The sequence below is a fragment of the Limnobacter sp. UBA3528 genome (genome assembly GCF_002377005.1).
In the GTDB taxonomy this organism is placed as follows: Bacteria; Pseudomonadota; Gammaproteobacteria; order Burkholderiales; family Burkholderiaceae_B; genus Limnobacter.
The window spans coordinates 1-57671 of sequence record NZ_DFOZ01000026.1 but is presented as its reverse complement, the minus strand read 5'-3'; the positions used below and the strand labels follow the sequence as shown (position 1 = coordinate 57671).

58 protein-coding genes, 1 pseudogene and 1 riboswitch (1 of these 60 running past the window's edge) are annotated in these 57671 nt (G+C 52.7%); of the genes and pseudogenes, 35 read left to right on the top strand and 24 right to left on the bottom strand.

Going from position 1 to position 57671, the window contains the following annotated elements; translation table 11 throughout:
* Positions 1-82 carry the 5' end (the start) of a Holliday junction resolvase RuvX gene (gene ruvX, locus B4N58_RS07625; RefSeq protein WP_008249749.1) on the bottom strand. 353 nt of this gene lie to the left of the window's left edge, so only the first 82 of its 435 coding nucleotides appear in the window; the start codon lies at positions 80-82; its stop codon lies off the left edge, out of view.
* Between the two features lie 3 nt (positions 83-85).
* A complete protein-coding gene (locus B4N58_RS07620; protein ID WP_291747692.1) occupies positions 86-670 on the bottom strand; it encodes a YqgE/AlgH family protein in 585 nt (194 codons plus the stop codon).
* 96 nt (positions 671-766) lie between these two features.
* Between B4N58_RS07620 and B4N58_RS07615 the strand changes: the two genes are divergently transcribed.
* Positions 767-2266, top strand: coding sequence for a cryptochrome/photolyase family protein (locus B4N58_RS07615; protein WP_291747687.1), 1500 nt, complete (start codon positions 767-769; stop codon positions 2264-2266).
* Between the two features lie 46 nt (positions 2267-2312).
* On the opposite strand, the gene B4N58_RS07610 is transcribed toward B4N58_RS07615, so the two are convergent.
* The 4 genes from B4N58_RS07610 to B4N58_RS07595 all read right to left on the bottom strand — a co-directional run bounded on the left by B4N58_RS07610 (position 2313) and on the right by B4N58_RS07595 (position 4630).
* Positions 2313-2555, bottom strand: a complete 243-nt coding sequence (locus B4N58_RS07610) for a hypothetical protein (RefSeq protein ID WP_291747683.1) — start codon at positions 2553-2555, stop codon at positions 2313-2315.
* Positions 2556-2657: 102 nt separating this feature from the next.
* The gene (locus B4N58_RS07605) at positions 2658-3029 is read right to left on the bottom strand and encodes a hypothetical protein (protein ID WP_291747679.1); all 372 of its coding nucleotides are present in this window, start codon (positions 3027-3029) and stop codon (positions 2658-2660) included.
* 204 nt (positions 3030-3233) lie between these two features.
* Positions 3234-3611 (bottom strand): hypothetical protein, encoded by a 378-nt coding sequence (locus B4N58_RS07600; protein WP_291747676.1) that lies wholly within the window; start codon positions 3609-3611, stop codon positions 3234-3236.
* Entirely contained in the window at positions 3608-4630 is a 1023-nt protein-coding gene (locus tag B4N58_RS07595; RefSeq protein WP_291747673.1) for a hypothetical protein, read from the bottom strand. The genes B4N58_RS07600 and B4N58_RS07595 overlap by 4 nt, the downstream gene beginning before the upstream one ends.
* A 177-nt stretch (positions 4631-4807) precedes the next feature.
* On the opposite strand from B4N58_RS07595, the gene B4N58_RS07590 reads away from it, so the two are divergent.
* From B4N58_RS07590 to B4N58_RS07570, 5 genes are all read left to right on the top strand, one after another.
* Positions 4808-5404, top strand: coding sequence for a DUF6088 family protein (locus tag B4N58_RS07590; RefSeq protein ID WP_291747670.1), 597 nt, complete (start codon positions 4808-4810; stop codon positions 5402-5404).
* Positions 5397-6407, top strand: a complete 1011-nt coding sequence (locus B4N58_RS07585) for a nucleotidyl transferase AbiEii/AbiGii toxin family protein (protein WP_291747667.1) — start codon at positions 5397-5399, stop codon at positions 6405-6407. Before B4N58_RS07590 ends, B4N58_RS07585 begins: the two co-directional genes overlap by 8 nt.
* A 136-nt stretch (positions 6408-6543) precedes the next feature.
* Positions 6544-6948, top strand: coding sequence for an MAPEG family protein (locus tag B4N58_RS07580; RefSeq protein ID WP_105028236.1), 405 nt, complete (start codon positions 6544-6546; stop codon positions 6946-6948).
* A 148-nt stretch (positions 6949-7096) separates the two neighbouring features.
* Positions 7097-9040 (top strand): autotransporter domain-containing protein, encoded by a 1944-nt coding sequence (locus B4N58_RS07575; protein WP_291747662.1) that lies wholly within the window; start codon positions 7097-7099, stop codon positions 9038-9040.
* 373 nt (positions 9041-9413) lie between these two features.
* Entirely contained in the window at positions 9414-9740 is a 327-nt protein-coding gene (locus tag B4N58_RS07570) for a type II toxin-antitoxin system HicB family antitoxin (protein WP_291747659.1), read from the top strand.
* 3 nt (positions 9741-9743) lie between these two features.
* On the opposite strand, the gene hemL is transcribed toward B4N58_RS07570, so the two are convergent.
* From hemL to thiD, 3 genes are read right to left on the bottom strand one after another with little or no spacing between them, the layout of a single operon-like run.
* Positions 9744-11039: a glutamate-1-semialdehyde 2,1-aminomutase gene (gene hemL, locus B4N58_RS07565; protein ID WP_291747656.1), complete on the bottom strand. Its 1296-nt coding sequence runs from the start codon at positions 11037-11039 to the stop codon at positions 9744-9746.
* Between the two features lie 15 nt (positions 11040-11054).
* The gene (gene thiE / locus B4N58_RS07560; protein WP_291747653.1) at positions 11055-11744 is read right to left on the bottom strand and encodes a thiamine phosphate synthase; all 690 of its coding nucleotides are present in this window, start codon (positions 11742-11744) and stop codon (positions 11055-11057) included.
* Entirely contained in the window at positions 11734-12567 is an 834-nt protein-coding gene (thiD, locus tag B4N58_RS07555; RefSeq protein ID WP_291747650.1) for a bifunctional hydroxymethylpyrimidine kinase/phosphomethylpyrimidine kinase, read from the bottom strand. The genes thiE and thiD overlap by 11 nt, the downstream gene beginning before the upstream one ends.
* A gap of 93 nt (positions 12568-12660) precedes the next feature.
* Between thiD and B4N58_RS07550 the strand changes: the two genes are divergently transcribed.
* Positions 12661-12825 (top strand): rubredoxin, encoded by a 165-nt coding sequence (locus B4N58_RS07550; RefSeq protein ID WP_008249735.1) that lies wholly within the window; start codon positions 12661-12663, stop codon positions 12823-12825.
* 21 nt (positions 12826-12846) lie between these two features.
* On the top strand, positions 12847-14214 hold the full coding sequence (locus B4N58_RS07545) for a hypothetical protein (protein WP_291747648.1): 1368 nt from the start codon (positions 12847-12849) through the stop codon (positions 14212-14214).
* On the opposite strand, the gene arsS is transcribed toward B4N58_RS07545, so the two are convergent.
* On the bottom strand, positions 14178-15134 hold the full coding sequence (gene arsS, locus B4N58_RS07540; protein ID WP_291740017.1) for an arsenosugar biosynthesis radical SAM (seleno)protein ArsS: 957 nt from the start codon (positions 15132-15134) through the stop codon (positions 14178-14180). The genes B4N58_RS07545 and arsS overlap by 37 nt on opposite strands.
* Positions 15135-15278: 144 nt before the next feature.
* Between arsS and thiS the strand changes: the two genes are divergently transcribed.
* The 5 genes and pseudogenes from thiS to nadB all read left to right on the top strand — a co-directional run bounded on the left by thiS (position 15279) and on the right by nadB (position 20821).
* Positions 15279-15479, top strand: a complete 201-nt coding sequence (gene thiS, locus B4N58_RS07535) for a sulfur carrier protein ThiS (protein ID WP_198006816.1) — start codon at positions 15279-15281, stop codon at positions 15477-15479.
* A gap of 31 nt (positions 15480-15510) precedes the next feature.
* Positions 15511-16326 (top strand): thiazole synthase, encoded by an 816-nt coding sequence (locus B4N58_RS07530; RefSeq protein WP_291747645.1) that lies wholly within the window; start codon positions 15511-15513, stop codon positions 16324-16326.
* Entirely contained in the window at positions 16323-17027 is a 705-nt protein-coding gene (gene trmB / locus B4N58_RS07525; protein ID WP_291747642.1) for a tRNA (guanosine(46)-N7)-methyltransferase TrmB, read from the top strand. The genes B4N58_RS07530 and trmB overlap by 4 nt, the downstream gene beginning before the upstream one ends.
* An 87-nt stretch (positions 17028-17114) precedes the next feature.
* Positions 17115-19114, top strand: a pseudogene (locus B4N58_RS07520) (putative bifunctional diguanylate cyclase/phosphodiesterase).
* 105 nt (positions 19115-19219) lie between these two features.
* Positions 19220-20821: an L-aspartate oxidase gene (gene nadB, locus B4N58_RS07510; protein ID WP_008249721.1), complete on the top strand. Its 1602-nt coding sequence runs from the start codon at positions 19220-19222 to the stop codon at positions 20819-20821.
* Between the two features lie 70 nt (positions 20822-20891).
* Here the strand turns inward: nadB and nadC are convergent, their stop codons facing one another.
* On the bottom strand, positions 20892-21758 hold the full coding sequence (nadC, locus tag B4N58_RS07505; protein WP_008249719.1) for a carboxylating nicotinate-nucleotide diphosphorylase: 867 nt from the start codon (positions 21756-21758) through the stop codon (positions 20892-20894).
* Positions 21755-22936 carry a quinolinate synthase NadA gene (gene nadA / locus B4N58_RS07500; protein ID WP_008249717.1) on the bottom strand — a complete coding sequence of 394 codons (1182 nt, stop codon included), beginning with the start codon at positions 22934-22936 and terminating at the stop codon, positions 21755-21757. The genes nadC and nadA overlap by 4 nt, the downstream gene beginning before the upstream one ends.
* Positions 22937-23126: 190 nt before the next feature.
* Here nadA and B4N58_RS07495 point away from each other — a divergent pair, with 190 nt between their 5' ends.
* The 3 genes from B4N58_RS07495 (at position 23127) to B4N58_RS07485 (ending at position 25286) form a co-directional block, all read left to right on the top strand.
* Complete coding sequence (locus B4N58_RS07495) at positions 23127-23714, top strand: hypothetical protein (RefSeq protein ID WP_008249715.1); 588 nt, start codon at positions 23127-23129, stop codon at positions 23712-23714.
* Positions 23715-23811: 97 nt separating this feature from the next.
* Positions 23812-24132, top strand: a complete 321-nt coding sequence (locus B4N58_RS07490; RefSeq protein WP_008249712.1) for a hypothetical protein — start codon at positions 23812-23814, stop codon at positions 24130-24132.
* A gap of 167 nt (positions 24133-24299) precedes the next feature.
* A complete protein-coding gene (locus B4N58_RS07485; protein WP_291747628.1) occupies positions 24300-25286 on the top strand; it encodes a CsgG/HfaB family protein in 987 nt (328 codons plus the stop codon).
* 342 nt (positions 25287-25628) lie between these two features.
* On the opposite strand, the gene B4N58_RS07480 is transcribed toward B4N58_RS07485, so the two are convergent.
* A complete protein-coding gene (locus B4N58_RS07480) occupies positions 25629-26939 on the bottom strand; it encodes a hemolysin family protein (protein WP_008249709.1) in 1311 nt (436 codons plus the stop codon).
* A gap of 264 nt (positions 26940-27203) precedes the next feature.
* Entirely contained in the window at positions 27204-29120 is a 1917-nt protein-coding gene (thiC, locus tag B4N58_RS07475) for a phosphomethylpyrimidine synthase ThiC (RefSeq protein ID WP_291747623.1), read from the bottom strand.
* Between the two features lie 266 nt (positions 29121-29386).
* Between thiC and B4N58_RS07470 the strand changes: the two genes are divergently transcribed.
* A complete protein-coding gene (locus B4N58_RS07470; protein WP_291747620.1) occupies positions 29387-29947 on the top strand; it encodes a cob(I)yrinic acid a,c-diamide adenosyltransferase in 561 nt (186 codons plus the stop codon).
* Positions 29948-29972: 25 nt separating this feature from the next.
* On the opposite strand, the gene B4N58_RS07465 is transcribed toward B4N58_RS07470, so the two are convergent.
* The 4 genes from B4N58_RS07465 to mscL all read right to left on the bottom strand — a co-directional run bounded on the left by B4N58_RS07465 (position 29973) and on the right by mscL (position 35972).
* Positions 29973-32033 (bottom strand): site-specific recombinase, encoded by a 2061-nt coding sequence (locus B4N58_RS07465; protein WP_291747617.1) that lies wholly within the window; start codon positions 32031-32033, stop codon positions 29973-29975.
* Between the two features lie 44 nt (positions 32034-32077).
* Positions 32078-33895 carry a glutamine--tRNA ligase/YqeY domain fusion protein gene (locus tag B4N58_RS07460; protein WP_291747614.1) on the bottom strand — a complete coding sequence of 606 codons (1818 nt, stop codon included), beginning with the start codon at positions 33893-33895 and terminating at the stop codon, positions 32078-32080.
* Between the two features lie 46 nt (positions 33896-33941).
* Positions 33942-35231 carry a D-amino acid dehydrogenase gene (locus B4N58_RS07455; protein ID WP_291747611.1) on the bottom strand — a complete coding sequence of 430 codons (1290 nt, stop codon included), beginning with the start codon at positions 35229-35231 and terminating at the stop codon, positions 33942-33944.
* 54 nt (positions 35232-35285) lie between these two features.
* A riboswitch (glycine riboswitch) is annotated at positions 35286-35401 on the bottom strand.
* Positions 35402-35531: 130 nt separating this feature from the next.
* The gene (gene mscL / locus B4N58_RS07450) at positions 35532-35972 is read right to left on the bottom strand and encodes a large conductance mechanosensitive channel protein MscL (protein ID WP_291747608.1); all 441 of its coding nucleotides are present in this window, start codon (positions 35970-35972) and stop codon (positions 35532-35534) included.
* A gap of 142 nt (positions 35973-36114) precedes the next feature.
* Between mscL and B4N58_RS07445 the strand changes: the two genes are divergently transcribed.
* From B4N58_RS07445 to hemF, 3 genes are read left to right on the top strand one after another with little or no spacing between them, the layout of a single operon-like run.
* The gene (locus B4N58_RS07445; protein WP_291747605.1) at positions 36115-36840 is read left to right on the top strand and encodes a YebC/PmpR family DNA-binding transcriptional regulator; all 726 of its coding nucleotides are present in this window, start codon (positions 36115-36117) and stop codon (positions 36838-36840) included.
* A 21-nt stretch (positions 36841-36861) separates the two neighbouring features.
* A complete protein-coding gene (gene purD, locus B4N58_RS07440; protein WP_291747602.1) occupies positions 36862-38133 on the top strand; it encodes a phosphoribosylamine--glycine ligase in 1272 nt (423 codons plus the stop codon).
* 15 nt (positions 38134-38148) lie between these two features.
* Positions 38149-39054 carry an oxygen-dependent coproporphyrinogen oxidase gene (gene hemF / locus B4N58_RS07435; RefSeq protein ID WP_291747599.1) on the top strand — a complete coding sequence of 302 codons (906 nt, stop codon included), beginning with the start codon at positions 38149-38151 and terminating at the stop codon, positions 39052-39054.
* Between the two features lie 57 nt (positions 39055-39111).
* On the opposite strand, the gene B4N58_RS07430 is transcribed toward hemF, so the two are convergent.
* A complete protein-coding gene (locus B4N58_RS07430; RefSeq protein WP_291747596.1) occupies positions 39112-39570 on the bottom strand; it encodes an HIT family protein in 459 nt (152 codons plus the stop codon).
* Between the two features lie 267 nt (positions 39571-39837).
* On the opposite strand from B4N58_RS07430, the gene B4N58_RS07425 reads away from it, so the two are divergent.
* The 14 genes from B4N58_RS07425 (at position 39838) to B4N58_RS07360 (ending at position 50869) form a co-directional block, all read left to right on the top strand.
* On the top strand, positions 39838-40182 hold the full coding sequence (locus B4N58_RS07425; RefSeq protein WP_291747594.1) for a hypothetical protein: 345 nt from the start codon (positions 39838-39840) through the stop codon (positions 40180-40182).
* Positions 40183-40201: 19 nt separating this feature from the next.
* Positions 40202-40735, top strand: a complete 534-nt coding sequence (locus B4N58_RS07420) for a hypothetical protein (RefSeq protein ID WP_291747591.1) — start codon at positions 40202-40204, stop codon at positions 40733-40735.
* A 45-nt stretch (positions 40736-40780) separates the two neighbouring features.
* A complete protein-coding gene (gene nadD, locus B4N58_RS07415) occupies positions 40781-41431 on the top strand; it encodes a nicotinate-nucleotide adenylyltransferase (RefSeq protein WP_291747588.1) in 651 nt (216 codons plus the stop codon).
* Between the two features lie 42 nt (positions 41432-41473).
* Positions 41474-41896: a ribosome silencing factor gene (gene rsfS / locus B4N58_RS07410; RefSeq protein WP_008249689.1), complete on the top strand. Its 423-nt coding sequence runs from the start codon at positions 41474-41476 to the stop codon at positions 41894-41896.
* Positions 41897-41911: 15 nt separating this feature from the next.
* Positions 41912-42382: a 23S rRNA (pseudouridine(1915)-N(3))-methyltransferase RlmH gene (gene rlmH, locus B4N58_RS07405; RefSeq protein ID WP_291747585.1), complete on the top strand. Its 471-nt coding sequence runs from the start codon at positions 41912-41914 to the stop codon at positions 42380-42382.
* Between the two features lie 8 nt (positions 42383-42390).
* Positions 42391-43062: a Maf family protein gene (locus B4N58_RS07400; protein WP_291747582.1), complete on the top strand. Its 672-nt coding sequence runs from the start codon at positions 42391-42393 to the stop codon at positions 43060-43062.
* Between the two features lie 20 nt (positions 43063-43082).
* Positions 43083-44558: a ribonuclease G gene (gene rng, locus B4N58_RS07395; protein ID WP_291747776.1), complete on the top strand. Its 1476-nt coding sequence runs from the start codon at positions 43083-43085 to the stop codon at positions 44556-44558.
* Positions 44559-44564: 6 nt separating this feature from the next.
* The gene (locus B4N58_RS07390; RefSeq protein WP_291747579.1) at positions 44565-45743 is read left to right on the top strand and encodes an aminotransferase class I/II-fold pyridoxal phosphate-dependent enzyme; all 1179 of its coding nucleotides are present in this window, start codon (positions 44565-44567) and stop codon (positions 45741-45743) included.
* Positions 45740-46483, top strand: coding sequence for a hypothetical protein (locus B4N58_RS07385; RefSeq protein WP_291747576.1), 744 nt, complete (start codon positions 45740-45742; stop codon positions 46481-46483). Before B4N58_RS07390 ends, B4N58_RS07385 begins: the two co-directional genes overlap by 4 nt.
* A gap of 17 nt (positions 46484-46500) precedes the next feature.
* Complete coding sequence (locus B4N58_RS07380) at positions 46501-47301, top strand: methyltransferase domain-containing protein (RefSeq protein WP_008249677.1); 801 nt, start codon at positions 46501-46503, stop codon at positions 47299-47301.
* The gene (gene bioD, locus B4N58_RS07375) at positions 47298-47915 is read left to right on the top strand and encodes a dethiobiotin synthase (protein WP_008249676.1); all 618 of its coding nucleotides are present in this window, start codon (positions 47298-47300) and stop codon (positions 47913-47915) included. The genes B4N58_RS07380 and bioD overlap by 4 nt, the downstream gene beginning before the upstream one ends.
* 6 nt (positions 47916-47921) lie before the next feature.
* Positions 47922-49268 (top strand): adenosylmethionine--8-amino-7-oxononanoate transaminase, encoded by a 1347-nt coding sequence (gene bioA / locus B4N58_RS07370; protein ID WP_291747572.1) that lies wholly within the window; start codon positions 47922-47924, stop codon positions 49266-49268.
* 9 nt (positions 49269-49277) lie between these two features.
* Complete coding sequence (gene bioB / locus B4N58_RS07365) at positions 49278-50273, top strand: biotin synthase BioB (protein ID WP_291747568.1); 996 nt, start codon at positions 49278-49280, stop codon at positions 50271-50273.
* A gap of 194 nt (positions 50274-50467) precedes the next feature.
* Complete coding sequence (locus B4N58_RS07360) at positions 50468-50869, top strand: hypothetical protein (protein WP_105028198.1); 402 nt, start codon at positions 50468-50470, stop codon at positions 50867-50869.
* A gap of 187 nt (positions 50870-51056) precedes the next feature.
* Here B4N58_RS07360 and B4N58_RS07355 read toward each other — a convergent pair whose 3' ends face one another.
* The 3 genes from B4N58_RS07355 to B4N58_RS07345 form a co-directional block, all read right to left on the bottom strand.
* Entirely contained in the window at positions 51057-52184 is a 1128-nt protein-coding gene (locus B4N58_RS07355) for a porin (RefSeq protein ID WP_291747563.1), read from the bottom strand.
* A gap of 292 nt (positions 52185-52476) precedes the next feature.
* The gene (locus tag B4N58_RS07350; protein WP_291747560.1) at positions 52477-53286 is read right to left on the bottom strand and encodes a hypothetical protein; all 810 of its coding nucleotides are present in this window, start codon (positions 53284-53286) and stop codon (positions 52477-52479) included.
* Positions 53286-54419, bottom strand: a complete 1134-nt coding sequence (locus B4N58_RS07345; RefSeq protein ID WP_291747557.1) for a glycosyltransferase family 4 protein — start codon at positions 54417-54419, stop codon at positions 53286-53288. The genes B4N58_RS07350 and B4N58_RS07345 overlap by 1 nt, the downstream gene beginning before the upstream one ends.
* 163 nt (positions 54420-54582) lie before the next feature.
* Between B4N58_RS07345 and rfaQ the strand changes: the two genes are divergently transcribed.
* On the top strand, positions 54583-55626 hold the full coding sequence (gene rfaQ / locus B4N58_RS07340) for a putative lipopolysaccharide heptosyltransferase III (RefSeq protein WP_198006808.1): 1044 nt from the start codon (positions 54583-54585) through the stop codon (positions 55624-55626).
* On the opposite strand, the gene msbA is transcribed toward rfaQ, so the two are convergent.
* Entirely contained in the window at positions 55599-57365 is a 1767-nt protein-coding gene (gene msbA / locus B4N58_RS07335) for a lipid A export permease/ATP-binding protein MsbA (protein WP_008249657.1), read from the bottom strand. The two genes, rfaQ and msbA, sit on opposite strands and share 28 nt — an antisense overlap.
* 31 nt (positions 57366-57396) lie before the next feature.
* A partial coding sequence (locus tag B4N58_RS07330; RefSeq protein ID WP_291747549.1) for a hypothetical protein occupies positions 57397-57671 on the bottom strand: 275 nt, incomplete at its 5' end.

Below are 57671 nucleotides of genomic sequence, written 5' to 3'. Positions count from 1 at the left end.
CAAATGCAACGCCAATTCGCTTCAAACCGAAATCAAACGCCAGGTACTGCGTGGGCTTGGGCGACTGCACGGGCTTGGTCATTGATTAAGCATGCCCCGCAGCGCCGCTCATCAAAGCGGGGTCGATACCCAACATGGCGTAGGCGCTTGCAAAGCGTTCTTCCAAGGGTGTGTCGAACAATATTTCATGATTGGCGGGCACGGTGAGCCAGGCGTTTTGAGCAAGCTCCTCTTCTAGCTGCCCTTCGCCCCAGCCAGCATAACCCAGGGTGATCAGCCATTTGCCCGGCGCTTCGCCGCGGGCCACAGCTTCAAGAATGTCTCGGGATGTGGTGAGCGAAATTTCATCGTTCACCTTCAAAGATGAACTCCAGTTCAACGGCTCGGTGTGCAGAACGAACCCACGTTCAGAAGCGACCGGACCACCCACCATCACCGGGAAATGAGTCGGCAAAAAACCCTGCACGTTCACATTGATTTTCTCGAGCAAACCTTCAATCGCCAAGTCGGTAGGTCGGTTAATCACCAAACCCATTGCACCCTTGGTGGAGTGTTCGCACAAATACACCACAGACCCCGCAAAACTGGGGTCGAGCATGTTTGGCATGGCGATCAACAACTGACCGGACAAGCTAAATTCATCAGGGGTAGAAATTTCGGTCTCGCTCATGCCAAAATTGTAATGCCTTTTAACTGTGCAAAATCGGGTAGGCGTTCCTCTACCCGCCTTAATACGCACAGACCAACCCAAATTCAAGTTGTACTCATGCCTGCTTCACTTCTGGAAAACCACCCCTTGTCGACTCAACCACAGCCTGGCCAATACCCGAAAGGCTTGATGTGGTTTCGGCGCGACCTTCGAACCCATGACAACGCAGCCCTGTTTTATGCCTTGAAACATTGCCAGCAGGTGCATTGCGTATTTGTGTTTGACAAAACCATTCTGGATGCCTTGCCCAACAAGGCAGACCGACGGGTGGAGTTTATTTGGGAAAGCTGCATGGCCCTGAAAACAAAGCTGCAAGGCTTTGGGGGCGATCTGCACCTGATGTATGACCATGCCGAAACAGCAATTCCGGAGTTGGCGACGAAACTGGGCGTACAGGCGGTGTTCACCAACAAAGACTACGAACCCGCCGCAATTCACCGTGACATTACCGTGGGCAAAGCCTTGCAAGGCAATGGAGTGCCACTGTTTCGGTTTAAAGACCAGGCGATTTTTGAAGAAGACGAAGTGCTGACCCAGGCGGGTAAATTTTTCAGCGTGTTCACGCCTTTTAAAAATGCCTGCATGAAAAAGCTGGATGAGTTTCACCTGACACCCTACCCCAGCGAAGCAAGAATGGGTGCTCTGGCCAAAGAATCAGACTTGTCCGCACCCAGCCTGGAAGACATGAGATTCAAACGCACGAATTTGCTGGAAATGATCAAGCCCGGCGAGGAAGGCGCACTAGATGCTTTTGAGGACTTTCTCAACCGCATCGACAAATACAAAGACAAGCGCGACTTCCCTGCGGTGAAAGGGGTGAGTTACCTGAGCGTGCACAACCGCTTTGGCACCATTTCAGTTCGCAGGCTGGCCAAAGCCGCTTACGACCGGTTTAAATTCGATGGCAGCGAAGGCGCAATGGGCTGGTTGAACGAACTGATTTGGCGCGATTTTTATTTCCAGATTATTTACCATCGCCCCGATGCGGCAGAAAAAGCCTTCAAGCCGGAATACGACCTGATTCAATGGGATAGCGATGAAAAAGCGCAAAAGCTGTTCAAGGCCTGGTGTGAAGGGAAAACAGGCTTTCCACTGGTAGACGCCGCACAGCGGCAACTTAACCAGACCGGTTTTCAACACAACCGGCTGCGCATGGTCACGGCCAGCTTTTTGACCAAAGACCTTGGCATTGACTGGCGCTGGGGCGAGAAATATTTTGCAGAAAACCTGAACGACTTTGATTTGTCAGCCAACAACGGTGGCTGGCAGTGGGCGGCATCCACAGGCTGCGACGCACAACCCTACTTCCGGATTTTCAACCCCTACAGTCAATCCGAAAAATTCGACGCTGAAGGCAAATTCATTCGCAAGTACTGCCCGGAACTGGCCAAGCTTTCCAACAAGTACATTCACAACCCCGCCGAATGCCCAACGTTCGAGTTGCAAATGGCCGGCGTGGTGCTGGGCGAAACCTACCCAAGGCCGGTGGTAGAACACGATGTGGCCAGGAAGAAAACGCTGGAGCGGTATGCGGTGGTGAAGAAGGTGAAAGAATAACCAGATACACTGGAATCCGTTGGACTCAAAATACCAATGACATTTCTTATGAATAATTAGATTTCATATCAGAAAGAAATTTTAAAAGACTCTCCTTCGAGCAGACGGAGAGACTTTTTAGCTGGCAGTAGAGTTCGAAATCCAAAACATCCATTTGTAAGACATCAATATTGCTTCTATCCAGCCTGCCTGCAGGGAGAAACATCAAGTCTTCAATTTGTCGGGCTTCAGAATCGGAAATATCTCGAAGGCCGATTGCCATTTCAGACACATAAGCATAACTGGCCATAAATGCTAATTATTTTGCTGTATATTTTTGCCCCCCGTAAATCCACCGGAGTAAATCTAGATTTTTCGATCTGACTGAATCGGACATTTTTCCCAGCCCTTGTTAGCGTTCACCAAACTGACGTTCTAGCTGCTCAATCCGCCGATTTCTATTTTCATTTTGTCTCCTAATATCTTCGATGACTTCTTCGGCGCTGCGTGCCCCACTGGATTGGAAAGAGCAACTAACTGGTTGCACAACTACCACATCAACTTTTATGGTATTGATGTCAGATGCAAAAAACGCGACCTTCATAGATTTAGTTTGACTTCTGAGTAAGAGCCCAGCTCTATCATCGTAGCCCCAAAACCCAAGGGGGTCTGAAGTGTCAAAACACCTCCCATTTAGCTGTAACCGCTCACTACCAGAGTTTACACCTACAGATGAATCAAGCTTTTTAACGTTACCGGCATCAACAATCACATAATTATTCAATACCGCATGATCACTGAGCGTTGAAAACGCTTTCCGCCTTTGAAGCCGAGACAAAAGTGAAAAACAAAAAACACAAGATAGACTTAAATGCTAAGCAACAAGAAACTCGACTAAAAGTGGAGGTGATCACTTTTCTTAACCCTTTATCTAAATTAATAATCTTCATAGACACAAATGGTAAAGATTCAAAAACTCAATATTAATTTAAAATAAAGTGGAAATTAGCAGGTACAACAAAGTCAAGACCAATCCTACCGTCATATTAATCAGTCCAGGCCAAAAGAAGATCCAGCATAACGCTCTATACCAGGTCGGTGCCAGCAAATGAATTCCCTCAAGGCCCTTCTTCTTTTGGCGGGAATGCATAGACATACAACCCGCGATAAGGGCAGCCTTGGCCGCCCAGCCAGAGGGTGTTGCCAAATAAAGCGTAGCCCCCACCCCCACTCTGTTCACATCAAAATACTGTTTTTCGATTTGTTTGGGTTTAAATATCAGAACCAAAGGCAAGGTGAAAATTGTCAGACCAAACGCATACAACATGTTGACGAAAATCCAGTAGTAAATATCATCCATGCTCATGAACAGAATCTCCTGACAATGTAGGTATCAGCCAAATCAATTTGATTTCCAACTTTGTCATATGCAAAACTACCGGCCGCCTTACCAACAAAGCCACCGCCGAAACTTAATGCCGCATGCGCTACCAACCCAACAGCCAATCCCATTGGCCCAAGCACTACAAACGCACTCACTGCCAAGCCAGTTCCGATCGAAAACAAAGTTTCATAAGCAACTTCGTTTTTCCTAGATTGAATCTTGGCACTCGCAATATCCGAGCATCCTTGACTAATTGCATGCGCAGTCAACACGACACTGCCAGCTTTAACCAAGCCAGCCACTTTGCCCCACCTCTGCGCGTCGCGAACAAATCCTGCCGGCGGTTCGATCCCCCTAGCCTTGTTCAAATAAAGCGCACCATGTGCCCCTTTGCCTCCGTAAACCAAGTGTTCGAGCACACCCAGTTTTTTCTTGAACGTGTTCAAAATCTGCTTTTGCTGAAACTGATATTGCTGTGCTGACATCTTTTTTGCAGAACGTTGAGCACGTAGCTGATTCAATGCAAACAAAGTTTCTTTATGCGCCTTTTTACTCAGACTTCCCATCAAGCCCAACCCACCCTCTACGGCAAGCATTTCCGGTTCCAAGTCCATGCTTGCTCTAACCAACATTTCATAAAGAGATCTTCCCGGGCCTTCATCGGGTGCGTACTGAGCAAAAGCTGCACTTTGACTAAATTGACGACCGGGTTGCATGTAGCTAGAAATTTGTCGCTTGATTAAGTCAGGGTTTTGGCAGACCAGATCGGCCGCGCTGTGGGAAATAAAGTTCAAAGTGCGGGGAACATGTTTGCCAAAAACCTGCTGCACGCTTTTCACTTCTGGATTCAACTGTAGAAGATATTCTGACAACAGGCCATAGGTATTGGCATCGCTCGGCGTAACACCGTACTGCTTGTAGATCAGAATTTGCAAGTTATCCGATGGCTGAGGAACGAAAAAGGAAGGGTAAAGACCGGGCTTGCGAGAATTGAGGTTCATCGTTTATCTAATTCGTAGTTCAAGCCATATATTTTTCACATTGAAACCAAACTGTCGAATAAACACGAAACGAGTTAACTCTATCGAGCCCCTCCCTTCTCAAAGCCTTTCAATGCTTTAAAACTTGAAAAGTGTCAGAAATAAATATACACTTCTGACACATTAGGAGATATCGTTATGCAATCCCTTGCCAAAAAAGTGCTGGAATATGCCGCCCAAGCGCCAGAAGGCACACCTTTGGCCGCTAAAGAACTGCTTCACTTAGGCAATCGTGCGGCCGTGGACCAAGTACTGTCGCGGCTCGTAAAGCGTGGCGCTTTATTGCGTGCTGGTCGCGGCATCTATGTGCAGCCCGTTGAAAGCCAGTTCGGCACCCGGGCGCCATCGACCGTGAAGATGGTCGATGGCTTGGCAAACCAGCGCGGTGAAACCATTGTGTCGCACGGCGCTGCCTCCGCCAACGCGCTGGGCTTGACCACGCAAGTGCCAATGCGGGCGGTTTATCTCACATCGGGCCCCAGCCGCCACTTGAACCTGGGCGCGCAAACAATCGAACTTCGACACGCACCAAACTGGCAACTAATTTTGCCGGGCCAAGCCGCGGGCGAAGTGGTGCGGGCACTGGCTTGGCTCGGCCCAGAAAAGGCCAGCAAAGCAATGCAGAAATTGCGCGCCAAGCTGCCCCAATCCGAACTAAAAAAAATCGCATCGGCCAGGTCGCGCCTGCCAACTTGGATGGCCCAAGAAATCAGTGCTTTAGTCGCCCATGGTTGACTTCTTCCACCTGCCAGAAACTGAACGCCTGGAAGCACTCAATTCGGCGGCCAACACATCAGGCCTTTCGCCACATTTGCTAGAAAAAGACATCTGGGTGGTTTGGTCATTGCAACAACTCTTTGCTGGTCCTTACGCGGAACACCTGGTGTTTAAAGGCGGCACATCTTTGTCAAAGGCATACGGTGTCATTCAGCGCTTCTCCGAAGATGTCGATCTAACATACGACATTCGCGCAATCGCCAGCGACCTTGTGGGCAAAGCGGATACGCCACTGCCAAGCAGCAAAAGCCAAGAGAGAAAATGGAGCAAAGAGATCCGCTCACGCTTGTCGTCCTGGGTTGATGAAGAAATCGCGCCGCGTCTCAGGCAAAACCTTGAGCGAGACAAGCTACCCGCGGTAGTGCGGACCGAGGGCGACAAAATATTTATCGACTACACGCCGCTGACAACGGGCACTGGCTATGTCAAACCATCTGTCATGCTGGAATTTGGCGCCCGCTCGACTGGTGAGCCCAGCGAGCCACGAGCTATTTGCTGCGATGCTGCCAAACATTTGCCGGGTGTGCAGTTTCCTACAAGCACACCGCATGTAATGCGCCCCGAACGTACCTTCTGGGAAAAGGCCACAGCGATTCATGTTTTTTGCGCACAGGGTACGTTTCGCGGGGGCGATCGCTTCGCACGCCACTGGCACGATATAACAAGACTGAATACCACTGGTTTCGTCAATGCGGCCATCGCGGACAAAACTCTCGCCAATGCTGTTGCGGATCACAAAAGCATATTCTTTGCAGAAAAAAACACTCAAGGCGATGCGATCGATTATCACGCAGCAGTCACTGGCGGACTGCAACTTGTACCGAATGGGGACGCGCTAGCTAATTTAGTCATCGACTACCAACACATGATCGATGACGGTCTGCTCTTGAATGACGCAGAGCCATTCGAAGTTTTAATCGCGCAATGCCTTGAAATACAGAAAAAGGCGAATGCAAATTAAAGAAATCAAACGACTGCTATCAAGTGCAATCCAGCATTCAATTTTGTCCGAACTTATACTATTCAGTCGATGTCGGTTCACCCATAATCGGCGGTGAAATTTCGTGCATTCAACCCAATAACAAGGAGACAAAATAGTGAACGCTTACACCACCGTATTGCTTTACGCAGGCTGGATTTTACTTTTGGCCCTGTTCTACGCCACCCCCCGCATACCGCAAGCCCTGTTGGGCCAAAAGCGAATTGACAGTTGGGAGCGCGGCAAAGAACCCATTGACCCCATGTTCCTGCAACGCGCAAAATCAGCGCACTTGAACTGTCTGGAAAATTTTCCGGTGTTTGCTGCTGTGGTTGCGGTCGCAGGCTTGATGGGTCAAATTGAAACAATCAGCGCGATCGCCGTGTATGTGCTGTACGCCCGCATTGCGCAAAGCATTTCGCACATTCTGGGTACTTCATTTATTTTGGTGATGCTGCGCGCCACCTTCTTCCTGATTCAAGTACTCATCACCTTGTACATGGTGTATTTGCTGGTCTGCTAAAGCAGTTTCAGCGAATTCAAGAAAGCCGCCTTGGGTGCAAACCCGGGCGGCTTTTTTCATGACGGACCTGATTCTGGAATAATTTTCAAACAGCGTTTAATCTTGGAAAAGTAACGTAATCACAATACTTACTATTCCAGGAGACACCATGAAAAAAATCAAACTGGCTTTCGCCGTTTCTCTGGCCCTGTGCAGCCTGCAAGTCAGCGCGGAAGAATTTCGAATTGACCGCTTGTTCGTGCTCGGCGACAGCTTAAGCGACGGTGGTGCCTACACCGCTACAGCGACGCAAGGTTTAATCAGTAGCGTTCCCGCAGGGGCAATTCCCGACCGAATGAAGTTCACCACCAACTCGCCTGATGCACAAATTTGGGCCAATGTCGTGGCAGACAAGTTGGGTATTCCGCTGGATGTCGATGTGATCAACGGCGTGAGCACGCCCATCAACGGCGGTAATTATGCGCAAGGTGGTTCAAGGGTCAGCAATCCTTTAGGTACCAACAGAGATTTGACAACGGGTATCACCACTATCCCTGTGACAGAACAAGTAGATCGCCTTTTACTAGACTCACCCAGTTTTACCCGCACTGATCTGATTGCACTTTGGGCTGGATCAAACGACGGTTTTGCGCAGGCCGCCGCAGTAACTGGCGGATTAAGCCCACTGATCGCGCTTCAAGAAATGTCGCTGGCGGCCACACAGTTGCTGGCCCAGATTGATCGACTCAAAGCAGCAGGTGCACAGAACATCGTAGTCATCACCATGCCCAACCTCGGCGTAACGCCAGACGGTCAAGCAGCCGATACGACCGCACCCGGTACGGCCAACTTCCTGAACAATCTGTCTGCCACTTTCAACAATACGCTTGTATCAGCAGCGGCCAGCAAAGGTGCGGTTGTTGTTGACTCAAACAAACTTCTAGACGCCATTCTTGCCGACCCTGCACGCTACGGTTTTACATCCGCAAACGCGCTTCAACCCGCCTGCGCGATTTCTACCAGCTTGCTTTGTATTAAAGGCATCAACGCGGCAGCTGACAGTGAACATCGAATTTTTGCGGATGGCGTGCACCCCACCGCTGCAGCGCAACGACTGTTCGGTGAAGCGGGTTTCGCCGGCCTTCAAGCGGCCAGCTTGAACGGTGTACTGGCAGTGGCCCCACTCACCCCGATTCGCCAACATGCACTCAGCCTTGAAAACCGCTTAACCGCATTGGCCTTGGTGCGGGAAGACGCAACCGGCAAAGCCAGCTTGCGCCCGGTGGGCGACACTGAATGGTACGGCGGCGCAGAAGTGGGCCAGTTTGAACTGGATGCACAACAAGTACAGGCTGGACTTGAATCAGACACTCAAATCCTGAAATTTGGCGCAGACCGAATGATCACCCGCAACGCATTACTGGGTTTCGGGATCAGCATTGATCAAGCACAAACCGACATTGCCAACAATGGCGGCGGATTCGACAACGACATTGTATTGGGCACCGTATTCAGCACCATTGCCTTGTCGAAATCGCTGTATTTGAATGCTGCCTTGGCTTTGGGGAAAATTGATTACGACATTACGCGCCAATTCACCCTGGGGCCATCGGTTGAACGATACACCGCCAACACAGAAGGTGATTTTTCATCGGCGCGGGTGGGTTTGGGCAGCATTCACAGCTTGCCGCAAGGCTGGACATTAAATCCACAAGCTGCCTACACCGTTGAGAAAATAGACTTGCAAGGCTATGACGAATCAAACGGCGCAGCCAGTTTAAGTTTTGGCGACACGCAGTACAAAGCCGAACGTATCAGCCTTGGTTTTTTGGTAACCAAAGCACCCAGCGTACGTGGCGGCTGGCGCCCACTGCTGCGTTACTCCATTGAATCCGATCAGAACGATGACGATGTGAAAATTCGCATGGGTCCAAATCAAAATGCCCTGGCCACGATTCTTGCACCTCGGCCAGACGGCGATTTTCAATTGTTGTCAGTGGGTGTGGCCAAGGAAATTGACGCAGGTATGCTGAACATCCAATTGGCCAGCACACTGGGGCAATCTGGCGTGAAAGGTCTCAGCTTTGGTGTGGCTTACAAAGCCACGTTTTAGTGCTCTTGTACGCATATATCGCTAACCCTTGACCCTATTCGCAGTGAAACGATTCGGCAATTCAATCAATTGACATTAATCTTTGCCAATTAAAAACCTTATAAGTATCATTATTGATACTTACATTACATGTCAACTGCGGTCGATTTACTCGCAAAAATGCGGGAGAACCCGAAAGGAATTCGCTTTTCCGAATTATGTAAAGTGTGTGATTATTTTTTTGGGACGCCCAGGCAAACGGGGTCTAGCCATCGGGTTTACAAGACACCGTGGCCTGGAGACCCCAGAGTGAATATCCAGAATATCAACGGAAAAGCGAAGACCTATCAAGTCAAGCAGGTGTTGGCAGCCATTGAAAAGCTAGGAGTGCGCAATGACTAAGTTTACTGATCGATATACATACAGGGTCACTTGGTCCGAGGAAGATCAGGAATACGTGGGCCTTTGTGCGGAATTCCAAAGTTTAAGCTGGCTTGATAAGTCACCCGAAAAGGCTTTGACAGGCATTCGAGCACTGGTACGGGAATGTGTAATCGATATGGAACGTACCAAAGAACCAATACCGGAACCACTGTCCATTAAAAAGTTCAGCGGCAAATTCATGGTGAGGATTCCACCGGAAACCCATAGAAACCTCGCAATTCAAGCCGCTGAAGAGGGAGTCAGCCTGAATCGGCTGATCTCTTCACGTCTGCACTAAACTTCACTTGATCGCCGCGAACGCCTTGTCGATTGCCGCCTTGGTGGCGTCAATCACGGCGTCATCATGGGTTACCGAGACAAAACCGGCTTCGTAAGCTGAAGGTGCAAGGTATACGCCTGCATCCAGCATGGCGTGGAAAAACTTGTTGAACCGGTCGCGGTTTGATGCACTGACCTCGGCAAAACTGCTGGGTACTTTCTCGCTGAAATAAATACCGAACATCCCGCCAATGCTGTCTGCACAAAAGGTTTCACCGTGGGCGTACGCAACCTGGTTAAAGGCTTCCACCAACTTGCGGGTTTGGGTTTCCAGCTTCTCGTAAAAACCGTCTTGCTTCAACAAACACATCGTGGTCAAGCCTGCCGCCACGGCCACCGGGTTGCCGCTCAAGGTGCCCGCCTGATAGACAGACCCCAATGGTGCAATACAAGCCATAATGTCTTTACGGCCCCCAAACGCGCCCATGGGCATGCCACCGCCAATGATTTTTCCAAGCGTAGTCAAGTCTGGCGTAATGCCATACACGCCTTGCACGCCTTGCGGGCCAACACGGAAACCCGTCATCACTTCATCGAAAATCAACACCGCACCATGCCGGGTGCACAACTCACGCAAGGTATTCAAAAACTCGCGGGTGGGTTTGATGAGGTTCATGTTGCCGGCAACAGGCTCAACAATTACGCAGGCAATGCTGCTGCCACTGGCTTTGAACAATTCGTGCAGTTGCTCAACATTGTTGTAGTCCAGCACGCGGGTGTGCTTGGCGAAATCTTCTGGCACACCGGCCGAGGTTGGGTTGCCGAAGGTCAGCAAACCGGAACCCGCCTTCACCAGCAGGCTATCTGCATGGCCGTGGTAACAACCTTCAAATTTCACAATGGTGTCGCGGCCGGTGAAGCCACGTGCCAAACGAATGGCGCTCATGGTGGCCTCAGTGCCAGAACTCACCAAGCGAACCTGTTCCAGTGAAGGCAACATGTCGCACAGTGTTTCGGCCATCACGATTTCACCCTCGGTGGGCGCACCGAAACTCAAACCACCCACCGCCGCCTCCTGCACTGCCTTGATTACTTCAGGGTGCGCATGACCCAACACGGCAGGGCCCCAAGAGCCAATGTAATCAATGTAGCGTTTGTCATCGGCATCCCACACATAGGGACCATTGGCACGCTTGAAGAAACGGGGTGTACCGCCCACCGAACGGAATGCACGCACAGGCGAATTCACACCACCGGGAATTGTTTTCTGAGCACGTTCAAACAGCACTTCGTTTTGGCTCACTTCCTGACTACTCATTCTTGAAACTCCAAATTATTGATAGCATCCATTGACTGCCTCAACCCACTGCTGTGCCACACTACAAACCTGCTCAGCATTGGGTTCCATTCCAAACAAACCATTGACCACAGCCACGGCATGTGCGCCAGCTTTCATCAATTCGGGTACCCGCTCAATCGTAATTCCACCAATGGCCACAACCGGCACACCCAGACTGCGAGCCTTGCCAAACAAATCGAGTTCAGCGCGCACTGCATTGGGTTTGGTGGCGCTTGGGTACATGGCTCCGAAAGCCACGTAACTGGCACCTTCACGCACGGCCTGTTCGGCCATTTCAAACTGATTGTAACAAGAAGCACCCACCACCCATTTACTTCCCAGGCTGCTTCGCGCCTTCAGAATGGCCTCATCGGTTTTACCCAAATGCACGCCAGCCACCGCACCACCCTCAAACTTCGCGAACTCCTCAGAGGGCACATCGTTCAAAATCAAGGCTGCATCGTACTTCTCGCACAGGGCATCAAGCTGCCCGACCAATTCGATCAACTCCGCTTGCTGCCAATTTTTCTGCCGGCACTGAAACAAACGTACCCCTCCATCCAGCGCCGCCGCCACACAATCAACGATTGCGTCAGGAGTCCACAGGGCCGAGCGCTCGGGCGTGATGGCGTAAACGCCCTTGATCAGTCGCGTGCTCAGTCGAGTGTCCAGTTCATTCTTCAATCGTGTTCTCATCACTGTCATAGCCATCGTCTTCCAAATGTTGCATCAAGTGCATGCGATCGGGAATCAACTGGCCTTTGCCCACCACAAAACCACAACTGAGGGCTTGCCAAGTGTATTCCAGTGCCAGCTCTACAGCGTCTTGAACGCTCAAACCCTGACCAAGCCCAACGGCACAGGCACTGGCCAAGGTACAGCCCGAGCCATGATATTGACCTGGCAGGCGTTCACAAGGAAATTCAACAACCTGCTGACCAGGCCTATACAAACGATTCACAATATCGCCGGACTCCAGGTGCTCGCCTTTCAACAACACAGCCTTACATCCCATTTTCAAAAGGCGCTCACCGGCTTCATCCACCGTTTGTGCTCCGGTAAATTCCTGTGCCTCGGGCCAGTTCGGGGTCAGCAAATCGACCGCAGGGAACAGCTGGTTTCTGTAGCAGTCGAACAGCCCTTGTCCGCCAAAGGCATCGCCCCGGCCAGAAGCCCGCACGGGATCTACTACCAACGGCACCGAAGGCCACAGGCTTTTTGCTTTCAGCACCGCTGCCACAGCCGCCGTGCTGCCCAACACCCCGGTTTTAATGGCACTGGGCGAAATGCCATCGTCCAGCAAGGCAGTGAGTTGATCATCTATCCAGTCGGGGGTACACGCCTCGAAGCGCGCCACTCCCGCCGTGTTCTGGGCTGTCAGCCCGGTCAGAATGGTCAGGGGATGTGCGCCAAGTGCGGAAACAGTCAAGGCATCGGCTTGCAAACCCGCGCCAGCAGTGGGATCTGATGCTGAAAAGGTCAGCACCAAGGGTACAGTCAGTGTCATTCAAAACCCAAAAAAGACCGACAACCTTTGTAGTCGGCTGCCAAACTCAGTATTATCCACCCGTTGCAATTTTTTTTCTGGAAGTAGCTCAGAATGAATACTTGGATTTGTTTGATTTGCGGTTGGGTATACGATGAAGCGGCTGGCGTGCCCGACGAAGGCATTGCCCCTGGCACCAAATGGGAAGATGTTCCACCAAACTGGGTTTGCCCGGAATGTGGCGCCCGCAAAGAAGATTTCGAGATGACTCAAATCTAAACTCCGAAAACCAATGGATCAATGACCGAACCACAAGCCGACCCCGCCAAAGCGTTTGAAGACCACGCCCCAACGCCGGTCAGGCCCAAGTTTGTTCGGCAGCTAGGGCAGTTTTCAGCAGGTTTGCTGATCGCAGCCATGGTTTTGTTGACGGTAGGCCTGTTCGCCAAAAGCCAATCGGACAACATTCGCAATACACAGCTGGCCCAAATCAATTTGGTTGAAGGTCGCATTCAACAAGAATTGCTGGCCCTCAATGGCCCAGGCAGTGAAACCGTTCAACCTCAGGGCCTGAAGGCCCTGCTGGGTTTGGGCCAAGAGGTCAGCCAGCAAAACAAGGGAATTCAGTGGTTCGGTGCCCTGCACAGCCAAACCCTGCAAGTGTTGCTGACTCAAAGCATTGAAGCACTGTCGCGCCCCGTGGCCGGCATCAATTCAGATCTGGAAACCCAGCGCCAGCTGGAGACACAGCTTAGGCTGGACACACTGCCGAAACTGGCCCAACTCAAAGCACACATTGCCCAAGCCACCAACGGTTACCTTGTCTTGGTATTCGGCCTTGCGACCTTGCTGGCTTCGATTGGCTTTGCCCTGGGCGTTCAATGGAACACCCATCGAAAAACACTTGCCCTGGGTCGTCGCGTACAAATGTTGAGCCGCGCATTGCATAGCCAACAAGAAAACGACCAGAAACGGGAGGGAGCCCACGCGGCCCTTGAAGGTGTGCTGAAAGCGTTGAACAGCAATCAGCAACTGGAGCATCGCGGCACGCTGATGCAAATTGGGCAACAACTTGAAGAACTGAACCAGAGCGGGCGGGCGGTGTTGCAGTTTGCAAAATCATTTCACCAGCTGTCTACCCAAGGCACCCAAGTGGTGAAATCAACCTTGAACAGCGAGCAACGCAACGCCAAAGCCGAAAACCACATGGAAATCATGCAAACCCAACTTGAAGGTTTGCGCGCTGACATTCGAAGCGCTGCGCAGGGCTTGCGGAAAGCCGGCGAGGTCAGCCGCCAGCTGCTGGGCCGGCTGGATTCCTCACAAATGGAATTGACCCTGACCGAACCCGAAAACAGCCGGCAATTGCAGCAACTGGTCGAGCAAAGCCAACAGGCCCTGAAAGAATCGATTGAGGGTTTGGTGTTGGCCAGCCAAAAAATAAATGCCGGGCAGCATGAATCAAACAAGCTGGCCGAGTACATGGCTGTGAATCAAACCGCGTGGTCTAACCTGCTGAGCCAGGTTGAACAGGTGGCCGAATCTGCATCGCAAGAATCAGAAAGCGCCCTTCGCCTGGCCAAACGCCTCATGGAACAAGGCCAGCACACAGCACTGGCCTCGCCAAACAATCAAGCAGCCAAGGCACCACCACAGCTGCTGCCCTGACCCGCTGTACAGCCATAGCAATGGTCACCCACCACCACTTCGATGGAATCAAGCGCGGTCTGCGTCAAATCAGCCAACGTCAGCGCCCTGCCCTGTGAATCGCGCACAGGCCAACCCAGTTGCTGGTTGAAGTCGCAATCGTACAGCGTGCCTTCGTAGTCAATCGACACCAGGCTGCGGCACATCACCGCCGCCAGGTTACTTTCCCGATAAGCACCTTTCAGCGTGTTCATATAGGTCTCGAACGTGCCCTTGCTGATCAAGGTACTGCCAAAACGGGCAATCGGCATGTTGGTGATTGTCACCAGGCCGGTGAAGCGAATGCCAAACTTCTCGAACAACACGGCCTTGTAATCGGCTTCCAGTGCCTCTTGCGGGGGTGGCAATGAAGGTCCTTGCGGGTTAAACACCAAGGTCAAACGCAGCTTGTCACCATAACCCAGTGCATTCAGTTTTTGCAGGCCTGCAATGCTGGCATCGAACACACCCTTGCCGCGTTGCTTGTCCACATTGTCTTCAAGGTAGCAAGGCAAGGATGCAAAAATTTCAACTTCATTTTCAGCGAGAAATTCAGCCAAATCCTCATAGCCTGGCTCACTCAAAATGGTCAGGTTGCACCGGTCAATCACATGCACACCTGCTTTGCGCGCAGCCACCACCAGGCGCTTGAAGCGCGGGTTCATCTCCGGAGCACCACCGGTCAAATCAAGTTTTTTCACCCAACCCTGATTCATCAGCGCAATCAACTGGTCAATTTGCTCGTCTTGCATCAGCTCGGTGCGATTGGGGCCTGCATTCACATGGCAGTGGGTACAGCTTTGATTACACAGGTAACCCAGATTCACCTGAATGGTTTCCAGGTTCAAGCGCTTCACGCTGGGGAAGGTGGTACTTTTCAACAAATGAACTACTGAGTGCATGTAGGCTCCGGTTTCTGTGCGCCGCGCGGTTATTTCGTTTTCAGATAATGAGAGAATCAAGGCTTGCAAGCAAGATTGATCCGGTTTGATTATCGCGTTAATCGATAGTAACAAACTTACACAAGCTCATTCGCTCAAGCCATGATTCAAGTTACAGTCAACGGTGAAAATCGTGAAATGCCCGAGAACAGCACTGTGGCGCACCTTGTGGAAAGCCTCAAACTCACCGGCAAGCGCATCGCTGTCGAACTGAACGGTGAAATTGTGCCCAAAAGCCAGCACGCCACCACGCCACTGAACGCCGGGGCCAGCCTTGAAATTGTGGTTGCCGTGGGTGGTGGCTAAACAATCAGTACCAATCAGGAGCAGTACCCGCATGAACACCTCAACTGAAAAGCACAACGACACCTGGAAAGTAGGTGGCCGTGAATTCACCAGCCGCTTGCTGGTGGGCACTGGCAAATACGCCAGCCTCGATGAAACCCGCGAGGCCATCACTGAAAGTGGTGCTGAAATTGTGACAGTGGCCATCCGCCGCACCAACATCGGCCAAAATGCAGGTGAGGCCAGCCTTCTCGATTACATTCCGCCCAGCAAATTCACCTACCTGCCCAACTCGGCTGGTTGCTATACCGCCAAAGATGCAGTACGCACCTTGCGCCTGGGTCGTGAACTGCTGGATGGCCATAATCTGTGCAAACTCGAGGTGCTGGGCGACCCCACCAACCTGTACCCTGACATGGAAGAAACACTGATTGCCGCCAAAGAACTGGTGGCCGATGGTTTCGACGTGATGGTGTATTGTTCCGACGACCCCATTTACGCCCGCAAGCTAGAGGATGCGGGTTGTTTGGCCATCATGCCTTTGGCCTCGCTGATTGGTTCAGGCATGGGCATTTTGAACCCATGGAACATCAACCTGATTCTGGAAAAAGCGCAAGTGCCGGTCATCGTGGATGCAGGCGTGGGCACCGCCTCCGATGCCGCCATCGCCATGGAACTGGGTTGCGCTGGCGTGCTAATGAACACCGCCATTGCCAAGGCACAGAACCCGGTTCAAATGGCCCGTGCCATGCGTTTGGCCACGCAGGCCGGTCGCGAGGCCTTTCTTGCAGGTAGAATGCCGAAAAAGTTTTACACGGCCAGTCCCTCTTCCCCCATGGAAGGCGTTATTTCCTCCAGTTCAAAATGACAGACCAAACCCCCGACAATCCGTTTCGCGACCAACACATCAAAAGTTTTGTGAAACGTCGGGGACATATTTCACGCGCCCAAGAACGTGCCGTAGAAGAAGGCATGCCCAAGTGGGGCATTGCCTACAATGCCCAGATGCAAATTGATTTCGACGCACAATGGGGTACCACCGGCCAAGCCAACTGGCTTGAAATTGGTTTTGGCATGGGTGAAACCACCGCTAAAATTGCCAAAGCCCACCCGAATGTGAATTACCTGGGTGTTGAAATTTACACCGCTGGCGTGGGTTCGCTGATCAAGTTGATTGAAGAAGAAAACATTGAAAATATTCGCATCATTTCCCACGACGTGGTGGATGTACTTCGCGACATGATTCCCGATGCCAGCCTGGACAAAGTACTGTTGTACTTCCCCGACCCATGGCGCAAGGCGCGCCACCACAAGCGCAGGCTTATTCAGCCAGAATTTGTGGCCAAGCTGGCAAAGAAAATGAAGCCGGGCGGCGTGCTTCACTGCGCCACCGATTGGGAAAACTATGCCCACCACATGCACGATGTACTCAGTGTGGCACCCAACTGGCAAAACATGGCTTCAACGCCTTTCGCACCCCGCCCCAACGACCGGCCTCTGACCAAATTCGAAAACCGTGGCATTAAGTTGGGTCATGGTGTTTGGGACCTCTTGTACCGGGTACGCTGAACCACAAACAGACCTCCCCTCTTGCGGTATGCCTTGCAGAGCCTGAATTTGCTTTAATCAGGCTCAACCTCGCAAATTCCATACGGCATGCTTTCATCGAAAAAAAACGGGCTGTTGCGTGCGCTGATCGCCAATAGCGCCGTTATCTCGCTTAACTCACGCACGTTGCTGGTTTGCATCACAGCCTTGGTGGCACTGTCGCTTTGCATTTATGCCATTTTGAACAATCAGTTCAGTGCGCAACATGCCGAACGCATTGACCAACTGCTGACCGCCAAAGCACAGGCCATTGACCACAACGACGCATCGGGGCACGACCACACGCTGGCCATGACCCCGGTGTATTACCACTCTGGCGATCTGGAAGGTGCAAAAGAAACATTGCACTGGCCCAAAGCCTGCGAACATTCACAAGCCCCTTTGGGATCACAGATTCAGCGATTCAAATGCGGCAACGGCATTCGCCTGCATGCAATGGAAACCACACTAAGCCCAGAGCAAACATCTCAAACCATCACCTTGTGGGCCACTCACATTCCGAATGCCTCACTGCTCAGCATGCAAGTTGAAGACATTCTTGGCCTTGCCGCTTTGGTACTGGTTATTAGCACCCTGTGCAGCCGCTGGATCAGTCAATCGATCACTCAACCCTTGGGAGAAATTACCACCAGCGCACAACTGATGGCCGAGGGAAATTATGATTGGCGACTTCCTGAGAGTTCGATTGGCGAAATCAACCAGCTGGCATTTACCTTCAACCACATGGCGAGGAGCCTGCAAGAACGCGACAAAGTCATTCGGCGCACAGCCTACAAGGATCAATTGACCGGGTTGGACAATCGCGCCTATTTAACCCTTGCCTTGCGAGAACGCACACAAAGTGCCCGCGAACCGCTAAGCATCGTGATCTGGGGAATCGACAACCTGGACAATATCAATGAAGTGCTGGGACATGATGTCGCCGACAAGGTGTTGATCAAAGTGGCACGCAAGGCCAGTCGTATTTGTCAGGAAAACCTGGTGATTGCAAGGCTTGAAGGCAATATTTTCTGCATGCTTTTACCACGCGACCTGCTGGAAAGCATGCTAAAGAAGCACACCCTGAAACGCATGTTGCATGGTTCACTGCGAGTACAGGATTACCAACTTGACATTCAGAGCCATGCAGGCCTTGCTCACTATCCCGAGCACGGCCAATGCCCGGAAACACTCATGCGCAGAGCGGAAATTGCCCGGCAGCTGGCCAAGAAAACACGCCAAACCAGCATTGTTTTTGAAGCGCGGCTTGAACAGCGTTCTGCCAACCGGCTTGAACTGATTGCCCAATTGCGCCAAGCAATTACCGACGAAGAGTTTTGCCTGTTTTTTCAACCCAAATTAAACCTGCGTACCAACAGCATTAACCAGGCGGAAGTACTTTTGCGCTGGAATCACCCTGTTCACGGCTTGATTGCACCAGGCGCCTTCATGGAACTCGCCGAGCAAACCGGCATGATCCGCGACTTACACGCTTGGTTCTTAAACAAACCTACGCCATCGTCAACCTGTGCGCCAATCAAAACATCAGGCTGTCGGTCAACCTGTCCGCCATGGATCTCGAAGACTCCAGCCTGATTGATTTCATGCAACACCTACATCGTCTGCAACCCGATGCATCGCGCCACATAGTGCTGGAAATCACTGAAAGCGCCGCAATGCGAGACCCAGAGCAAGCGTTGGACATACTGAACCAACTGGCCGCGATGCATTTTCAGATCGCGGTGGATGACTTTGGCACAGGCTACTCTTCACTGGCCCACCTGAAACGCTTTCCAGTGACCGAATTGAAAATCGACAGATCGCTGGTGCAAGGCGCAGACCTGGACACAGATGGACAGATCATTCTTGAATCCACCATTGAAATGGGTCACATCATGGGCTTGCTGGTGACCACAGAAGGGGTGGAAACACAGGCAGAATTCGACCTGGTCAAAAAGCTGGGAGCCGACTACGTCCAGGGCTTCTGGCTGTCCAAGCCCATGCCATTTGACGAATTCAAACTGAAACATCTGGTTGGCAACCACGACCAGCTGGTTCAACATCTGTAAACCAAGGAAATAGCACATCAAAATTGGTCGTATTTGACCCGGGCACCCTATGCTTCGATATGATGTGAGCATGACAATTCACACATTCAAAGCATCACCGTGAAAATGAAACAGTTTGATGTCGCCATTATTGGCAGTGGTTTGGCTGGACTCACCACCGCCCTGCAACTGGCAGACAAGCTTAAAGTGGCCATTATTTGCAAACGCTCGGTTTCCGACTCGGCAAGCCGTTGGGCCCAAGGTGGCATTGCCGCTGTGCGCGACCCTGCCGACAGCGTGGCCGAACATGTACAAGACACCCTGGTAGCGGGTGGCGGCCTGTGCGAGCGCGATGCAGTGCAATTCATTCTGGAAAATGCATCGAAATCCATCGACTGGCTGGTAGAGCAAGGGGTACCTTTTTCTCGCGAAGACGAAGAAGGCCCCAGCAACACCGAACCCAACGGCTTTCACCTGACCCGGGAAGGTGGCCACAGCCGCAGGCGAATTCTGCATGTGGCAGACGCCACAGGCGACGCAGTGCAAACCACACTAGAAGCCAAGGCGCGCAACCACCCGAACATTCAACTGTTTGAACATCACATGGTGATCGACCTGATCACCGGCGACCGGCTGAGCGAGAAAAAGGCTGGTATTTTGGGCGCGTATATTCTGGACGAACAGTCGCAACGCGTGCTCACCCTCACCTGCCCGTACATTGTGCTGGCCTGTGGCGGCGCGGGCAAAGTGTACAACTACACCACCAACCCCGACACGGCCACGGGCGACGGCATCGCCATGGCCTGGCGCGCAGGCTGTCGAATTTCCAATATGGAATTCATCCAGTTCCACCCCACCTGCCTGTACCACCCTTATGCCAAAAGCTTCCTGATCACGGAAGCAGTGCGCGGCGAAGGTGGCTTGCTGAAACTGCCAGATGGCACACGCTTCATGCCCGAACACGACGAACGGGCCGAGCTGGCCCCGCGAGATGTGGTGGCGCGCGCGATCGACTTTGAAATGAAAAAGCGTGGCCTGGATTGCGTGTACCTCGACATCAGCCACGAACCAGCTGAAAAGCTGAAAAAACACTTCCCGACCATTTACAAACGCTGCCTTGAGCTGGGTATCGACATCACCAAACAAGGTATTCCAGTGGTGCCAGCGGCGCATTACACTTGCGGTGGCGTAGTTACTGACCACAACGCCCGAACCGACATTCCCGGCCTGTATGCTGTGGGTGAAACCGCCTACACCGGCCTGCACGGCGCCAACCGCCTGGCCAGCAACAGCCTGCTGGAATGCGTGGTACTGGGGCAAGCAGCTGCCAACCACATTCTGACCAAACCCCACCGCGAAACCATGGGGCTACCCGACTGGGACGAAAGCCGCGTGACCGACCCAGACGAAGAAGTGGTGATTTCACACAATTGGGCCGAACTGCGGCAGACCATGTGGAACTACGTGGGAATTGTACGAACCGACAAGCGCCTGGAGCGCGCGCAACACCGCATTCAATTGCTTCGTGAGGAAATTCTGGAGTTTTACAGCAACTTCCGCGTAAGCCGGGATTTACTGGAATTGCGTAACCTGGTGGATGTGGCCGATCTGATCGTGACCAGTGCGCTGAGCCGCAAGGAAAGCCGTGGTCTGCATTTCAGTGCAGACTACCCGGGCACCCTGCCCAAAGCATTTCCGACGGTATTGCAACGACCGAAGAAGAAGTGAACGCGGGTGTTTATTGCCAACCCCGCAGAGTAGGCGATATCTCGGCAACCTCGACGAGTTGGCTAAACAGTCAATCCAGCACCCGCAGCGAGTAATCCACCGCTGTGACGTCTTTCGTCAGTGACCCGATCGAAATGCGGTCCACACCTGTCTCGGCAATCGCTCGCACCGTGTGCTCGTTCACCCCGCCCGATGCTTCCAGAATGGCCCTGCCCTTGTTCACTTCCACGGCAACGCGCATGGCCTCTAGCCCAAAGTTGTCCAGCAGCACCGACTTGGCGCCGGCCTGCAAAGCCTCCTCAAGCTGAACCAGACTTTCAACTTCAATCTGCACGCTCACATGCGGCGCGCCCAGGGCATCTGCACTGGCCAAAACCTGTGCAATTCCACCGGCCGCTGCAATGTGATTTTCCTTGATCAAAATGCCGTCGTACAAGGCAAGGCGCTGGTTCAAACCACCCCCAACACGTACCGCATACTTTTGAGCCAAACGCATACCCGGCAGCGTTTTGCGCGTGTCCAGAATCGATGCTTTTGTGCCTTCAATCAGCTTGACGAAATGTTTGGTTCTGGTGGCAACGGCTGACATCAGTTGCAGATAGTTCATTGCAGAACGCTCTGCGGTCAACAAGGGGCGGGCATGTGCATCAATTTCACACACCACAGTGCCGGGTTGAACTTCCTGTCCCTCAGGCACCTGCCAGCGCACATGCGCACCCGGGCAAAGGGTATTGAACACACCATTGAACCAGTCTTGCCCACACACCACGGCCTTGTCACGGCACAACAGTTGAGCCTTGCACCACTTGCCTTCGGGCACAAGCAAACCAGTCCAGTCGGTGTTGCCCATGTCTTCGGCAATCGCATCGTGCACGTTTTTCAGCAAAGCCAGCTCAAGCGCGGGCCCAAACGATTGAAAAAGTTCTGAACGGCTCATGCTGGCCCCACTCCCTTGTGTGCCTGCTCCAGGCGACCCTGGCCACGAGGCCCGGAAATACCATGTGTTTTCGCAAAATCCAGCATGCGGTCAATGCAACGGTAGGCCTGCGTGGCCAAGGTTGAGTCCACATGCACCTCACCCAAACCCGTGTCAAATCCAGTCTTCAACACGTCGCGCAGGTTCTTTAAACCGTTCATGGCCATCCAGGGGCAATGGGCGCAGCTTTTACAAGTCGCAGAATTGCCTGCAGTGGGTGCTTCTATCAAAGTTTTACCGGGGGCGAACTGACGCATTTTGTGCAAAATGCCGTTGTCGGTGGCCACAATATAGGTGTCAACACCGGGCGTTTGCGTGGCCTTGATCAACTGGGTGGTCGAGCCCACCACATCGGCCAGTGCCACCACATCGGCAGGCGATTCCGGGTGCACCAACACCATGGCTTGCGGATGCTGAGCCTTTAGCATTTTCAGCTCCTCGGCCTTGAACTCGTCATGCACCAGGCACGAGCCCTGCCACAGCAACATATCGGCACCAGTTTGCTTCTGAATGTACTGACCCAAATGCCGATCGGGAGCCCAAATCAATTTTTGCCCCTGTGCATGCAAATGGCCCACGATGTCCAAGGCGATGCTTGAGGTCACCATCCAGTCTGCGCGGGCTTTCACGGCCGCACTGGTGTTGGCGTAGACCACCACCGTGCGATCGGGGTGTTGATCGCAAAATGCATTGAACTCCTCCGAGGGACACCCCAGATCGAGTGAACATGTGGCGTCCAGATCTGGCATGAACACGCGCTTCTCGGGATTCAAAATCTTGCTGGTTTCACCCATGAATCGCACGCCCGCCACCACCAGGTTCTGTTGCTTGCTCTCGCGCCCAAAACGCGCCATTTCCAGGGAATCTGAAACACAACCGCCGGTTTCTTCGGCAAGGTCTTGCAATTCGGAGTCCACGTAATAGTGGGCCACGAGCACGGCGTCACGTTGCTTCAACAAAGCCTTAATCTCTGCCTTCAAGGCAGCCCTTTCGTCGGGCCCCGGTTGCTGGGGTACGCGGGCCCACGCCTGGGAGGGTTTACAACTGGTGGAGGGGCTGGCCTGTGACGGCAAATCGAACTCAACAGGCTTGATGTCTACTTGATTCACGGAACGCTCGGTTGGTGACAAGGAAAGCATGCATTTTACTCCCTTGGCCCCAGAAAATCCCGGGAATCCAGAACGAAGGGCCATCTGAACTTTTGAGTGCTCCCAGTCACTCAAAGGGAGCATTTTCATTAATGCGACAGCGCTCGTTGCCCAAATGCCCGAACCCCGTTGTCTTTCTTTGTCTTTTTAAGCCCCCATCAATATTCTTGGAGCACACTTCATGATGAAGCAATCCCTAAAATCGTTGTCCATCCTAGCTGCAATGCTGTCCATGCACTCAGTCGCCTTCGCCACCTGCCAAGGCAATGACTGTCAAGTTGAAATCGATGCCAACATTGATTTCGACAGCAGCTATTATTTAAGCGACAACCACAACGGCATTTTCATTCAAAGCAACACCGGTACCAACGCCGCGATCGTCGATTTGCAAAACGTTGTCATGCGCGACAACGGCAACATCACTGGTTCAGCCCAAGCGGTGGGCAACAACATTGCCATTTCGCTGACATCCTCATCCACTGTGCCTGTTCGCCACGTGTCGCAAAGCAACTACGGCGATCAACTGGCCTCGGTCAACCTGTCACAGCGCAGCACATCAAAAACCGGCGAAGTACTTATTGAAGCCGTTTCAATTGGCAACAACTTCAGCCTGAACCTTGACAATGCCAGCCTGGCTGAATTGTCGGTGGCCCAGTGCAACGTCAGCGACAACGTGGCCGTGGCGGAATACCGTTGGGACCCCACTCGCCTGACAGCTTCAGCCACTGCAGTTGGCAACAATATTTCAATTGGCAGCGCGCGTCCTTAATTGAACTTTCTTGCCCCGGGCGACAACCTACAGCCAATGGTCGCTTGGGGCAAACCGCCCCGCTAACACCATCCGGAAACATCAAGGAAACCATCGAATGAATTTACTCAAGCTTTGTATTGCCACCCTTGCCCTTGGCTTCAGCAGCGCAAATGCCCAAACCTTTGAGGGCAATGTCAGCTCATTCGAAACACCGTTTGGCATGCGCAGTGTCACCGATATCGACTCCCCTGCAGGCACACGCCGCGACGCAAACCTCAACCGCACCCAAGTTGAATCACCTGGCTGGGGCTTCGCCTCCACGGCCATCGGCAACTTGATCAATGTACAAACCGAAGGCAACAACAACACCGTTGTCATTACCGCCACCCAGATCAACAACGGCTCTCAAAACGCCTCCATCGACGGCGGCTTCTGATTCCAAGTTACTTACTGCTCTTGAATACACAAAGGCCCACTATGTTCCGCTACCCGCTTCCAAAGTTTGCATTGATCTCGGTGATTGCCGCATCGGCCAGTGCTTGTACAACGCTCCCCTCCTTCAGTGAAGCGGAGTACGTCAGCCCCTTTGATGGGGCAAGCGTAGTGGAAAACACAACCCGCTACAGCCCTGCACTTGAATGCCTGAAACCCTTGGTAGGCGGGCGAGGCCCCAATGCAAAACGCTTTGCCGTGGGGCGGGTCAGTGACTTCACAGGCAAAGAAGACCTGGTCAACGGAAAACGAATCACACAAGGTGCGGCCTTGATGGTGATTTCTGCTCTGGCAAAAACCGGGGTCCCAATGGTCGAGCGGTTCGACACTACCATCGCCGACATGGAATTGAAGTACGCCGACAACAAACTCATCACTGACAACCCGGACAGCAAAGCGCATCGGCAAATTTTTTCAGGCTCCCTGCCTGGCTCTGATTATCACATCGTGGGTGGCATCACCGAGGTGAATTACAACATTCGCAGTGGCAGCCTGGAGTCATCCATTCGATTCATTGGCGCAGCCGCCCGCTACTTTGTCATGAACGTGGCAGTCGACCTGCGTGTGGTGAATACCAAAACGCTTGAAGTGGTGAATACGCAAAGCCTTCAAAAACAGATGATTGGCACTGAATTGAATGATGGGTACTTCCGGTTGTTCAGCGATGGGCTCGTCGATGTCAGCGCTGCTGAAAGAACGCAAGAACCCATTCAAAAAGGGGTTCGCATGGTGATTGAGCATGCGGTGTTCAACATGCTGACCGAGATGAACAATGTGTCAGCGCAAAGCTGTGCCAGGTTAAGTACAGCGAAATCCGGCGAATTGCGCAACAAGCCCATTGTGCTCACACCACCACCCGCTTCAACGGCCTCAAAGCAAGACCCCAGCGTTGTGATTGACCCCTACACCGGTGAAATCATTCGCGAAGCTGCCAATGAGAGCACCGCAACCGCATCATCACAAAGTGAAGTCACTGAATTAAAAGGCCTGTTTGGAAGTGGCGGTACTGCGCCTGCAACGTCTCAGGAATCAACCAGCAATACCACCCGCGAAATGCAAGAAAAGCTGCTGTGGGGCAACCGTCCACAAATTCGTTAATCGCTCGTAAAACTGCGACCCCAGCAAGGCCATTACTACGCAGATGACCCAATAAATTTGGGGTGGGTAATTACCCTCGAGCCTGGTAAACCGAAGGCCGAGGCTTGAACAGGGCTTCGAGCAACTTATCATTAAATTGCCGTTAAAATTGCACTATGTATCACCATACAATACATGGTGCAAAATCAACGGAGGCTCCCCGCGCACAGTCCTTCCAATGGAAGCACAGAAACACTTTTCTGGCTTTGCTAAATGAGTCATAGTGGGTCATTTGCGTAGTAATGCCCCCCAGCAACAAAAAAGCCTCAAGTTTCCTTGAGGCTTTTTTGCTGGTTTGCTGCCTTAGGCCGATTCATCGACCTGTTCGCCGCCTTCCTTGATCGGTGAGGCCAAAATTTTATCGATTCGTTTTTGGTCCATATCCACCACTTCAAACCGCCAACCTTCCCAATCCACCGTGTCTCCGGTGGCTGGCAAACGCCCAGTCAGCAGCATCACCATGCCGCTCAGGGTGTGGTAACGGCCCTTTTCTTCTTCTGGCACACTCTTGATGTTCAAGGTGTCTTTCAATTCCAGAATGGCAATGGCGCCGTCGAGCAACCAGGATCCATCGTCACGCTGCACTGCCCAAGAATCTTCCTTGTTGTGCGGGGTAAATTCGCCGGTTAGGGCTTCCATCAAATCATGCAGGGTCACAATGCCTTCAAGCTCGCCGTACTCGTCGATCACAAAAGCAATGTCCATGTTATTGCTGCGGAACTGGGTCAGCAGCTCCATACCCGTTAGGGTTTCAGGCACAAACACGCACTGCTGCAAATTACTGGAAAAGTCGGGCATCTTGCCCTGCGCGGCGTAAGCCAAAGCCTGCTTGGCGTGAATAACACCAATCAGGTTGTCCAGATTGCCATCTACCACCGGGAAGCGTGAGTACTCCGACTCAATCACCCGTTTCAGGTTCTCTTCCTGAGGCAGGCGAATATCAAGATACAACACATCAGAACGGGGGATCATGAGTGAACCCAGTTGGCGATCGTCCAAGCGGAACACATTGCGCAACATGGTGTGCTCGCTGCTTTCAATCACGCCTGAAACCGAGCCCTCGTCCAGCATGGCATGAATTTCTTCCTCAGTCACACCATTGTCCGTGTTTTCTTTCACACCCATAATGCGCAATAAACCACGGGTAGAAAAAGATAAAAACATGACGAAGGGGCGTGTAGCGATGGCCAGAATTTGCATGGGTCTCGCCACCAGGCGGGCAATTACCTCCGGGCTGATTTGCCCCAAACGCTTGGGTACCAGTTCACCCACCACAATTGACACATACGTAACACCCACAACCACAATGGCAGTCGACACCACATCTGTCATCGCCACCTCAAGACCGAAAGTTTGCAGCCAGAGCGCCAGTGGTTTGGCCAATACAGCCTCACCGACAATACCGCTAAGCACGCCAATCGATGTGATACCAATTTGCACAGTCGACAAAAACTTGGTGGGATCTTCAGACAACTTAAGCGCAACCGCAGCGGATTTGTCGCCTTCTGCAGCCAACTTCACCAAACGCGCCTTTCTGGCCGTAACCAGCGCAATTTCGGACATGGCAAACAAGCCATTGGTCACAATAAGACCAATCAGAATCAGCACTTCCATGTCGACACTCCATTATTCAAGGGCGCAACAAAGGCATCAAGCACAAAGCTTGTTTGAGCATTGCCAGGCAGGAAGGACTTGGAAAAACGACGCGCAACGGGCGCTTTGAGGGGGGTAGCCATTGATGGCTGAGTGAAGTTTAAGCAACTTCGACAACTGGAACTATCCATATACGGTCGGGAAAGGCCCGAGCACTCCTGTAAGAAAAAAACACCGCCTAATCGTACAAAGACGAGGGGGCGGTGTCAATTTTTCTTTTAAAAATCAGGTCTTGTGGTAAATCTCAGACCCTTTCTTGATGAACTCAATCGATTTTTCTTCCATTCCCTTGCTCAAGGCATCTTTCTCGGAAACTCCCAGCTTTTCAGCGTATTCACGCACATCTTGGGTAATTTTCATAGAGCAGAAGTGTGGGCCACACATGGAGCAGAAGTGGGCCACTTTCATGCTTTGCTTGGGCAAGGTTTCATCGTGGAATTCACGGGCCGTGTCGGGGTCGAGGCCCAAATTGAATTGGTCATCCCAACGGAATTCGAAACGGGCCTTGCTCAAGGCGTTGTCTCGGATTTGTGCACCGGGGTGACCTTTGGCCAAATCAGCGGCGTGGGCTGCAATTTTGTAAGTGATGATGCCGTCCTTCACGTCTTTTTTGTTCGGCAAACCCAAGTGTTCTTTGGGGGTGACATAACACAGCATGGCGCAGCCGTACCAGCCGATTTGCGCTGCACCAATTCCACTGGTGATGTGGTCGTAACCAGGGGCAATGTCGGTGGTCAGTGGGCCAAGGGTGTAAAACGGGGCTTCATGGCACTCTTTCAATTGAATGTCCATGTTCTCTTTGATCAGTTGCATCGGCACGTGGCCAGGGCCCTCAATCATCACCTGCACATCGTGCTTCCAGGCAATCTGGGTCAGTTCACCCAAAGTGCGCAGTTCGCTCAACTGGGCTTCATCATTGGCATCCCAAATTGAGCCAGGGCGCAAGCCATCTCCCAGCGAGAAGCTGACATCGTAAGCCTTCATGATTTCGCAAATGTCTTCGAAATGCTCGTACAGGAAGCTTTCCTTGTGATGCGCAAGGCACCACTTCGCCATGATGGAACCACCCCGAGACACAATGCCGGTCATGCGGCTTGCCGTCATCGGCACATAGGCCAAACGAACACCGGCGTGAATGGTGAAGTAATCCACCCCTTGCTCGGCCTGCTCGATCAGCGTGTCACGGAAAATTTCCCAGGTCAGGTCTTCGGCCTTGCCATTGACCTTTTCCAGGGCCTGGTAAATTGGCACAGTACCAATCGGCACTGGGCTGTTGCGCAAAATCCATTCGCGGGTTTCATGAATGTGCTTGCCGGTGGACAGATCCATCACCGTGTCGCCGCCCCAACGAATGGACCAGGTCATTTTCTCGACCTCTTCACCAATTGAAGAAGACACTGCCGAGTTACCGATATTGGCATTGATTTTCACCAGAAAGTTGCGGCCAATAATCATCGGCTCAATTTCAGGGTGATTGATGTTGGCGGGAATAATCGCGCGGCCACGGGCAATTTCATCGCGCACGAATTCAGGCGTAATCTGCTCGGGAATGGACGCCCCAAAAGACTGCCCAGGGTGCTGACGCGTCAACAGGTCAACCATCTTGGCGCCGATTTTCCCGCCAGCGTGTTTGAGGCTTTCGATGTATTCCTGGCGGCGCAGGTTTTCACGAATGGCCACATACTCCATTTCTGGCGTAATAATGCCTTGGCGAGCGTAATGCATTTGTGTCACATTCTTGCCAGCCTTGGCCTTGCGGGGTTTGCGCTGCAGGTTAAAACGCAACTCGGTCAGCTTGGGGTCGTTCAGGCGTTCAATGCCATATTCGGAACTCGGGCCACTCAGCAGGTCGGTGTCATTGCGCTCTTCGATCCAGGCGCTGCGAATCGCAGGCAGCCCTGAACGAATGTCAATTTTCGCATTGGGGTCTGTGTATATGCCCGAGCAGTCGTACACATAAATTGGCGGGTTTTTCTCGCCGCCGAATGAAGTAGGCGTGTCGTCTTGTGAAATTTCACGCATGGGCACCTGAATGTCGGGCCGGGAGCCCTGCACATAGACCTTGCGGGAATTGGGAAGTGGTTTGACCGCAGCTTCGTCAACCTTGGCGGTTGCGGCTAGAAAGTCTGGATTGGCGCTCATTAATACTCCTGTTGGGCGTGAATCGTGTTTGTGCCGGGTGCATAAACATTCCACCCAGCCACCCTAGGGAGTAAGCCAGTGAAACGCTTCCTGCAAACAGCATTATCTGCACAGGTGTGAGGGTTTTTCTCACCCGGCAACAATTTGCCAGGACCCCTGCGTTAAACTTCAATAAGCTCAAAGTATAGGCCCGCCACGTAAAGACCTCAATAAGCGGTTTGCACAAGGCACTCTTTTTGTTCAACTTTATCGGATCACGCAATTCAATGGGTAACAGACTCAGTTCAATCACCACCCGCACTGGCGACGATGGCACGACAGGCCTGGCCGACGGCAGCCGTTTGGCGAAAAACGACCTTCGCGTTCATGCCATGGGCGATGTCGATGAATTGAACAGCCACCTTGGTTTGATACTGACCGAAGCCCTGCCCGAGCGACTGGCCACCGAACTTACCCGCATTCAGCATGACCTGTTTGATTTGGGAGCCGCCCTTTGCATGCCAGGCTTTGATGTATTTCCTCCCCAGGCAGTGGCAAGACTGGAGGACCTCATCAAGGAATTCAATGAGCCCCTGCCTCGCCTGGAAGAATTTATTTTGCCCGGCGGCAGCAAAGCCTCGGCTTATACCCACGTGGCTCGCACCGTTTGCCGCAGAGCGGAACGTGTGTTGGTTGACCTGAATCAACAACAGAAGCTGCCCGAAGACCTGCTGCTGTACATGAACCGCCTTTCTGACTTTCTGTTTGTGGCTTCGCGCTGGATTCACCACAAAAAAGGCGTTCGCGATGTGCAATGGAAAAAAGGATTCAACCGCCCGCAAGAATAAACGGGCTTGAAAAATTGCGCAGACACTACTTGGACTCGACTTTGGCTGAGGCTGTTAAATCATTGTCGGCAGTGCCAGTTTCTTTGGGTGGATAGAAAAACTCTCCCGGACTTGTGAAAAACCGTTTGAAAATTCGCCCAGCCAAAGAGAGACTTTCCAGTTTACGAACACCACGCGCCCGCAAGGCAGTGAAAAATGCCAGGCTAAAACTGACCCCCAAGTTCACCATACCGATCAAAAATACACCCATTGCGGCAATCGCAACGTCTAATCCGCTCAGCATGAACTCCTGAGCCTGGAAACCATACGCCATATTGGCTGCTGAGAACGTAATGTGACGAATGTCGATGGGCAAACCCAGAATGAGCCCCACAAACCCGGCGGACCCCAACATGCAACCGAAAAAGAAATTACCTGCCAGAGCGCCGGTGTTTTTACTCAGGTAATCAGCCAGTTTGTTGGCACGAACAACGCCCAAGCGCTTGCGCAACCACGGTACTTTTCGAATTCTGTCTGGAATACGGTGATAAATCGACAGATTGTCGTAATAACCCGAAATCACACCCGCCAAAAAAAGGAAAATGCCCGCGATTGCCGCATGGGGCAAAGCAGCAGACAGCAAAGGATTCAACTCCAGCAACATTTTTTCGCCCTTTTCTACCTCAATTGGCGGCTCGCCAAGCAGGAAGGTAAGCCCCACAGCCACCACTGTGGCTGTTGCAAATGCAGGCAGCACGTTACCCCAAATTGCGATGAACTGGGTGCGCGCAACCTGGGTGATCAAATCGGCCACCCTGTCGGCCGAGCTTAATCGCCCATTTGCAGCATCAATGGCTGCAGCGATTCGCGCCGCTGTCATGGCAGGCTGCTTGGTGGCAATGGTGAAACCCAACAAATGAATGATCACAAAGCCAATGCCGTAATTCAGGCTGAAAAATACGGCCTCCCAGAATGGAGGCAGATGCCAGCTTGAAATGCCGGCCTTGAACAATGAAAGAAGCGCAATTATGACACCTGCTCCCATGGCGGCTCTGGCCATTTTCCAGTATTCCGAACGTGTTTCAGTGGCGTATTTTTCACCAGACTGGCTGGCATGTTCAGTAATTCGCAACGCCAGCTTGTCTGTCAAGCCACGCCACAAATCGGTAATTGAATGCTTGCGGTTTTCTTCTTTGGTCAAGGTGCAGAAAAACTGCACGCAGGTGCCTACCCGGTCTTCGGTGGGCAAGGCGCCAAGAAGTTGCAACAGCCGACGCATGCGGTTGATCGATTGTTCCAGCCGGATCAACTGCATACTCAAGGTGACCGAGATACCTTGCGCGCGCGCCTGGGCATAAGCTTTCTTGATTTGACCCTGGCACTGATCGAGCAATACATCCAGATGATCGCCCAAATCATGCAACGGCTCCATATTGCTCAGCTTCTCATGGGCCTGCCCAATCATATTGCGCAATTCAAGGTGCTGCTCAACGAAGGGGGAAGTGTGCCGCTCTGAAATACCGAGGCAGCGTACCACTTCAGAATCAATGCCAAGGGCAGCGATTCGCACCGCGAGCATTTCCATGGCCTCAAGCATTTCGTGCTGAATGCGCTTCCACAGAGGCATGGCGGGGTCTAGCCATTCCAGCACATGAAACAGACGAGTCCAGCTTGCCACACTGATCGACTCAAGCCACTCATGGTCATCCGGCTTGGTGAACATCAGGCTAAGCGATTCACGCACAGTTTTGTCTTCGACCGTGGCAGGCAACAGGCGCTGAAAGATCCTGTTTTTCATGGCCTGACCAAATGTTTCGTTGCCCAGAATACCGAGCTCGGCAAAGGTATACCTGTAACGTGACTCTTTCAGGAATTGTTCAAGATAGCCTTTGACCTGTACGCGCAGGTCATTGGACTGTTCAAGCGCCTCCACCAGCATGGAGAATCGCCGCTCGATTTCGAAGTCAGAGCCAGAAGCCCCTTCTCGAAACCATTCCATGAGGTGGCACAGGTGGGCAATGTCCGCCTCGTGCTCGGTGTCTGGACCCATCCCGTTCAGGATGGTCAGCAGCGCACCTCGAATATTGTAGTTTGGGTTCGTTGCCATATTCTGAATACCTAGTCCGAGGGCTAGTGTACCCGATGAATTGGCTATTTACTCCAACTGTCCTTCAGCGTAGTCGCCCGGTTAAACACCGGGTTGTCCAAGGTATTGTCTTTCAGGTCGTGTACAAAATAACCATGGCGCTCAAACTGGTAAATTGTCCCAGTAAAGGCGTCTTTCAAACCCGCTTCCAGGTAAGCCTTCACCTCGGTCAGTGAATTCGGGTTCAAGCTGTCCATGAAGTTCTTGCCACCTGAATCTGGGTGCTCTTCGGTAAACAGGCGATCATAAAGGCGCACCGTGGCGGGCAGGCAGTCCTCTGCATCCACCCAGTGAATATTGCCTTTCACCTTGTAGGTATCTGCACCCGGAGTACCCGATTTGCTATCCAGAAACACCTGGGCATGCACTGCAGTCACCTTGCCGCTTTCATCTTTGTCGCAGCCGGTACACTCAATCACATAGCCATAACGCAATCGAACCCTGTTGCCGGGAAACAGGCGGAAAAACTTTTTCTCCGGGTTCTCCTGAAAGTCTTCTGCCTCAATCCACAGACGCTTGCCGATTGTGAACTGGCGCATGCCCCACTCGGGGTGATGCGGGTGAACCGGCGCTGTACACAAGTCGGCCCAGTCGTCGTCTACGTTGTCGAGAATCAGCGGAATAGGATCCAGCACCGCCACCGCGCGGTGAGCGATTGGGTCCAGCGTGTCGCGCAATGCGCCTTCCAGCACGGAATAGTCAATCCAGGAGTCCGATTTGGACACACCAATTCGGGCACAGAACAACTGAATCGCTTCAGGGGTATACCCACGACGGCGCAAACCCACGATGGTCGGCATGCGGGGATCGTCCCATCCACTGAGTTTGTTTTCGGTCACCAATTGCTGCAATTTGCGCTTGCTGGTCACCACATAGCTCAGGTTCAAACGTGCAAATTCAATTTGCTTGGGCAGCGGGTGGCTCAACATGGGCTTCAGCACACTACCATCGGCCGCCTTGTGTTCGCTGGCCAGGTTGTTCAGCAACCAATCATAGAAGGGGCGTTGGTCCTCAAATTCCAGTGTGCAGAAGGAATGGGTAATACGCTCCAGCGCATCCTCAATGGGGTGCGCAAAGGTATACATGGGGTAGATACACCAGTCATCGGCTGTGCGGTGGTGAAAGGCACGGCGAATGCGGTAAATGGCCGGGTCGCGCATGTTCATGTTCGGGCTGGCCATGTCGATTTTGGCACGCAGCACGGCAGCACCGTCTGGCAATTCACCGGCGCGCATGGCACGGAAGCGGGCCAAGCTTTCTTCGGCAGGCCTGTTGCGGAACGGTGAATCAACACCCGCTTGGTTCAAGGTGCCCCGATTGGCCCGCATGTCGTCGGCGTTTTGTTCGTCCACGTAGGCCAAGCCCGCCTGGATCAGAAACTCAGCCGCCAGATACATAAACTCAAAATAATCGCTGGCGTAATACAGGTTGTCGTCGCCGAAGTTTTCCCACCGAAAACCAAGCCAATGCACCGCATCCAGAATCGAATCCGCAAACTCTTCGCTTTCTTTTTCAGGGTTGGTGTCGTCAAAGCGCATGTGGCAAGCGCCGCCGTATTCCTTGGCCAAACCGAAATTCACGCAAATGGCCTTGGCGTGGCCCACATGCAAATAACCGTTGGGCTCAGGCGGGAAACGCAAGCGAATGCTTGCTGGGTCAGCGGGCGCACCTTCGTGCGCATCGGCACCGCCAGGCCGGCCGCCCCATGGGCGCACCTGGTACTCGGGCTTTTTCAAGTCCGCATCGATGATGTTGCGAAGAAAATTGGAGGCTGGGGCGTTGTCAGCCCCGGCATGGGTATTTTTGTTTGCAGAATCAGACATCAGCACATCCTGTTGGCGAATGCGCTGATGTTAGCAAAAACAAGCCTTAGGCAACGGCCAAGGCCTCGCCCTTCTTGGAAGAAATTCCAGTAAATGCGAAATCCAGTTCGGGCTGCTTGCCATTCATGATGGAGGCGATTGATCGGCCTGAGCCACACGAGTGAGTCCAACCCAAGGTACCGTGGCCTGTGTTCAGGTACAGGTTTGAAATTTTGGACACACCAATGTACGGCACATTCGAGGGTGTTGCGGGGCGCAAACCCGTCCAGTACACAGCCTGCTCTGGGTCGGCCATGCCGGGGAACAGTTCCATGACACGGCGGGTAATTGCCTGGCAACGCACATGGTTCAAGTTGGTACTGTAGCCATTCAATTCTGCGGTACCTGCAATGCGCAACTTGTCGCCCAGACGGCTGAATACCAGTTTGTATTCATCGTCTGTCAGGCTGACTTGTGGGGCCTTGCTGGCGTCGTCGATTTGCAGGGTGGCCGAGTAACCTTTGGCTGGGTAAATCAGCAGGTCAACGCCCAGGTCCTTCACCAACATGGGGCTGTAGCTGCCCATGCACAGCAGGTACTTGTCGGCTTTCAGCACTTGGACCTGACCATCTGCGCCACGCACACGCACACCACTGATTTGTCCGCCTTCGGTATCCAGGCCCAAAATTGCAGTGTCGTACTTGAATTCAACACCCTTGGCTGCACAAAGCTTCGACAGGTTTTGGGTAAACACATGCGCATCGCCACTTTCATCGGCATCTGTAAAGGTGGCGCCTGCAATTTTGTCTTTTACAGTCGCCAAAGCGGGCTCAAGGCGAACCGCTTCTTCAGCGCTGATTACTTTTCGATCGCAACCAAACTCGCGCATGATTTCAGCGGGTTCCAATGCATCGTCAAATTCTTGCTGGTTGGTATAGAAATGCAAAATACCTTTGGTGAGGCAGTTGTACTCAATGCCGGTCTCGGCGCGCAGTTCTTGAAGGGTGCTGCGGCTGAATGTACCCAAGTTCACCATCTGGATGATGTTGTGACGGGTTTTTTCAGGCGTACATTCACGCAAAAACTGCATGCCCCAGCGCCACTGGCGGGCATCGGCGCGCAAACGGAACAGCAGGGGCGCGTCTTCCTTCATCAACCACTTCAGCACTTTCTTGGGGGCACCGGGGTTGGCCCAAGGTTCGGCATGGGACACGGAAATTTGGCCACCGTTGGCAAACGAAGTCTCCATGCCTGCGGCAGGCTGACGGTCTACCACAGTGACGTCGAAACCTTCTTTTTTCAAAAACCAGGCGGAAGTAATGCCGGTAACACCAGCACCGAGAACAATAGCTTTCATGAGGAAAAGGCTCCACAAACAGTAAAAAGGGCTTTCGGCAAACCATTTGCCTTGTAGCCCCTCTCTGTCCATTTGCCTGAAAGATTCACAACGGGTTGCGTTGCTTGCCTCTTCGGCGGCTGTACTTACGCGGCGATTGGCCGCGCACAGCGCTCTCCAGATTTGAATTCTTGAACCTGTACTGAAGCCTGAGCGTTCATGGGGATTGCGCCTTCGGCGGACCAGCACAGATACGCGCTAGCCACTCTCCAGATTCAGTCTTCGATTGTACTACTGCGAATCTGGAGAAGCCAGTCTAAATTACTTCTTCAATGAATCACGAATTTCACGAAGCAACAGAATATCTTCAGGAGTGGGCGCTGGCGCGGCTGGTGCAGCTTCCTCTTCCTTGATCAGGGCTTGAGTCAGTTTGCTGACCTGACGAACCATCATGAAAATAATGAAAGCCAGAATGATGAAATTGATCAACACCGAAATAAAACTGCCGTAAGCCAGCACGGGTACGCCTGCAGCCTTGACAGCGGCCAGTGTGGGGGCCACGCCAGCTGGAATTTCAGCCAATGGCAAATACAAGTTGGAGAAATCGAGACTGCCAAAAATACGACCCACAATCGGCATGATCACATCGTCGACCAGGCTTTTAACGATGCCGCTGAACGCGCCACCGATAATCACCGCCACAGCCAAATCAACCACATTGCCTTTTACTGCAAACGCCTTGAAGTCTTTGAGCAAACTCACGTTGCCTCCTTGTTGAATGTATACAAATGTAAAAGTCCAATACCCGCGCAGATTATCGCTGTAGATTCCTTTCTGGGCAATACGGCAGGTGCGTGGTGGTGATAAAATCGCACCTCTTTGATTCAACAACAGAAAGTGAGCCATGGCAGGACACAGTAAATGGGCCAACATTCAACACCGTAAAAACCGGCAGGATGAAAAACGCGGCAAGGTGTGGACGAAAATCATTCGTGAGGTCAGCGTGGCAGCCCGTGTGGGCGGCGGCGAGGTTGCCACCAACCCACGTTTGCGCCTGGCCATGGAAAAAGCAGCGGCTGCCAACATGCCCAAAGACAACGTGCAGCGTGCCATTGCCAAGGCGACCGGTGAAGCCGAGGGCGTGAACTACGAGGAAATTCGCTACGAAGGCTATGGCGTGGGCGGCGCAGCAGTCATTATCGATTGCATGACAGACAACAAAGTGCGCACGGTGGCTGAAGTTCGCCACGCGCTGACCAAGCACGGCGGCAATTTGGGCACCGATGGCTCGGTTTCCTTTATGTTCAAGCATTGTGGCCAATTTATTTTTGCCCCAGGCCACAGCGAAGACACGATCATGGAAGTGGCACTGGAAAACGGTGGCGACGACGTGATTACCTCTGACGACGGTGTGATCGAAGTAACTTGTCCTGTGCCTGAGTTTCATACCCTGAAAACAGCGTTTGAAGCTGCGAACATGCAATTCGAAAACGCAGAACTGACCATGAAACCAGCCAGCGAAACCGAGCTGGAAGGCGACGACGCCATTCGCATGCAAAAGATTATTGACATGCTGGAAGACCTGGACGACGTGCAACAGGTTTACACCAACGTGATCATCAACGAGTAAAAAGTACGGAGCACTGCAGACATGAAAATTTTGGTGATTGGATCAGGCGGCCGCGAACACGCCATGGCGTGGCGTATTTGCCAAACCCCAGGTGTAACAAAGGTATTTGTTGCACCCGGCAATGGCGGCACTGCCCTGGAAGCCAAAATGGAAAATGTGCCGATCAGCGACCTGGCTGAACTGGCCGATTTTGCGGCCAAAGAACAAGTGCACCTTACAGTAGTTGGCCCTGAGGCACCGCTGGCCGCCGGAGTAGTTGATCTGTTTCGCCAACGTGGATTGCGTATTTTTGGCCCAGCCAAACTGGCTGCCCAGCTGGAAAGCTCAAAGGACTACGCCAAGGCCTTCATGAAGCGGCACAAAATTCCAACCGCCGAATATGAAACATTTACCGACGCTGCCAAGGCCCACGATTATGTGAACGCCAAAGGCGCACCGATTGTGATCAAGGCTGACGGATTGGCCGCGGGCAAGGGCGTTGTGGTGGCAATGAGCCTCGAAGAAGCCCACCAGGCCATTGACGACATGTTGCTGGGCAACAGCATGGGCAGCGCCGGTTCGCGTGTGGTAGTTGAAGAATTTCTGGAAGGCGAAGAAGCCAGCTTTATTGTGATGGTCGATGGCGTGAACGCCTTGGCCATGGCCAGCAGCCAGGATCACAAACGTTTGCTGGACGGCGACCAAGGCCCCAACACCGGCGGCATGGGTGCGTACAGCCCGGCCCCGGTTGTTACGCCGACCATGCATGCCCGCGTGATGCGAGAAGTAATTTACCCCACCATTGCCGGCATGAAAAAAGACGGCTTGGTGTACACCGGCTTCTTGTATGCGGGCTTAATGATCGACGACAAGGGCGACATCAAAGTGCTGGAGTTTAACTGCCGCATGGGCGACCCGGAAACCCAACCCATCATGATGCGCCTGAAAAGCGACTTCGTGAATTTGCTCGACCACGCCGTTGACGGTACGCTGGACAAGGTTGAAGCAGAATGGGACCGCCGCACGGCTTTGGGTGTGGTGATCGCCGCGCACAACTATCCGCAAACCCCGCGCACTGGCGATGAAATCACCCTGCGCGCTGAAGCCAGCGACCAGGCAGTGGTGTTTCATGCTGGAACTGTCGAGCAAAACGGCAAGGCCGTGACTTCAGGTGGCCGGGTTCTGTGCGCCACGGCTTTGGGAGACACCGTGCGCCAGGCGCAGGCCAAAGCCTATGAATTGATCGACACCATCAGCTTTGATGGCATGCAGTTTAGAAGCGACATTGGCTACCGCGCCATCAATCGCAAGTAATCAGGACTTAGAACAATGACACCCTCTGAACTGAATCAGGTGAAGCAATACCTCCAAGGCCTTCAAAGCAGCATCATTGAGGGCATTGGTCAGTTCGAGAGCAAGCCTTTTTTGAACGATTCATGGGAGCGTGCAGAAGGTGGCGGCGGTTGCAGCCGCGTGCTGGAAGAAGGCAGTTTACTGGAGCGTGGCGGTGTCAATTTCAGCCACGTGATGGGCGATAAGCTACCCGGCTCAGCCACCGCCAGCCGCCAAGGCCTCGCGGGTGCCAGCTTCGAAGCCATGGGTGTGTCATTGGTATTTCACCCCCGCAACCCTTATGTACCCACAGTGCACATGAATGTGCGCCTGTTTGCAGCCACCACCGTGGAAGGCGAATCGGTATGGTGGTTCGGCGGCGGCATGGATTTAACCCCCTACTACGGCTTTGAAGAAGACGCGAAACACTTTCACCAAAGCTGCAAAAATGCACTCGACCCCTTTGGTGCGCACTACCATGCCAAGTTCAAGAAATGGTGCGACGAGTATTTTTATCTGAAGCACCGCAAAGAACCCCGCGGTGTAGGCGGTGTGTTTTTCGATGATTTTTCCGAGCTGGGTTTTGAGCAGAGCTTTGCAATGACCCGCAGAGTGGGAGATGCCTTTTTGAAAGGCTACCTGCCCATTGTTGAGCGCCGCATGAACATGGCCTACGGCGAACGCGAACGCGACTTCCAGGCCTATCGGCGAGGCCGCTACGTTGAATTCAACCTGGTGTTCGACCGCGGCACCTTGTTTGGGCTGCAAAGCGGTGGTCGCACCGAATCCATTTTGATGAGCATGCCCCCGCAGGTGAAATGGCGCTATGACTGGCAACCTGAGGCAGGCAGTGCGGAAGCTAGGCTGTACACCGATTTTTTGATCGATAAAAATTGGATCTAGTTTTTTGTACCTAATAAGTAAACCACAGGGGCTGTTTCTCTTACAAACAGGCCCACATTAATAAGAGTTTCTAATGCCATGGGCCAATTCAGCCAACTCTTTGTCGTCTGCGCGAACATGGTCGTGTGAAGAAATATAGCCTTCATAGCGCTCAAAAAACTTGTTTACGCGAGATGATATTTTCTTGAATTTCGAATCGCTTCCTGTTCCGTGCATTGGAAATAACTTGCAGTGCAGGTGATCCACGCCATAGCCTTCAAATATCACACCTGTTCGACCAACATCTGAAAAAAAACCATCAAGAATCTTGGCAACCTTTTGACTTGCGAGAATCAATCCCGCCACCTCAACTTCAGGCTGGTCAAAAAGATAACTGGACAGGTGCTTTTTCGGGATAACAACACTAAATCCTTCAGTATTTGGAAAAATCGACAGAAAGGCTAGGTATTTGTCATCCTCCCAAATTTTATGCGAAGGTTGTTGTCCACTTACGATTTGACAGAAAATACAGTCCATTAATTAGCCCCATAGGCATGAGTACAATAATCGCTCGAGAAAACCTATTCTCCCTACTGCGAAACATATGTACTTTGTTGCAACCTCTCTCTTCACATGTAAAAAAGAACCATTGATTTGAATTACCCGGTTTTATTGAACGGTGATCAATCAAACTCAATTATCCAACTCCGGCACCGACAAAGTCCGAGGTGACCCGAGTGACTGTTTATCAACTTCAAATAAAATTTGCTAGTTTGCCGGTTTACACAATTTCTGGCCCGGAAAATGCAAACCTGCGAAATACTTCAGAACTTCACTCCCGATAGCCGTTCGCGAAAAGCTCTCCAACTGATTACTACCCGCAAAGAAGCTTCAACAGCCCTGGCGGTCATTCTTGGTAGCTCTGTGTTCTATTCGATATTTTTCAAAGCCAGTGTCGCTGAGGTTACTTACAACATTTACAACACAGATTGGGAGTTGTGGGCGCACGCCATGAATCAAATCCCGAAAATACTGAAGCGAAGTATTCAAACTGACGCATTGCTGATGTGGGAACACTACCAGCTAAACTACGATCGAAACCATGCGATTTTTTGGCAAAATATTTACGGAGGTTGTCGTGCAGACTAGGTTCATTTGCATATTTACTATGCTGACAGCAATCTCAACCCACGCTATAGCTGCCGATCAAGTAAAAACCTACCTAACAAACCAGCTATCCGAAGCAACCGTGGCTTACGAGGACGCACTAAGACGTTGTGATACCCAAAAAGCTGCTATAAATAAAATAACACTTCCAGTCTCTCAACTGCTAGAGACAAAAGTCACCCTTAAAGAACTGCACAGTGCTCTTTCCCACTTCCGCCATCAGGCTGAGCAAGCCTGTCTTGGCCATAGTAGGCTTGCGCTAATTTCAACCATCCTTGATTTAAATTCTTACACCAGCGAGAGTCCAGAAACTCCGATTGACCCGGTTAAATCGGGCTTGGCGCTACTTCTTCCATCCCAAATTCAACTTGAAACACGGGCAATTTACTCCCAACTTTCGCAAGGTAAACTTAATTTACTCGAGTCGATATTCAAAGACACATCCCCCACAATTGCCAACATTTCCAATTGGCAAGAGGCGGCAAGTGCCTTGCGCGAGGTTCAAACACCTAACCCCATGAACAAAGCCAACTAAGCCCTGAGGTAAACTAAGGGCAATTGTTACTTCCAACACCACTCCATGCCCACACGGCAAATCTGCATCATCGGCGGCACGTTCAACCCCATCCACATGGGGCATTTGCAAATGGCTCGTTCAGCCCAAGCACAGTGCATGGCCGATGAAGTGTGGTTCATGCCCGCAGGCCAGCCTTGGCAAAAACCCAATGCCGAGCTTGCACCTGCCGACGTTCGGAAAAAACTCGTTGAACTGGCCATTGATGGCGTGCACTCTTGGCGCGTAGAGCCCTTCGAAATTGAGCATGAAGGGCCCACCTACACCGTGGACACGCTCGAAAAACTCAGCGAACAGCACCCCGACCACAAGTTTTCTTTCGTGATTGGGGCTGACCAACTGGCCAACCTGACCAGCTGGAAACACTGGCAAAGCCTGTTTGATTACGCCCGCATTGGCGTGGTAGACCGCACCCAATGGGGCGATTTTCAGGTACCCGAGGCATTAAAACGACATTTACTTCAAGATCGCCTGTTTCGTATACCCATGCCCAGCGTGAACATCAGCTCAACCCAAATTCGGAGACAATTCGAGCTACTGGGCTCAGCCAATGCCGAGGTGGCAGAAACCGCCCGCTTCACACTTGAAGCCTGCCTGCCCACCGCCGTGTTCAAGTACCTGACACAGCACCCAGTTTATGGTCGCGCCCAGCCCTGAAAGTTGTTAGAATTCAGGCAATTAACAAACCTTTGGAATTGCATGGAATTGCGTAAATTGCAGCGCGTCGTGATTGACGCCCTCGAAGACATCAAGGCACAAGACATCGCCATCTTCGACACGACCCACCTTACCGGTGTTTTTGACCGAGTCATCATTGCCTCAGCCTCTTCAAACCGCCAAACCCGCGCTTTGGCCAACAACGTTCGCGAGAAAACCAAGGAGGCTGGCGGTGAAGTGTTCAGCACCGAAGGTGAAGACACAGGCGAATGGGTACTGGTCGACCTTGGCGATGTGGTGGTGCATTTGATGCAACCCGCCATTCGCGAGTATTACAACCTGGAAGAAATTTGGGGTGGCAAGCCAGTGCGCGTGAAGTTGAACCCGCACAGTCTAAGCAAACCCATGCCCGGCGTGGATTATTTCCCGCAACAGGCCGAGGCCTACTCAAGCCAGTACAACTAAGTTTTTCTCTTCGCTTTGAAAATCCACGTCATCGCCCTGTCTCACAAAATCGAGCCATGGGCGCAACAGGCCGTTGATCAGTTCCAGAAACGCTTTCCGAACGACTGGAAACTGACCATCAAAGAATTGAAACCGGAAGACCGGTCTGCAGGCAAACCCGTTGACCAAATTCTCGCCAAAGAAGCCGAGCGCATTCGTGCGGCCATACCCAATGGCGCACGGGTGGTTGCACTCGATGAACGGGGTGAGCGCCACACCAGCAAAGCCTTGGCTGAGCAACTTCAGAAATGGCACAACAGCAGTGAAACATTGTGCCTGCTGATTGGCAGCGCCGACGGCCTGGATGAAACCCTGAAGCAACAATGCCAAGGCATGTGGCGGCTTTCCGACCTCACCCTGCCCCATGCACTGGCGCGCGTGCTGGTGGTAGAAGCGCTGTACCGCGCATTTTCAATTACCATTGGGCATCCATACCACCGCGAATAAGCCCAACCATGAACACACCCGCTCGCCCGGAACACAGCGGCTTACCTAGCCTGGTTTGGCTTGCTTCACGCAGCCCGCGCAGGCTCGAATTGCTTCAAACCCTTGGATTGCAAGTGCAGGTGTTCTTGGCGCAGAGTAGCCCAGAGGCCGAGGCACTCGAAGCGCCTTTTGAGCACGAAGACCCCTTGCTGTACGTGCAACGGGTTACGCAACTGAAACTGAATGCCGCGCTTGAGGCCATGCGTGCGCAGCAATTTAGCGGGCTGGTGCTGGCCGCCGACACCACTGTGGCACTGAATGGCAATATTCTGGGCAAACCGGAAAATGCCGCACAGGCCATTCAAATGCTGCAAAGCTTGTCCAACACCATCCACGAAGTTCACACGGCAGTGGCAGGCGCGTGGCTGAGCAACCATGGGCGCACCCTTGCTACCCAAAATACGGTGCAAACCTCGCATGTTGAATTCGCACCACTTCCTGAAACCTTCATCCATGCCTACATTGCCAGCGGCGAACCTTTCGACAAAGCGGGTGCCTACGGCATTCAGGGGATCGCAGGGCAATACGTTCGTCACATTTCCGGCAGTCATTCTGGCATTATGGGTTTACCACTGTTTGAAACCAGCGAATTGATGCGCCATATCCAAACGGTGGCCCAGGCTACAAAAAGAATCGATTAATACCCAAGAAGCAAAAGATGATCAACGAACAAATACTGGTGAACGTGACACCGCAGGAAACGCGCGTGGCCATTGTTCAGCACGGTGCTGTACAAGAACTTCACATTGAACGCACTTCAACCCGCGGCATTGTGGGCAATGTGTACCTGGGAAAAGTGGTGCGCGTGCTGCCCGGCATGCAGTCTGCATTTGTCGACATCGGCCTTGAACGCGCCGCATTTCTGCATGTGGCCGACCTGTGGGAACACCGCACCTACAACCACCACCAATCGAAACAGAACGGCAACCCCCCACCCGCCATTGAAAAAATGGTGTTCGAAGGGCAAACCATTATTGTGCAGGTCAGCAAAGACCCCCTGGGCACCAAAGGTGCGCGACTGACCACGCAGATCAGCCTGGCTGGCCGCATGCTGGTGCACCTGCCGCAAGACCCGCACATTGGTGTTTCGCAGCGTATTGAAAACGAAGGCGAACGTGAAGAACTTCGCGCCAAGCTAACCCGGCTGCTGCCAGAAAACACGGGCGGTTTCATCATTCGCACCCATGCCGAAGAAGCCACTGATGAAGAATTGACAGCGGATGTGAACTACCTGCGCACCCGCTGGCGCGAAATGCTGGAACTGACCCGCACCAAACCTGCACCCAGCCTGATTTACGAAGACCTGACCATGGCACAGCGCGTGGTGCGCGACCTGGTGAGTGCTGACACCCAAGCCATTCTGATTGATTCAAAAGAAACCCTGAAAAACCTGCTGACCTTTGCTGAAACCTACGCACAGGAAACCAAAGACCGCCTGCAACTGCATCAGGGCGAGCGCCCCCTGTTCGAGCTGTACAACATCGAAGACGAGTTGCAAAAGGCGCTTGGCCGCCGTGTTGATTTAAAATCGGGCGGCTATGTGATCATCGACCAAACAGAAGCATTGACCACAATCGATGTGAACACGGGCGGTTTTATTGGTGCACGCAATTTTGAAGAAACGGTTTTTAAAACCAACCTGGAAGCCGCACACGCCATTGCGCGCCAACTTCGCCTGCGCAATTTGGGCGGTATCATTGTGATCGACTTTATCGACATGAGTACCGAGGAACACAAAAAAGCCGTATTGAACGAATTGCAGAAAGCCCTGGACCGGGACCGCGCCCGAACCAGCGTGACTGACTTTTCTGCACTGGGCTTGGTGGAAATGACCCGCAAACGCACCCGCGAAAGCCTGGCGCATTTGTTGTGCGAACCTTGCCCAAGTTGCCAAGGCAAGGGGCAGGTAAAAACTGCGCAAACCGTGGCTTACGAAATAATGCGGGAAATTGTGCGCGAAAGCCGCCAGTTCAACCCCAAAGAATTTCGTATTCTGGCCAGCCCAGCCGTGATTGACCTGTTTCTGGAAGAAGAAGCGCAACACCTGGGCATGCTGGAAGAATTTGTGGGCAAGCCAATTACCTTGCAAGTGGACAACCTATTTGTGCAGGAACACTACGACATCATTCTGACCTGAACAGCGATGAACCTGAGCCAAGCCAGCCAACAACGCCTTGAACTTTTGGCCCAAGACAGCTTGAAGCGGGTGTTGCTGCCCTGCCCATTGAACCAGCGTGCATTTGATTTCTCCAGCAACGATTACTTGTGCCTGGCCCAGCGCGGCGACATTGTCGAAGCAGGCCATGAATGCGCGAAAAAATACGGCGCAGGCGCAACCGGATCGCGTTTGTTGTCAGGCAACCTGGACTGCTTTGAACAACTGGAATCGCAAGTTGCACAATTCAAAAACGCTGAAGCCGCGCTGGTGTTTTCAAGTGGTTACCAAGCCAATGCCAGCGGGCTTGCCGCTCTGCTGGACAAAAGCCTGTGGAGTGGCGTTGATCCTTTGGTTTTCACCGACCGACTGAACCACGCCAGCCTGCACCACGCCTGCCAGTTGGCAGGCGTGAAACAAATTCGGTTTCGCCACAACGACATGGCGCATTTGGCTGAACTGCTGGCCAAACACACCGAATCCACGCAGCCGAAAATCATTGTGTCAGAAACAGTTTTTGGCATGGAAGGTGATTTGCTGCCGGTTGAACAACTCGCAGAAATTGCCCTGCAACACAAGGCTGTGGTGTACCTGGATGAAGCGCATGCCACAGGTGTATGGGGCCCACAGGGACGCGGACTGGGTGCGATAACCGACCCTGCCATTGACGCTCTGAAAGCCATGGGGCACTGGGTGATCATGGGCACTTTCAGCAAGGCTGTGGGGGTAAGCGGTGCCTACATCGCATGCAGCGAAACATTCAAGCAATATTTGGTCAACCGCTGCACAGGCTTTGTGTATTCCACTGCGCCCTCGCCTTTCGTGATTGGTGCGGTCAGCAAAGCCCTGGAAATCATTCCAAACCTGAACAAGGATCGGTGCGCGCTGCACACTGCCGCCGAAACACTGCGCAGCCGCGTACATGAACAGGGGTTCGACACGGGGTTATCGAACACCCACATTGTGCCCCTGGTGGTGGGCAGCAACACCGCATGCCTCGAACTCAAAGCCCATTTGCAGCAAGCGGGTATTCGAACATCTGCAGTGCGCCCGCCCACGGTACCGCCAAATGCTGCGCGAGTTCGACTTGCACTCAACACAGGCCACCAGCAAGCCGTGTATGAGCAACTGCTGCACGCGCTCACCCACTGGAAGGTGAGCGCATGAAGCAGCCCGAAATTACACAAGTGCTGTTCATGGCTCACGGCTGGGGCTACAACCACCGTTTTTTCAACGCCTTGCTCAATGCCCTGCCAGCAAATACACGCAACACCACCTTGTTTGTCTGCCTGGAAGCAGGCTATTTTCCCGAGCAAGCCCGGCAAGGTCTGATGATTTACACACAGGGGATCAACAACCAGAGCCCTTGGGTGCACTACCCCGCTGAAGTGCTGCACAGCCTGGTACTGGCCCACGCCGAAGTACCCTGGCTGGGCCTCGGGCATTCGCTCGGGTTTTCGAAACTGCTTGATTTTTCAGTGCGCTGGCACAGCCTGTTCAGCTTGCACGGATTTACGCACTTCACCAACAACCGGGTGCTTGCCCGCATGATCCACAAGGCCGAACAGAATATGGCCGAGGTATTGGCAGACTTTCACAAACGCTGCGGGCACGATGCGCACTGGGCCACTTTGAACGAACAAACCTTGTTGGCCGACCTGCGCAGCATGCAAACGTTAAACGCTGCACAGGCCTTGCAACAGGCCCTTTCCCATGGTGCAGAATTGCACGCCTGGGCCAGCAACAGGGATGAAATAGTGCCACTCGCGCTGGCACAGCAATGCTTCGATCCCACACTGAAACAGCAAAACCGTGGGCTGTACACACTGGCTTCCGAGCACGCAGGCATTGCCACCGCCCCTGCGCGGTATACTGACATCTTGTTGCCCCTTCTTAGCCAGCATTAATTTCAAGCTACATTGAAATGTCTGAAAACGCATTGCCGCGAAAACCGAATTCAGCCCGGGCTGCCTCAAGCCGCTTTTCCGATGCTGCCCGCGATTACGATCACCATGCTCGCGTGCAGAAACACTCAGCCCAACATCTGGGTCAGTGGCTGGATCAAATGCTGCCGGTCAATTTCAACCCAAAGGCTTGCGTCGATGTGGGCAGTGGCACCGGTTTTTTAACCGAGCATTTGTTGAACAAATTTCCGCAAAGCGCCGTGCATGCCGTTGATTTGGCGCAAGGCATGCTCACCGAGCTGAAGCGCAAGTACCCCACTGAGCGCCTGCACACCCACCTACTCAATGGCGAGGAGCTGGCCGTAGAACACCTGTGGATTCCAAACCATTCACTGCTGGTGTCAGGCATGTGCGCGCAATGGTTCAGCAACATTGAAGAGGCCATTCGACGCTGGCTCTCGGTGTCCAATACCATCGCATTCAGTGTGTTGCTGGATGGCTCATTTCAAGCCTGGGAGGTAGCGCACGAGGACACGGGGCAAACCAGTGGCTTGCGGCCCTTGCCCAGCCACGATGATTTGCAAAACATCCTGAACGCACTGGTTGCTGAGGGCATTGCCGCCAGCACTGCACACCACACCAAAAACTTTCTGGACCATCATCCTGATGGGCTTTCCTTTGCACGCAGCCTGCGTGCCATTGGTGCAGACCAACCCCGCGTAAACCACACGCCAGTGAACCTTCGCAAGGTAATATCCGCCTTGGGCGAAGCCTGCACCATGAACTACCACATTGGTTTTTACTATCTGGAACGGCCGTGAAACATTTGTTTGTGACTGGCACCGACACCGGCATCGGTAAAACAATCGCTAGCGCCTGGTTGTGCAAACACTGGCAAGCCGATTACTGGAAACCCGTTCAAAGCGGGCTTGACGGTGGCAGCGACAGCGAGTGGATTGCTCGCTTGAGCGGCTGCACAGTGCACCCGGAAACGTATCGCCTCACCCAGCCCTTGTCGCCCCACCAGGCGGCAGACATTGATGGCATAAAGATTCAGCTCAGTGACTTTGTGTTGCCCAAAGCAGAGCGACTGATTATCGAAGGCGCCGGCGGGTGCATGGTACCCTTGAACTGGCGCGACACCATGCTCGACCTGATGAAACACCTGAACAGCTGCGCCCTGCTGGTGGCCCGCAGCGGGCTTGGCACAATTAACCACACCTGCCTTTCACTGCAGGCCTTGAAAGCTGCTGGCGTGCCTGTGTTGGGCGTGGTGATGGTGGGTGAAACACACCCAGCCAACCGCGAAGCCATTGAACATTTTGGGGAAGTACCGGTGTTGGCTGAATTGCCGGTTTTCAATGAATTGAGCCCGCAGGCACTGGCTGAATTTTGCATGCCAGAGCGGCTTATTCGCGCGCTAGGCAGTTTGTAAGCCCCTATGAAACAACTTACCCACACCGAATTGCTTGAACTGGATTCGCAATACTGCTGGCACCCCTTCACGCAAATGCAAACCGCTTCGCCACCTTTGGCAGTGGTACATGGTGAAGGTGAGTTTTTGGTCGATGCCCAAGGCAACAAGTACTTTGATGCCGTTTCAAGCTGGTGGGTGAATATTCATGGGCACAGCAACCCCACCATTGCGAAGGCGATTGCACAACAAGCACTTGAGCTTGAACATGTGATGTTCGCGGGTGTAACCCACCCGCCCGCTGTGCAGTTGGCCGAACGCCTGATTCACAACGCCCCAGCCCCCATGGCCAAGGTGTTTTACTCCGACAATGGGTCCACCGCCATTGAAGTGGCCCTGAAAATGGCCTTTCAGTATTGGCAAAACAAGGGTGTGGCCAGTAAAAATCGCATTGTTGCGCTGGAAGGTGGATACCATGGTGACACCTTCGGCGCCATGGCCACTGGCAAATCCAGTGGTTTTTACGCCCCCTTCGCACCCTGGCTGTTTCATGTTGATTTCATACCCACCGGTGTTTGCGCCTGCATGGAAGAACAGGCCCTGGCTGCACTCGATCATTTGCTGGCAAACAGTGCAGGTGAAATTGCTGCGCTGGTACTAGAGCCCTTGATTCAAGGTGCCAGCGGCATGCGATTCATGCGCGCAGCCCATGTGGCTGAAGTGTGCAAACGCTGCGAAGCGGTCGGTGTTCTGGTGATATTCGACGAAGTATTCACTGGCTTTGCCCGAACCGGCACTCTGTTTGCCGCCGAACAAGTGGCACAGTTTGGGGGGCAAGCCGACATCATTTGTATTTCAAAAGGGCTCACCGGCGGCTTCATGCCCATGGCAGCCACACTCACCAGCCAAGCGGTGTACGATGCGTTTTTAAGCGACCATGTTGGTCATGCCTTGCTGCACGGCCATTCCTACACCGCAAACCCATTGGGTTGCGCTGCGGCCCTGGCCAGCCTCGCCTTGTTCGATGAAGAAAGCACATGGGCGAACATTCACCGCATTGAAGCCACCCACCAGCGCTGGTTACCCACCTTGGCTTGCCACCCCCTGATTGAAAACCCGCGCGTGTGCGGCACCGTGGCGGCCTTTGAGCTAAAATCCAGTCACAGTCAGTATGGTTCAAGCGCGAGTCAATGGATACGCCAAACGTTTCTGGAACTGGGCATTGTGGTGCGCCCCCTGGGCAACACCGTGTATTGGGTGCCGCCTTATTGCACCGAGCCCGAGACACTGGAAAACGCCTACCAAACACTGATGCACGTATTACAACGCTGGGGCAGCCTGATTGCACCCGGCCCCGGAAGCGAATTGTTCTGAAGGATGCACATGGAAAGCCAAATTACCTGGGTTGAAAACAAAAAAACAGCCCCACCCGCCGTTGATCAGCAACGCTGGAGCGTCGAGGCCATTGAAGCCCTGTTCGCACTGCCGTTCAACGACCTTATTTTCAAGGCGCAGCAGGTGCACCGCGAGCATTTCGATGCGAACACCGTGCAGCTGTCTACCCTGCTGTCGATTAAAACAGGCGGCTGCCCTGAAGACTGTGGCTACTGCCCCCAATCGGCCAAGTACAACACTGGCGTGGAAGCAGAAAAGCTGATGCCCATCGATGAAGTGCTGAAAGCCGCACAGGCCGCCAAGGACAAAGGCGCCACACGTTTTTGCATGGGTGCTGCATGGCGCAGCCCCAAAGACCACCAGGTTGATGCGGTGGGCGAAATGGTGACCGCTGTGAAAGCCATGGGGCTGGAAACCTGCGTTACCCTGGGCATGCTGAAAGAACACCAAGCCAAGCAATTGCAAGAGGCTGGCCTTGATTACTACAACCACAATCTGGACACCTCGCCCGATTTTTATGGCGACATTATCAGCACCCGCACCTACCAAGACCGCTTGGACACGCTAGACCGTGTTCGCGATGCAGGCATCAAGGTGTGTTGCGGTGGCATTGTGGGCTTGGGTGAAACGGTAAACCAACGCGCCGGGCTGATTGCCCAACTGGCCAACATGGCCGAACCACCGGAAAGCGTGCCCATCAACAATTTGGTGAAAGTGGAAGGCACACCACTGGCTGACAACGCCGAAATTGATCCGCTTGATTTTGTGCGCACCATTGCCGTGGCACGAATTACCATGCCCACCAGTTTTGTGCGTTTGTCAGCCGGCCGGGAAAGCATGAATGAGAGCACCCAAGCGCTTTGTTTCCTGGCAGGTGCCAATTCAATTTTCTACGGCGAAAAACTGTTGGTAACAGACAACCCGGAATTGGAACGCGACACCAAGTTATTCGAAAAACTGGGCTTAAAGCGACTTGAGAGTTAAGCAGCAAAACCCATTGTTTTTAATCAAGAAATTCCAAACAACAGGTTCAAATACCTGAGTCAAATCAATGGTTTGGCGGGGTGAAGACAACTCTTCTCCCGCTTTATCCACACCAAAATTACGCGCATAATTAAAGCCTTGCATGCGAAACAGCGCAAATTGCTTGAATTGCTGCTGTTGAAGGGAATAAGAACATGAAAAAAACATTATTTTGTGCCTGCTTGGTGCTAACACCTTTGCTGGCACCCACTTTGGCCAGTGCCCAAGCTGGCGGCGTCACCCTGAATATCGATGGGCAAAACCCGTTGAGCAAATGGGGCCGCTGGACAAGTTCTGAGAACGGTGGGCTTGGTTATGGGTTCAGACTGAACCAGGATCGCAACAAAGCCCCCATGAGTGCCCAGTGGGGTACCGGAGATTGGGTATTCAAACTAAGCCGTGAAGAAGGCAACAAGTACCCCGATTTGTTTTTTGGCTTGAAAGTATCCGAGAACCAACTTCAAACCACCTCGCTGGGTTGCATGAGCAACAGCGGCAGCGCCACACGCTACAGCAGCACCTTGTGCGGCGTACAGCTTGACATGAACCTGCAGTAGGCACATCATTCGTTTGACAGTCAAATTTCCTTGAATGACGGCACCTGAGTAATTTCAGGTGCTTTTTTTTCGTTTGATCTTTTCAATTACTCACGTGCATATGTTGCTTCGGCTTGAATAGAAAAAGCCACCCGAAGGTGGCTTTTTCAAGCTTTGCATTCAAACCAAGCTTAAGCTTGACGTTGAATTAGAAGTTGTGACGCAGACCAATAGTGAAGTTGTCCTGATCGGCTTCAGCACCAGTTGCAACTGTTTCAGTTGTCAGGCGGTTGAAACCCACGTAGGTACGTGTGCGCTTGCTGAAGTCGTAGTAGTAAGCGATTTGAGCTTGGGTCAGTTCGGCGGGTGCTGCCAAATTGTTGCGCTCGGAATCAGCGTATATGCCGAAAAGACCGCTGTTCGCACTCATAGGTACAGTGGCTGACAACAGGTATTCTGTGTTGCTGTCTTCGCCATTGGCTGGGTTGGTTTCATATAAACTAGTTTGTGCTACCATGCCGCCCAATGTGAATGCGCCAAAATTGTAAGTAATGATACCCTGAACTGTGCGCTCTGCATTTGCACCAGCACCAGCGGGACCAGCTGTTGAGGCAGCGTTAAACACTGAAGGATCTTGACCTTGCTGGTCAAACATCTGGAAGCCACCACCAACAGTCAGCGCACCCAGCTTGTAGGTTGCAGCAACTTCAGTTTGACGCGAACCGTTTTCTTTCGAAGCAGTTGCGGTGTTGTTTGGGTTGTTGTTGCCGGCGTTTGTTGCAGTATCTTGGTTGTTACCACCGCTCAAACCATGGCGCGCTTCAATAGCTACTCCACCAATATTGGTTTTGTAACCGAAAGAATTGTTCAAGCGCTGAACACGTTGAATCGCTACATCATTGCTGAATGTTGTACCGCCACCACCGATCACCACCAGAGGACCGGCTTGATTAGATACGCTTCCAAGGAAGCCAGCTTGAGTATACAGAGGGGCAACAGTTTCATTACCACCATCTTGCTGGCCGGCCACCAAAGTACCCCAGCCGCCTTTCATACCGATGTATGAGTGGCGACCACCAACACCAGCGTTGGCATCAGCCTTAACGGAGAACTCGTAACCAAACACAAGACTTAAACCACCGCCCAGATCTTCGCGACCGGTAATACCGAATCGTGAAGAAGCATCTTCTAGGGCAAAGTTCCCACCGGCGGTATCAGTCGATTGTTGGTCTAAGACTTGGTGTACACGACCATACAAAGTTACGTTTGATGAATCAGCAAATACTGGAGCGGCAAATGCCAGGCCCAGAGCAGCAGCTACTAGCTTCTTGTTCATATTTCACCCTTATTAGTGTTGGTTGAATCTTTGCCGCCATTTCTAGCGGCACGAGAGACAATGTACACGGGGACCCTTGGGCCGACCAACCAAATCGTGGTGTGAGAATGGGGAAATCGGTGTTTTTGTCGCTGACGTGCAACAGGAGAAATTGATCAAACCCATAGTTTTATGACATCAACAATTCACCAAAATCGCCTTGAGAACCGCAAAAAGCCTTGCGAATGAAAAACTTAGAATTTCAGAACCAGGTAAAGCCGACCCCAAAGCGGGTGGCTTCCAAAGCCAAGCCTTAACTGTGACTTTTAACCAACAAGAGGCGGTCTGAACGGCCCATTTCGGCGCAAATTAGGGTGATCACTTCTGAAGAAGTAATCACCCGGTCCGCGTACGCAATCAAGCCCATGGCTTGCGGCAAAGCCAGTTGTAGCCAAGCTGGCTGACTGGTGTTTAATTGCCTGGCCAATAAGCGATTCTCCCCAATCACTGCAGCCACTGTTAAGTGCACATTACTATCTAGCTTGGCCAGGCTGCTGTGTAAGGCTTGCCATTGCATATCCAAACCGGGTGCATTTTCTTCTGCGTACAGCAAGGCCACAGCCTTAGGCAGGCCGGGTGAAGTTTTGCGGTAAAGCTGGGTTGCATAAGCCAAGGCTTGGGGCCCAGCCTGCAACAAAGACCGTTCAGCTTGCAGAAAAACCGATAACTCTTGCTGTATAAAATCTCCGCTGATACCCAACATTTTTTGCACGTGCTGAAACTGCGTGGCCGCTTGCAGGTTCAATTCAGGCAAGGGTACCGAAGCAGAAATCCCAATACACAGATCAAGCTTCAAGCCGCGCAGCTTTTTAAACTGGGCGCGTTTTTCGAGGTAATAAGAAAGGCGAGTTTGCGCAGGGCGGCGCGGCTCTAGGGTGCGCAAAGGAATGTACACGGGCACCCGCTCATCCATTTCAAACAAAAACAAGCTGCTGCGGGGGCCGAACAAAACCCAATCTGCACCGGGGTGCTCCACTTGCAATTGCCCCAAGGCGGCGCGTGCTGCCAGGGCATTGTGCAGCCCTTGGCCAAACCACACACCGATTCGCTGAACCGAAGGCATCAGGATCGACCCAGCCTTGGTGTTTGAATGGTGCCCACCAAACCATCGATATTGCTTTGTTTGCCAAACTGGGCCAGCACCGTTTGCCGCCCCAGTGCGGCCATGTCACGGGCTTTGTGGGGTTCGGCCAGCACAGCACCCAGTGCTTGAACCCAGGCATCGAGCGCACCGGGCGCATGGGGTGCCGGGCATACATAGCCCGTTACACCACTTTTTACTGTTTCAGGCAGACCACCCACATTGCTGACCACCACAGGCACACCCAAACCCAAAGCTTCAATTTGGCTCATGCCCAAGGGCTCATAACTGGAAGGCATCACCAATACATCGGCACGTTTGATCAGCGGTGCCACTGGGTTCAACATGCCGGGCAGCACCACATGCTTGCCCAAGCCCAAACGCTGTGCCTCAGTTTCTATGGCTTGGCGGGTTTCACCCTCGCCGGCTGCCACATACAACAGGTTCGGAAACTGTGGGAGCAAAGCTTTCACCACCTGCAGCATGAAGCTGTGCCCTTTCTCAACTCGAAACATGGCTGCATGGGCAATCACAGGGCGCTGCTGCAAATCACTCAAGCGCGCATCAAGTTCAGGGGGCAAACCTAGCGCCGCAGCAGCGGCGATACCTTCAAAATCAATGCCGGGGTAAAGAACACCGATCTTCTCGGGCAATACCCCACTGTTTTGCAACAGTTGGTCTTTCAGGGCCTGGCTGGGCGTGAAAGTTTGGTCAAACATTTGGTTGTAAGTGAATGCTTTGGCCGGGCCAGGCTGGTAGGTGCGCATGCGGATTAAAGTGGGCCGGGGCTTGAGCAAGCCAATTTTTGCCAAGGCATGTACGGTGATGGAACACAAATTGGCATCGTGGCTGCTGTGGCACACCACCGCTACGGGTTTGTGTTGCCGAACCAAATTGGCCAGCCTTAAAACACTGGGAGGGTGAATGGCGTTACGAAATGCCACAAATTCAACATTCAAACCCAGCTTGTAGGCCTCCTGAGAAATGCGGCTGCCTGGTCGGCACAATATATAAGGCGTGTAGCCTTTGGCTTTCAGGCCCACCGCCTGCTCGAGCAATTGCAGTTCTTGACCACCGATATTTTTGGAACTTTCAGAGAAGAAAATGCTGGTCATTTGAATTGGAAAACAAAATTGGTTGGAATCACGGTCTATATTCGCTCTGTGTTTGCTCAACGTTCGCGCTGGTTCATTTGTCAGTTTAATGCGCCACCGCACACGCATGGGCGTGAATTCACTCTAATCAATACCGGGTTGAAATACTTTGCAGAAAATTTTGGTGATTAAATTAAGGCACCACGGCGATGTGCTGTTAACCACGGCCTTGTACCACGCCTTGCACGACCAATTCCCGGGCGTACAGGTTGATACGCTGATTTACAAAGAAACCACGCCCCTGTTGCAAAACAATCCACACTTAAACCGAGTGCTGTGCATTGACCGGAAGCTGAAAGGTTTTGCAAGGTTGAAGGCCGAACTTGGCCTGATTTTTCAAGTGAGGCGCACCAGTTACGATGCAGTGGTGCATTTAACCGATCAATGGATTGGTGCGTTGATTGCACGCTTTTCAAATGCACCAGTGCGCGTACAAATGGCCTATGCAAAACGCGACAAGGCCCTGTGGCATGCTTGTTTTACGCACCGCGTGGTACCTCCACCCCGCGGGCAAGCACACGCCGTGGAGCTGAACCTGCTGTGCCTGCAAGCCTTGGGCATTAACCCCCGCAGCCTGCGCGGTGAAATGGTGTTGCGCCCAAGCCCCGAGAATCTGGACAAAGCCGACAAACTGCTGGCCCAACACAAGGTGAATGGACCATTTGTGTTGATTCACCCTGCTGCTCGCTGGCCCTTCAAATGCTGGGAAGACGACAAGTTTGCTGACGTGGTTGTGCATTTGCTAAACCAGGGTTTACACGTGGTGCTGACATGCAGCCCAGACCCCGTGGAAGTGGCCATGACCGCCGAGATTGAGCGGCTGGCACGCACCAAGCGTTCGCCGGGCTCAAACCAACTGGTGAATGTGGGTGGCCAAATGAGCCTGCCTTTGCTTGCGGCTTTGTTGAAATTGAGCAAGTTTTATGTGGGCGTAGATTCGGCCCCTATGCACATGGCAGCGGCATTGAATGTACCGCAAGTGGCGCTGTTTGGCCCCTCGTGGGTACAAGAATGGCGGCCTTGGTCAGACAAAGCCACAGTCATTTATGCTGGCGATTTTGGGCCACTCCCCCACCCCGACAGCATCAATACCGATGACACCACGCGTTTGCTGGCGGCCATTCCCACTGAGGTTGTAATTCAGTCAGTGGATAAACTTGTGGACTGATTTTGAATGGAATGCAGGTAGTGGTATTTGCCCTGCCTTGCCAGCAACTCCTGATGGGTACCCTGCTCAATCAACTTGCCCTGGTCCAGCACGATTATAAAATCGGCCGTGGTCAGCGTGGACAATCGATGCGCAATCACCAGTGTGGTTCGACCATGGCGCAATCGTTCCATGTCCTCTTGAACTTCACGCTCTGCTTCGGAATCGAGTGCAGACGTGGCTTCATCGAGGATAAGAATGGGCGCATTTTTCAGGAACGCCCGTGCGATTGAAATCCGCTGGCGCTGGCCGCCAGACAATCTCAGTCCGTTGTCGCCCAGCACCGTATCCAGACCATTTTCAAGTTTTTCAATAAAAGGCAGGGCATTGGCCATGCGGGCGGCATTCAAAATGGCTTCATCGCTGGCACCGCGCATTTCGCCGTAAGCAATGTTGTTGCGCACGGTGTCGTTTAACAAATGGCTTTCCTGGGTTACCACTGCAATTTGGCGGCGAAGGCACTGCAAATCCCATTGTTTTAAATCGACACTGTCCAGCTTCACCACGCCGCTTGTGGGGTCCAGAAAACGGGGCAGCAGGTTAATCAGTGTGGACTTGCCACCGCCCGACACACCCACAATGCCCACGGTTTGGCCAGGCTTTACCCACAAATTAATGTCAATCAGCGTGGGTGCCTCTGCGCCGGGAAAGGTCAGCCCCACTTTGTTGAATTCAATGTAACCGAGGGCCCGATCGGTGGTGTGGGTACCGCTGGAGTTTTCAATGGAACGGTCGACAACCCTGAATACATTGTCTGCCGCAGCCAGGCCTTTCTGAAGTTGCTGGTTAATATTGGTGAGGCGCTTGACCGGGGCCAGCAACATCATCATGGCAGTCATGAACGACGCGAAATCGCCCGCAGTCATGCTGTCACTTTCAGCCAAAATACCCGCGAAGTACACCACAGCAGCCACAGCGGCGGCGAGTATCCACTGAACAATTGCAGAGTTGGCCGCACTGGTGGCCACCAGCTTCACGCGCGACTTCATGATTTCATCTGCACTTTTCATGAAGCGATCGGTTTCCACCTGTTGTGCACCATAAATTTTGATGATTTTTTGTGCACCAATGACCTCAGAAATGCTTTGCACCAAATCGGCATGCGAGGTTTGCGCGCTGTGCGCAAAGCGGTTCAAACGCTTGGCCGCCACGGATACACCAATGGCGATCAAAGGAAGAATTGCAAAGCAGATCAGGGTGAGTTGCCAATTGGTGTAAAGCAGAATAGCCATAAGGCCAATGACAATTGCACCGTCACGAATCAGCACAGTGATGATGTTGAAACCCGCTTCGGTGACCGCATCCACGTTGGTGGACACCGTAGAAATGATTTTCCCGGCGGGTTGCTCAACAAAATATGAATTCGGGAAACGCAAAATTCGGGACAGCATGTCAAATCGCAAATCGTGAACCACCAACCCTGCCAGCTTTGCACTGCAATACTCGTTGATGTACGTGGCCAAACCGCGGATGAGGAACAACACAATAATGATGACTGGCAGCCACTTCGCCATTTCGGTTCGCTCGCCGGAAAAGTTCTCGTCGATCAGCGGCTTCATCAGACTGGCAAACAAGGGCTCAGTGACAGCGGCGAACACCAGGGCAATTAAAGATGTCGCGAAAAGCGGCCAGTAACGCAGGCTGTAGGAAAGCAGGCGTTTGTACAGACCTTTGGCGGTGTAGTCAGTGATTTCGGGCATGCAACGTGAACGTGGATTGGATGGTCGAAGTTTACACGGTTGTGGGTGGCAAGCGGGTTCGACTCAAGCGGCATGTGCTCGTCGCCCAATCAGCGTGTTCGCTTGCACAATCAGCAGCGATCACGCAACCGAGCCCTAGCGGAGTGTGTGGAAGATTCGCCAACGGCGGTGCTTCGGCCAACTCGGCAGTGGGTTTGCCTGTTACGAACTTCAAGAAAACCGCCCCGTTTGGATTCATTCGCTGCGTTTGGCGATTAGCCAACACCGAGACTCGGCCATGTGTTTTGCCGTATATGGACGCCTCCG

Bases quoted from the DNA above. Each gene is read 5' to 3' on its own strand.
- B4N58_RS07620 (WP_291747692.1), bottom strand. From the start codon at position 670: ATGAGCGAGACCGAAATTTCTACCCCTGATGAATTTAGCTTGTCCGGT.
- B4N58_RS07615 (WP_291747687.1), top strand. From the start codon at position 767: ATGCCTGCTTCACTTCTGGAAAACCACCCCTTGTCGACTCAACCACAG.
- B4N58_RS07610 (WP_291747683.1), bottom strand. From the start codon at position 2,555: ATGGCCAGTTATGCTTATGTGTCTGAAATGGCAATCGGCCTTCGAGAT.
- B4N58_RS07600 (WP_291747676.1), bottom strand. From the start codon at position 3,611: ATGAGCATGGATGATATTTACTACTGGATTTTCGTCAACATGTTGTAT.
- B4N58_RS07595 (WP_291747673.1), bottom strand. From the start codon at position 4,630: ATGAACCTCAATTCTCGCAAGCCCGGTCTTTACCCTTCCTTTTTCGTT.
- B4N58_RS07590 (WP_291747670.1), top strand. From the start codon at position 4,808: ATGCAATCCCTTGCCAAAAAAGTGCTGGAATATGCCGCCCAAGCGCCA.
- B4N58_RS07585 (WP_291747667.1), top strand. From the start codon at position 5,397: ATGGTTGACTTCTTCCACCTGCCAGAAACTGAACGCCTGGAAGCACTC.
- B4N58_RS07575 (WP_291747662.1), top strand. From the start codon at position 7,097: ATGAAAAAAATCAAACTGGCTTTCGCCGTTTCTCTGGCCCTGTGCAGC.
- B4N58_RS07570 (WP_291747659.1), top strand. From the start codon at position 9,414: ATGACTAAGTTTACTGATCGATATACATACAGGGTCACTTGGTCCGAG.
- hemL (WP_291747656.1), bottom strand. From the start codon at position 11,039: ATGAGTAGTCAGGAAGTGAGCCAAAACGAAGTGCTGTTTGAACGTGCT.
- thiD (WP_291747650.1), bottom strand. From the start codon at position 12,567: ATGACACTGACTGTACCCTTGGTGCTGACCTTTTCAGCATCAGATCCC.
- B4N58_RS07550 (WP_008249735.1), top strand. From the start codon at position 12,661: ATGAATACTTGGATTTGTTTGATTTGCGGTTGGGTATACGATGAAGCG.
- B4N58_RS07545 (WP_291747648.1), top strand. From the start codon at position 12,847: ATGACCGAACCACAAGCCGACCCCGCCAAAGCGTTTGAAGACCACGCC.
- arsS (WP_291740017.1), bottom strand. From the start codon at position 15,134: ATGCACTCAGTAGTTCATTTGTTGAAAAGTACCACCTTCCCCAGCGTG.
- B4N58_RS07530 (WP_291747645.1), top strand. From the start codon at position 15,511: ATGAACACCTCAACTGAAAAGCACAACGACACCTGGAAAGTAGGTGGC.
- trmB (WP_291747642.1), top strand. From the start codon at position 16,323: ATGACAGACCAAACCCCCGACAATCCGTTTCGCGACCAACACATCAAA.
- nadB (WP_008249721.1), top strand. From the start codon at position 19,220: ATGAAACAGTTTGATGTCGCCATTATTGGCAGTGGTTTGGCTGGACTC.
- nadC (WP_008249719.1), bottom strand. From the start codon at position 21,758: ATGAGCCGTTCAGAACTTTTTCAATCGTTTGGGCCCGCGCTTGAGCTG.
- nadA (WP_008249717.1), bottom strand. From the start codon at position 22,936: ATGCTTTCCTTGTCACCAACCGAGCGTTCCGTGAATCAAGTAGACATC.
- B4N58_RS07495 (WP_008249715.1), top strand. From the start codon at position 23,127: ATGATGAAGCAATCCCTAAAATCGTTGTCCATCCTAGCTGCAATGCTG.
- B4N58_RS07490 (WP_008249712.1), top strand. From the start codon at position 23,812: ATGAATTTACTCAAGCTTTGTATTGCCACCCTTGCCCTTGGCTTCAGC.
- B4N58_RS07480 (WP_008249709.1), bottom strand. From the start codon at position 26,939: ATGGAAGTGCTGATTCTGATTGGTCTTATTGTGACCAATGGCTTGTTT.
- thiC (WP_291747623.1), bottom strand. From the start codon at position 29,120: ATGAGCGCCAATCCAGACTTTCTAGCCGCAACCGCCAAGGTTGACGAA.
- B4N58_RS07470 (WP_291747620.1), top strand. From the start codon at position 29,387: ATGGGTAACAGACTCAGTTCAATCACCACCCGCACTGGCGACGATGGC.
- B4N58_RS07465 (WP_291747617.1), bottom strand. From the start codon at position 32,033: ATGGCAACGAACCCAAACTACAATATTCGAGGTGCGCTGCTGACCATC.
- B4N58_RS07460 (WP_291747614.1), bottom strand. From the start codon at position 33,895: ATGTCTGATTCTGCAAACAAAAATACCCATGCCGGGGCTGACAACGCC.
- B4N58_RS07455 (WP_291747611.1), bottom strand. From the start codon at position 35,231: ATGAAAGCTATTGTTCTCGGTGCTGGTGTTACCGGCATTACTTCCGCC.
- B4N58_RS07445 (WP_291747605.1), top strand. From the start codon at position 36,115: ATGGCAGGACACAGTAAATGGGCCAACATTCAACACCGTAAAAACCGG.
- purD (WP_291747602.1), top strand. From the start codon at position 36,862: ATGAAAATTTTGGTGATTGGATCAGGCGGCCGCGAACACGCCATGGCG.
- hemF (WP_291747599.1), top strand. From the start codon at position 38,149: ATGACACCCTCTGAACTGAATCAGGTGAAGCAATACCTCCAAGGCCTT.
- B4N58_RS07430 (WP_291747596.1), bottom strand. From the start codon at position 39,570: ATGGACTGTATTTTCTGTCAAATCGTAAGTGGACAACAACCTTCGCAT.
- B4N58_RS07425 (WP_291747594.1), top strand. From the start codon at position 39,838: ATGCAAACCTGCGAAATACTTCAGAACTTCACTCCCGATAGCCGTTCG.
- B4N58_RS07420 (WP_291747591.1), top strand. From the start codon at position 40,202: ATGCTGACAGCAATCTCAACCCACGCTATAGCTGCCGATCAAGTAAAA.
- nadD (WP_291747588.1), top strand. From the start codon at position 40,781: ATGCCCACACGGCAAATCTGCATCATCGGCGGCACGTTCAACCCCATC.
- rsfS (WP_008249689.1), top strand. From the start codon at position 41,474: ATGGAATTGCGTAAATTGCAGCGCGTCGTGATTGACGCCCTCGAAGAC.
- B4N58_RS07400 (WP_291747582.1), top strand. From the start codon at position 42,391: ATGAACACACCCGCTCGCCCGGAACACAGCGGCTTACCTAGCCTGGTT.
- B4N58_RS07390 (WP_291747579.1), top strand. From the start codon at position 44,565: ATGAACCTGAGCCAAGCCAGCCAACAACGCCTTGAACTTTTGGCCCAA.
- B4N58_RS07385 (WP_291747576.1), top strand. From the start codon at position 45,740: ATGAAGCAGCCCGAAATTACACAAGTGCTGTTCATGGCTCACGGCTGG.
- B4N58_RS07380 (WP_008249677.1), top strand. From the start codon at position 46,501: ATGTCTGAAAACGCATTGCCGCGAAAACCGAATTCAGCCCGGGCTGCC.
- bioA (WP_291747572.1), top strand. From the start codon at position 47,922: ATGAAACAACTTACCCACACCGAATTGCTTGAACTGGATTCGCAATAC.
- bioB (WP_291747568.1), top strand. From the start codon at position 49,278: ATGGAAAGCCAAATTACCTGGGTTGAAAACAAAAAAACAGCCCCACCC.
- B4N58_RS07360 (WP_105028198.1), top strand. From the start codon at position 50,468: ATGAAAAAAACATTATTTTGTGCCTGCTTGGTGCTAACACCTTTGCTG.
- B4N58_RS07355 (WP_291747563.1), bottom strand. From the start codon at position 52,184: ATGAACAAGAAGCTAGTAGCTGCTGCTCTGGGCCTGGCATTTGCCGCT.
- B4N58_RS07350 (WP_291747560.1), bottom strand. From the start codon at position 53,286: ATGCCTTCGGTTCAGCGAATCGGTGTGTGGTTTGGCCAAGGGCTGCAC.
- B4N58_RS07345 (WP_291747557.1), bottom strand. From the start codon at position 54,419: ATGACCAGCATTTTCTTCTCTGAAAGTTCCAAAAATATCGGTGGTCAA.
- msbA (WP_008249657.1), bottom strand. From the start codon at position 57,365: ATGCCCGAAATCACTGACTACACCGCCAAAGGTCTGTACAAACGCCTG.